The organism is Sphingobium sp. BS19, from assembly GCF_027925545.1.
Classification (GTDB): Bacteria; Pseudomonadota; Alphaproteobacteria; order Sphingomonadales; family Sphingomonadaceae; genus Sphingobium.
Window position 1 is genome coordinate 57,672 of the sequence record NZ_BSEF01000013.1, and the last position, 57,671, is coordinate 115,342.

General features: G+C 61.3%; 53 protein-coding genes (2 of these 53 cut by a window edge). 33 read left to right on the top strand and 20 right to left on the bottom strand.

Annotated elements, in window-relative coordinates; translation table 11 throughout:
- From ilvD to QMG56_RS15800, 4 genes are all read left to right on the top strand, one after another.
- Nucleotides 1-1,197 carry the 3' portion of a dihydroxy-acid dehydratase gene (ilvD, locus tag QMG56_RS15785; protein WP_281823218.1) on the top strand. The gene continues 525 nt to the left of window position 1, outside the view, so only the last 1,197 of its 1,722 coding nucleotides appear in the window; the start codon falls outside the window, past its left edge; it ends in the stop codon at nt 1,195-1,197.
- Nucleotides 1,178-1,543 (top strand): hypothetical protein, encoded by a 366-nt coding sequence (locus tag QMG56_RS15790; protein ID WP_281823219.1) that lies wholly within the window; start codon nt 1,178-1,180, stop codon nt 1,541-1,543. Before ilvD ends, QMG56_RS15790 begins: the two co-directional genes overlap by 20 nt.
- Entirely contained in the window at nt 1,540-2,922 is a 1,383-nt protein-coding gene (locus QMG56_RS15795) for an NAD(P)H-hydrate dehydratase (protein WP_281823220.1), read from the top strand. Before QMG56_RS15790 ends, QMG56_RS15795 begins: the two co-directional genes overlap by 4 nt.
- A gap of 89 nt (nt 2,923-3,011) precedes the next feature.
- Nucleotides 3,012-4,142, top strand: coding sequence for a class I SAM-dependent RNA methyltransferase (locus QMG56_RS15800; RefSeq protein ID WP_281823221.1), 1,131 nt, complete (start codon nt 3,012-3,014; stop codon nt 4,140-4,142).
- A gap of 67 nt (nt 4,143-4,209) precedes the next feature.
- On the opposite strand, the gene QMG56_RS15805 is transcribed toward QMG56_RS15800, so the two are convergent.
- From QMG56_RS15805 to QMG56_RS15815, 3 genes are all read right to left on the bottom strand, one after another.
- On the bottom strand, nt 4,210-5,403 hold the full coding sequence (locus QMG56_RS15805) for a type III PLP-dependent enzyme (RefSeq protein WP_230189728.1): 1,194 nt from the start codon (nt 5,401-5,403) through the stop codon (nt 4,210-4,212).
- A gap of 135 nt (nt 5,404-5,538) precedes the next feature.
- Nucleotides 5,539-6,711, bottom strand: a complete 1,173-nt coding sequence (locus QMG56_RS15810) for a carboxynorspermidine decarboxylase (protein ID WP_281823222.1) — start codon at nt 6,709-6,711, stop codon at nt 5,539-5,541.
- A 102-nt stretch (nt 6,712-6,813) separates the two neighbouring features.
- Nucleotides 6,814-8,019, bottom strand: coding sequence for a saccharopine dehydrogenase family protein (locus tag QMG56_RS15815; protein ID WP_281823224.1), 1,206 nt, complete (start codon nt 8,017-8,019; stop codon nt 6,814-6,816).
- 59 nt (nt 8,020-8,078) lie between these two features.
- Between QMG56_RS15815 and QMG56_RS15820 the strand changes: the two genes are divergently transcribed.
- The 4 genes from QMG56_RS15820 (at nt 8,079) to QMG56_RS15835 (ending at nt 11,031) form a co-directional block, all read left to right on the top strand.
- Nucleotides 8,079-9,053, top strand: a complete 975-nt coding sequence (locus tag QMG56_RS15820) for a threonine/serine dehydratase (protein ID WP_281823227.1) — start codon at nt 8,079-8,081, stop codon at nt 9,051-9,053.
- A gap of 31 nt (nt 9,054-9,084) precedes the next feature.
- Complete coding sequence (locus QMG56_RS15825; protein ID WP_281823229.1) at nt 9,085-9,663, top strand: sigma-70 family RNA polymerase sigma factor; 579 nt, start codon at nt 9,085-9,087, stop codon at nt 9,661-9,663.
- A complete protein-coding gene (locus tag QMG56_RS15830; protein WP_230189723.1) occupies nt 9,656-10,384 on the top strand; it encodes an anti-sigma factor domain-containing protein in 729 nt (242 codons plus the stop codon). The genes QMG56_RS15825 and QMG56_RS15830 overlap by 8 nt, the downstream gene beginning before the upstream one ends.
- Nucleotides 10,385-10,473: 89 nt before the next feature.
- Entirely contained in the window at nt 10,474-11,031 is a 558-nt protein-coding gene (locus QMG56_RS15835; RefSeq protein ID WP_230189722.1) for a fasciclin domain-containing protein, read from the top strand.
- Between the two features lie 78 nt (nt 11,032-11,109).
- Here QMG56_RS15835 and QMG56_RS15840 read toward each other — a convergent pair whose 3' ends face one another.
- The 5 genes from QMG56_RS15840 to murI form a co-directional block, all read right to left on the bottom strand.
- Complete coding sequence (locus QMG56_RS15840; RefSeq protein ID WP_281823232.1) at nt 11,110-11,328, bottom strand: DUF1294 domain-containing protein; 219 nt, start codon at nt 11,326-11,328, stop codon at nt 11,110-11,112.
- Nucleotides 11,329-11,375: 47 nt separating this feature from the next.
- Complete coding sequence (locus QMG56_RS15845) at nt 11,376-12,968, bottom strand: cisplatin damage response ATP-dependent DNA ligase (RefSeq protein ID WP_281823233.1); 1,593 nt, start codon at nt 12,966-12,968, stop codon at nt 11,376-11,378.
- Nucleotides 12,961-13,962: a ligase-associated DNA damage response exonuclease gene (locus QMG56_RS15850; RefSeq protein WP_230189719.1), complete on the bottom strand. Its 1,002-nt coding sequence runs from the start codon at nt 13,960-13,962 to the stop codon at nt 12,961-12,963. Before QMG56_RS15850 ends, QMG56_RS15845 begins: the two co-directional genes overlap by 8 nt.
- Before the next feature lie 51 nt (nt 13,963-14,013).
- On the bottom strand, nt 14,014-15,234 hold the full coding sequence (gene hemA / locus QMG56_RS15855) for a 5-aminolevulinate synthase (RefSeq protein ID WP_281823235.1): 1,221 nt from the start codon (nt 15,232-15,234) through the stop codon (nt 14,014-14,016).
- A gap of 120 nt (nt 15,235-15,354) precedes the next feature.
- A complete protein-coding gene (murI, locus tag QMG56_RS15860; protein WP_281823237.1) occupies nt 15,355-16,158 on the bottom strand; it encodes a glutamate racemase in 804 nt (267 codons plus the stop codon).
- Between the two features lie 142 nt (nt 16,159-16,300).
- On the opposite strand from murI, the gene plsY reads away from it, so the two are divergent.
- The 3 genes from plsY to topA all read left to right on the top strand — a co-directional run bounded on the left by plsY (nt 16,301) and on the right by topA (nt 20,649).
- The gene (gene plsY / locus QMG56_RS15865; RefSeq protein ID WP_281823239.1) at nt 16,301-16,900 is read left to right on the top strand and encodes a glycerol-3-phosphate 1-O-acyltransferase PlsY; all 600 of its coding nucleotides are present in this window, start codon (nt 16,301-16,303) and stop codon (nt 16,898-16,900) included.
- A gap of 6 nt (nt 16,901-16,906) precedes the next feature.
- Nucleotides 16,907-17,989, top strand: a complete 1,083-nt coding sequence (gene dprA / locus QMG56_RS15870) for a DNA-processing protein DprA (protein ID WP_281823241.1) — start codon at nt 16,907-16,909, stop codon at nt 17,987-17,989.
- A gap of 92 nt (nt 17,990-18,081) precedes the next feature.
- Nucleotides 18,082-20,649, top strand: a complete 2,568-nt coding sequence (gene topA, locus QMG56_RS15875; protein WP_281823243.1) for a type I DNA topoisomerase — start codon at nt 18,082-18,084, stop codon at nt 20,647-20,649.
- A 9-nt stretch (nt 20,650-20,658) separates the two neighbouring features.
- Here topA and QMG56_RS15880 read toward each other — a convergent pair whose 3' ends face one another.
- The 5 genes from QMG56_RS15880 to lepB are packed head-to-tail and all read right to left on the bottom strand — an operon-like array spanning nt 20,659 to nt 24,208.
- Nucleotides 20,659-21,375 carry a GGDEF domain-containing protein gene (locus QMG56_RS15880; RefSeq protein WP_281823245.1) on the bottom strand — a complete coding sequence of 239 codons (717 nt, stop codon included), beginning with the start codon at nt 21,373-21,375 and terminating at the stop codon, nt 20,659-20,661.
- A 46-nt stretch (nt 21,376-21,421) separates the two neighbouring features.
- A complete protein-coding gene (gene era, locus QMG56_RS15885; protein ID WP_281823247.1) occupies nt 21,422-22,333 on the bottom strand; it encodes a GTPase Era in 912 nt (303 codons plus the stop codon).
- 38 nt (nt 22,334-22,371) lie between these two features.
- Complete coding sequence (locus tag QMG56_RS15890) at nt 22,372-22,659, bottom strand: GIY-YIG nuclease family protein (RefSeq protein WP_281823249.1); 288 nt, start codon at nt 22,657-22,659, stop codon at nt 22,372-22,374.
- 59 nt (nt 22,660-22,718) lie between these two features.
- Entirely contained in the window at nt 22,719-23,384 is a 666-nt protein-coding gene (gene rnc, locus QMG56_RS15895; RefSeq protein ID WP_281823296.1) for a ribonuclease III, read from the bottom strand.
- Complete coding sequence (lepB, locus tag QMG56_RS15900; RefSeq protein WP_230189709.1) at nt 23,384-24,208, bottom strand: signal peptidase I; 825 nt, start codon at nt 24,206-24,208, stop codon at nt 23,384-23,386. The genes rnc and lepB overlap by 1 nt, the downstream gene beginning before the upstream one ends.
- Before the next feature lie 163 nt (nt 24,209-24,371).
- Between lepB and pgi the strand changes: the two genes are divergently transcribed.
- Both pgi and gor read left to right on the top strand, forming a co-directional pair.
- Nucleotides 24,372-25,871: a glucose-6-phosphate isomerase gene (gene pgi / locus QMG56_RS15905; RefSeq protein ID WP_281823250.1), complete on the top strand. Its 1,500-nt coding sequence runs from the start codon at nt 24,372-24,374 to the stop codon at nt 25,869-25,871.
- A gap of 82 nt (nt 25,872-25,953) precedes the next feature.
- Nucleotides 25,954-27,300 carry a glutathione-disulfide reductase gene (gor, locus tag QMG56_RS15910; RefSeq protein WP_281823252.1) on the top strand — a complete coding sequence of 449 codons (1,347 nt, stop codon included), beginning with the start codon at nt 25,954-25,956 and terminating at the stop codon, nt 27,298-27,300.
- 89 nt (nt 27,301-27,389) lie between these two features.
- Here the strand turns inward: gor and QMG56_RS15915 are convergent, their stop codons facing one another.
- Nucleotides 27,390-28,805 (bottom strand): short-chain fatty acyl-CoA regulator family protein, encoded by a 1,416-nt coding sequence (locus tag QMG56_RS15915; protein ID WP_230189706.1) that lies wholly within the window; start codon nt 28,803-28,805, stop codon nt 27,390-27,392.
- A 114-nt stretch (nt 28,806-28,919) separates the two neighbouring features.
- Between QMG56_RS15915 and QMG56_RS15920 the strand changes: the two genes are divergently transcribed.
- From QMG56_RS15920 to alr, 11 genes are all read left to right on the top strand, one after another.
- The gene (locus QMG56_RS15920) at nt 28,920-30,452 is read left to right on the top strand and encodes an acyl-CoA carboxylase subunit beta (protein ID WP_230189705.1); all 1,533 of its coding nucleotides are present in this window, start codon (nt 28,920-28,922) and stop codon (nt 30,450-30,452) included.
- A 114-nt stretch (nt 30,453-30,566) separates the two neighbouring features.
- Nucleotides 30,567-31,007 (top strand): methylmalonyl-CoA epimerase, encoded by a 441-nt coding sequence (mce, locus tag QMG56_RS15925; RefSeq protein ID WP_281823255.1) that lies wholly within the window; start codon nt 30,567-30,569, stop codon nt 31,005-31,007.
- 151 nt (nt 31,008-31,158) lie between these two features.
- Complete coding sequence (locus tag QMG56_RS15930; protein WP_230189703.1) at nt 31,159-31,935, top strand: enoyl-CoA hydratase-related protein; 777 nt, start codon at nt 31,159-31,161, stop codon at nt 31,933-31,935.
- The gene (gene scpA / locus QMG56_RS15935) at nt 31,935-34,082 is read left to right on the top strand and encodes a methylmalonyl-CoA mutase (protein ID WP_281823258.1); all 2,148 of its coding nucleotides are present in this window, start codon (nt 31,935-31,937) and stop codon (nt 34,080-34,082) included. Before QMG56_RS15930 ends, scpA begins: the two co-directional genes overlap by 1 nt.
- Entirely contained in the window at nt 34,079-35,083 is a 1,005-nt protein-coding gene (gene bioB, locus QMG56_RS15940) for a biotin synthase BioB (protein ID WP_281823260.1), read from the top strand. Before scpA ends, bioB begins: the two co-directional genes overlap by 4 nt.
- Nucleotides 35,074-35,448 carry a lysozyme inhibitor LprI family protein gene (locus QMG56_RS15945; protein ID WP_281823261.1) on the top strand — a complete coding sequence of 125 codons (375 nt, stop codon included), beginning with the start codon at nt 35,074-35,076 and terminating at the stop codon, nt 35,446-35,448. The genes bioB and QMG56_RS15945 overlap by 10 nt, the downstream gene beginning before the upstream one ends.
- A complete protein-coding gene (locus tag QMG56_RS15950; RefSeq protein ID WP_281823263.1) occupies nt 35,385-37,430 on the top strand; it encodes an acetyl/propionyl/methylcrotonyl-CoA carboxylase subunit alpha in 2,046 nt (681 codons plus the stop codon). Before QMG56_RS15945 ends, QMG56_RS15950 begins: the two co-directional genes overlap by 64 nt.
- Before the next feature lie 85 nt (nt 37,431-37,515).
- Nucleotides 37,516-38,199, top strand: a complete 684-nt coding sequence (locus QMG56_RS15955; protein ID WP_281823265.1) for a DUF2490 domain-containing protein — start codon at nt 37,516-37,518, stop codon at nt 38,197-38,199.
- Between the two features lies 1 nt (nt 38,200).
- Nucleotides 38,201-38,572: a tRNA-binding protein gene (locus tag QMG56_RS15960; RefSeq protein WP_281823267.1), complete on the top strand. Its 372-nt coding sequence runs from the start codon at nt 38,201-38,203 to the stop codon at nt 38,570-38,572.
- Nucleotides 38,573-38,650: 78 nt separating this feature from the next.
- Nucleotides 38,651-40,252: an MFS transporter gene (locus tag QMG56_RS15965; protein WP_281823269.1), complete on the top strand. Its 1,602-nt coding sequence runs from the start codon at nt 38,651-38,653 to the stop codon at nt 40,250-40,252.
- Nucleotides 40,253-40,270: 18 nt separating this feature from the next.
- The gene (gene alr, locus QMG56_RS15970) at nt 40,271-41,326 is read left to right on the top strand and encodes an alanine racemase (protein WP_281823271.1); all 1,056 of its coding nucleotides are present in this window, start codon (nt 40,271-40,273) and stop codon (nt 41,324-41,326) included.
- 58 nt (nt 41,327-41,384) lie between these two features.
- Here the strand turns inward: alr and QMG56_RS15975 are convergent, their stop codons facing one another.
- The gene (locus QMG56_RS15975; protein WP_281823272.1) at nt 41,385-42,557 is read right to left on the bottom strand and encodes an acetyl-CoA C-acetyltransferase; all 1,173 of its coding nucleotides are present in this window, start codon (nt 42,555-42,557) and stop codon (nt 41,385-41,387) included.
- A gap of 45 nt (nt 42,558-42,602) precedes the next feature.
- The gene (locus tag QMG56_RS15980; RefSeq protein ID WP_281823274.1) at nt 42,603-43,703 is read right to left on the bottom strand and encodes an alpha/beta hydrolase; all 1,101 of its coding nucleotides are present in this window, start codon (nt 43,701-43,703) and stop codon (nt 42,603-42,605) included.
- On the opposite strand from QMG56_RS15980, the gene phaR reads away from it, so the two are divergent.
- The 3 genes from phaR (at nt 43,702) to rnr (ending at nt 48,316) form a co-directional block, all read left to right on the top strand.
- On the top strand, nt 43,702-44,274 hold the full coding sequence (gene phaR / locus QMG56_RS15985) for a polyhydroxyalkanoate synthesis repressor PhaR (RefSeq protein WP_230189692.1): 573 nt from the start codon (nt 43,702-43,704) through the stop codon (nt 44,272-44,274). The genes QMG56_RS15980 and phaR overlap by 2 nt on opposite strands.
- Before the next feature lie 121 nt (nt 44,275-44,395).
- Complete coding sequence (locus tag QMG56_RS15990) at nt 44,396-45,922, top strand: aminoacyl--tRNA ligase-related protein (protein WP_281823277.1); 1,527 nt, start codon at nt 44,396-44,398, stop codon at nt 45,920-45,922.
- 57 nt (nt 45,923-45,979) lie between these two features.
- On the top strand, nt 45,980-48,316 hold the full coding sequence (rnr, locus tag QMG56_RS15995) for a ribonuclease R (RefSeq protein WP_281823279.1): 2,337 nt from the start codon (nt 45,980-45,982) through the stop codon (nt 48,314-48,316).
- Between the two features lies 1 nt (nt 48,317).
- Here rnr and QMG56_RS16000 read toward each other — a convergent pair whose 3' ends face one another.
- Nucleotides 48,318-48,773, bottom strand: a complete 456-nt coding sequence (locus tag QMG56_RS16000) for a universal stress protein (RefSeq protein WP_230189689.1) — start codon at nt 48,771-48,773, stop codon at nt 48,318-48,320.
- A gap of 164 nt (nt 48,774-48,937) precedes the next feature.
- Between QMG56_RS16000 and QMG56_RS16005 the strand changes: the two genes are divergently transcribed.
- The 4 genes from QMG56_RS16005 (at nt 48,938) to QMG56_RS16015 (ending at nt 53,500) form a co-directional block, all read left to right on the top strand.
- On the top strand, nt 48,938-50,212 hold the full coding sequence (locus QMG56_RS16005; protein ID WP_281823281.1) for a pyruvate dehydrogenase complex dihydrolipoamide acetyltransferase: 1,275 nt from the start codon (nt 48,938-48,940) through the stop codon (nt 50,210-50,212).
- Between the two features lie 70 nt (nt 50,213-50,282).
- Nucleotides 50,283-50,720 (top strand): endonuclease domain-containing protein, encoded by a 438-nt coding sequence (locus QMG56_RS23510; protein ID WP_375713710.1) that lies wholly within the window; start codon nt 50,283-50,285, stop codon nt 50,718-50,720.
- Nucleotides 50,713-52,110 carry a dihydrolipoyl dehydrogenase gene (gene lpdA / locus QMG56_RS16010; RefSeq protein WP_281823283.1) on the top strand — a complete coding sequence of 466 codons (1,398 nt, stop codon included), beginning with the start codon at nt 50,713-50,715 and terminating at the stop codon, nt 52,108-52,110. The genes QMG56_RS23510 and lpdA overlap by 8 nt, the downstream gene beginning before the upstream one ends.
- 112 nt (nt 52,111-52,222) lie before the next feature.
- A complete protein-coding gene (locus QMG56_RS16015) occupies nt 52,223-53,500 on the top strand; it encodes an amidohydrolase family protein (RefSeq protein ID WP_281823285.1) in 1,278 nt (425 codons plus the stop codon).
- 1 nt (nt 53,501) lies between these two features.
- On the opposite strand, the gene QMG56_RS16020 is transcribed toward QMG56_RS16015, so the two are convergent.
- A complete protein-coding gene (locus QMG56_RS16020) occupies nt 53,502-53,861 on the bottom strand; it encodes a Rap1a/Tai family immunity protein (protein WP_281823287.1) in 360 nt (119 codons plus the stop codon).
- 506 nt (nt 53,862-54,367) lie between these two features.
- Between QMG56_RS16020 and QMG56_RS16025 the strand changes: the two genes are divergently transcribed.
- The gene (locus QMG56_RS16025) at nt 54,368-55,249 is read left to right on the top strand and encodes an OmpA family protein (protein WP_230189684.1); all 882 of its coding nucleotides are present in this window, start codon (nt 54,368-54,370) and stop codon (nt 55,247-55,249) included.
- A 246-nt stretch (nt 55,250-55,495) separates the two neighbouring features.
- On the opposite strand, the gene QMG56_RS16030 is transcribed toward QMG56_RS16025, so the two are convergent.
- Nucleotides 55,496-55,909 carry a BLUF domain-containing protein gene (locus QMG56_RS16030; RefSeq protein ID WP_281823288.1) on the bottom strand — a complete coding sequence of 138 codons (414 nt, stop codon included), beginning with the start codon at nt 55,907-55,909 and terminating at the stop codon, nt 55,496-55,498.
- Nucleotides 55,910-56,109: 200 nt separating this feature from the next.
- On the opposite strand from QMG56_RS16030, the gene QMG56_RS16035 reads away from it, so the two are divergent.
- The gene (locus QMG56_RS16035; protein WP_281823290.1) at nt 56,110-56,280 is read left to right on the top strand and encodes a hypothetical protein; all 171 of its coding nucleotides are present in this window, start codon (nt 56,110-56,112) and stop codon (nt 56,278-56,280) included.
- Between the two features lie 334 nt (nt 56,281-56,614).
- On the opposite strand, the gene QMG56_RS16040 is transcribed toward QMG56_RS16035, so the two are convergent.
- Nucleotides 56,615-57,671: the 3' portion of a phage major capsid protein gene (locus tag QMG56_RS16040; RefSeq protein WP_281823292.1), read on the bottom strand. 155 nt of this gene lie beyond the right edge of the window; only the last 1,057 of its 1,212 coding nucleotides appear in the window; its start codon lies beyond the right edge, outside the window; it ends in the stop codon at nt 56,615-56,617.

Sequence of the window (57,671 nt, forward strand, 5' to 3'; positions counted from 1 at the left end):
TATGCCGCCGGAAACTGCCCGTTGAAGGAATTGATGGATCTGGAAAAGGTCGCTTGCCCCGGACACGGCGCATGTGGTGGCCAGTATACCGCCAACACGATGGCGTGCGTGGGCGAAGCAATCGGCCTGTCGCTCCCCAACAGCAATATGGTGCCTGCGCCCTATCAGACGCGTGGCGACATCGCGATTGCAGCAGGCGAGCAGGTCATGGAGTTGCTGGCGCGCAACATTCGTCCGCGCGACATCTGCACGCGCGAAGCGTTCGAGAATGCGGCGCGAGTCGTTGCGGCGACCGGTGGATCGACCAATGGCGGCCTGCACCTTCCCGCCATGGCACACGAAGCGGGCATCGCGTTCGATCTGTTCGACGTGGCCGAAATCTTCAAGACCACACCTTACATCGCTGATCTTCAGCCGGGCGGCCGCTATGTCGCCAAGGATATGTACGATGCCGGTGGCGTCTACATGCTGATGAAGACCTTGCTGGAAAACGACCTTCTGCATGGTGATTGCATGACCGTGACCGGCAAGACGCTGGGCGAGAATATCGATCAGGTGACGTGGAACCCCGATCAGAAGGTCATCTATGATGTGAAGACGCCGCTCAGCCCCACGGGCGGTGTCGTTGGCCTGCGCGGTACGCTGGCGCCCGATGGTGCCATCGTGAAGGTTGCCGGGATGGATCGCTCGCAGTTCACCGGCCCGGCGCAGGTGTTCGATTGCGAAGAAGATTGCTTTGCCGCCGTCGAAGCGCGGCAGATCCGCGAAGGGTCGGTCATCGTGATCCGGTACGAAGGGCCGAAGGGCGGTCCCGGTATGCGGGAGATGCTTTCTACAACGGCGGCGCTCTATGGGCAGGGCATGGGCGAAAGCGTTGCGCTCATCACCGATGGCCGCTTCTCTGGCGCCACGCGCGGCTTCTGCATCGGCCATGTCGGTCCCGAAGCGGCAGAAGGCGGCCCGATCGCATTGGTGCAGGATGGCGACATCATCTCCATCGACGCGGAAGCTGGCACGATTGACCTGAACGTCGACGCCGCTGTGCTGGCAGAACGCCGTGCCGCCTGGCAGCCGCGCGCGCATGATTATCAGTCCGGCGCACTTTGGCGCTATGCGCAGAACGTCGGTCCGGCCTATCAGGGTGCCGTAACGCATCCCGGAGGCAGCGCCGAAACCCATGTCTACGCGGACATCTGACCATTTTCTGATCGCAGCTTTGCTCGTCCTGAGCGGCTGCGATCAGCTTGGTAAAGCCGACACAATGGCGGTTGACCCCAAGTCGCCCGACACGGTTCAGTGTCAGGTCGATGGTGCGGCGAAAGTGGAGCCGGTTTGCCGGAGCGAAGTCACTGGTGACCGATTGACTATCCGCCATCCCGATGGCGGATTTCGCCGTTTTCGGATCGTCGCGGACGGGCGCGGGGTCGTGGCGGCGGACGGGTCCGATCCCGCTGCGGTGACCATTACCCAAGGCGACCGCATCACCGTAAAGGTCGGCACTGATCTCTACGATCTTCAGGCGCAGATAGCATCGCCGAAATGACCGGCCTCGCCATCCTGACCGCAGCAGAAATGCGCGCGGCCGAGCAATCGGTTTTCGCCAGTGGCGTGGCCGAATATGCGTTGATGGAAAAGGCAGGCGCCGCCGCAGCCGACATCATCTGGCGCGCAGGCGGTAAACGCGACACGCTGGTTCTGTGCGGTCCGGGCAACAATGGCGGAGACGGCTTCGTCATCGCCCGCATATTGCGCGGCCACGGCGTCCCGGTGCGTGTTGCCGCGACAGGGGAGAGCCGCACGCCTTCATCGCAGCAGGCGCGCGCCTTGTGGGACGGTCCGGTCGAGGACGTGTTCACTGCATCCCCCGCGACGCAGTTGGTCGATGCCTTGTTCCGCACCGGCCTCACGCGAGGTCTGGATAAGACTCTCGCTGATCGTCTGTCGGCATTGGCCGATGATACCAGCAAAACCTATGCCATCGATCTACCCAGCGGCATCGATACCGATAGCGGCGCGCCTCTGTCCGACGTTCCGCATTTCAATATGTGCATCAGCCTGGGCGCGTTGAAGCCTGCCCATGTTCTCGATCCGTCGGCTTCCCGGTTCGACAGGTTGGTTTGTGCCGACATCGATATTCCCACGCAGAATGCGCGTGTGCGCCTGCTCACGGCCCCGCACCTGACGGCTCCGGCAAAGGACGCGCATAAATATACACGCGGCCTCGTGGCGGTTCTCGCGGGAGCGATGCCGGGCGCTGCTGCTCTCGCTGCGCTGGCTGCGGCGCATGGCGGGGCGGGTTATGTGAAGGTCGGTGCGCCCATACCCATTCCAAGCCTACCTCATGCCATCGTCCAAAACGACGACGAACCCGCAGATGCCTTTGCCGATCCGCGTATCGCCGTCAGTCTCATCGGGCCGGGGCTAGGGCGGGATGGAGCCAGTATCGCCCGCATGGCATCGGCGCTGTCGGCAGGTCATCGGGCGGTAATCGATGCCGATGGACTTCTGGCGTTGAAGTCGCTCGGTTTCGCCGTGCTCCCGCAATGCGCGATCCTGACGCCCCACGCGGGAGAGTTCGAAGCACTGTTCGGTCCACTCGAAGGCAATCCGATTATGCAGGCACAGACCGCCGCCGCCCAATCGGGCGCAGTCGTTGTGCTGAAAGGCGCGCATAGCATTGTCGCTGCCCCCGATGGCCGCGCAGCCGTCTCGCGCCCCGCATCCTCATGGTTATCGACTGCCGGGACGGGCGATGTCTTGGCGGGGTTGTGCGCGGCGCGCCTCGCTGTCACCCACGATCCTTTCCGGGCAGCCTGCGAAGCGGTCTGGCTCCACGGAGAGGCCGCCCGGCGCGCTGGTGCTGCTTTTGTCGCGGATGAATTGATTGCGCAGGTGCCAGCGGCTATCGCGTCCCGCCTGTAACGAAAGACAAGACGCTGACCGACACCGATCTCATCACCCGCCTCGCCGCAAAAGGCGACGGCGTCACCGCCGATGGCCGCCATGTACCGATGAGCGCGCCGGGGGACCGCCTGGAACCGGGCGGCGGGGCGGGGCTGATCCGTGGTCCGCACCATGTCGATCCGCCTTGCCGTCATTTTCCACTCTGCGGTGGTTGCCAGTTGCAGCATGTCGACGATGCCAGCCTGTCCGATTTCGTGCGCGACCGGGTAGCGGGCGCGCTGGCGGGGCAGGGGATCTCTGCGAACATCATTCACACTGCCCATATTTCGCCACCGAACAGCCGCCGCCGCGCTTCGCTGCGTGCAGCGCGGCTCGGCAAGAACCTCAATCTGGGGTTCGCCAGCGAAGGCAGCCACCGGATCGTTGATATGCAGATGTGCAGCGTCTTGCATCCGGCGCTCTTCGCGATGGTCGCACCGATCCGCACGCTGCTGCATCCAATGGTCGGGGACCGTCGCGCCGTGCATGTCCGCATGACGCTTACCGATCAGGGCGTGGATCTGATGCTGGAAGGCATCGAAGTGGAGGGCCTTGCCGCAACCGAATCGCTCACGGAATTTGCGCAACGCCACAAACTGGCCCGCCTCACCATAGACGATGGCTACGGCCCGCAAACACGGTGGGAGCCTGATCCCGTGACCGTCAGTTTCGACGGCGTAGCGGTTCCGTTCCCGCCCTTTGCCTTCCTACAGGCTACGGCAGATGGCGAAGCTGCCTTGGTCGATGCCGTTCAGGCTGCGCTGGCACCCGCCAAGCGGATCGCCGACCTGTTCAGCGGTCTCGGCACGTTCGCCTTGTCACTCGGCAATGGCAAAGCCGTCTATACCGCCGAAGCAGCCCGCGATCTTGTGCTGGCGCTCAAGACTGCCGCTAATCGCAGCGGTCGGCAGATGGCCGTCGATCATCGCGATCTGTTCCGGCGGCCGTTGATGCTGGCCGAATTGGACCGCTTCGACGCGATCCTGCTCGACCCGCCACGCGCGGGTGCCCGCGAGCAGGCGCTCCAACTGGCGCAGGCACAGGTGCCGGTCATAGCTTATGTCTCCTGCAATCCCAGCAGCTTTGCACGCGACGCGAAGCTGTTGATCGAAAGCGGCTACACGCTGGAGAGCGTCCAGCCCGTCGGGCAGTTCCGCTGGACCACGCATGTTGAACTGGCGGCGATCTTCCGCCGCTGACACATAAAAAATCCCCCGCCGGATAAGGGCGGGGGATCGATTTTCTGAAATAGCGTCGGCTTAAGCCTTATTGGCCCAGCTTCACCACATTGGCGCGGCGCGGCGCTTCGACTTCTTCGCGATACAGGCTGGCCATCGGTTCGTCGTCTACGGCCACGACCGTCTCGGACGAAAAGCCGTTGAACCCGGTGCGCATGGCGCAACCATAAGCACCCAGCATCCCGATCTCGATATAGTCGCCGACTTTCACATCGGCGGGCAGCATGAATGGCCCGACCATATGGTCCATGTCGTCGCATGTCGGCCCGTAGAAGCTGAAACCCTTGGTCTCTGCTTGGCTTTCCTGGGTCCGCAACAGCGTGACGGGAAAGCGCCAACCGATGTGTGCGGCATCGAACAATGCACCATAAGCGCCATCGTTGATGTAGAGTTCGTCACCGCGGCGACGCTCCACACGCACGATCAGCGAGCTATACTCTGCGGAGAGCGCGCGACCCGGCTCGCACCACAATTCCGACGAGTAGGACACCGGCAGGCTTTCGAAGCCGCGATGGATCGCATCGAAATAGAGTTCGAGGGCAGGCGGCTCCATGCCCGGATAGACCGAAGGAAAGCCACCACCGACATCGATGATATCGACCGTAACCGCCGCTTCGACAATCGCGGCGCGAACGCGCTCGATGGCCTGCGTATAGGCATGGGGGCTCATTGCCTGGCTACCGACATGGAAGCAGATGCCTAGTGCATCCGCCGCCTGACGGGTGGCCATTAGCAATTCCTTGGTCTCGCCCAGTTCCGCGCCGAATTTCGACGCGAGGCTGAGTTCGGAATAGTCCGACGATACCCGAAGGCGCACGCACAGTTCCAGATCGGTGGCGTCACCTGTGGCGCGCATGATCTTTTCCAGCTCGTCAATGGTATCGAGCGAGAAGGTGCGAACACCATGCGTGTGATAGGCTTCGGCAATCGCTTCCTCGGCCTTGACCGGATGCATGAAGCACAGCTTCGCCTCCGGCAAAGTCGCCGCGACCAGACGCACCTCAACGATCGAGGCAACGTCGTAATGCGTGATTCCGCTATCCCACAACGTCCGGAGTAACTCCGGGGAGGGGTTTGCCTTTACAGCATAAAGCGAGCGCCCCGGAAACTTCTCAGAGAAGAATCGGGCGGCGCGGGCTGCTGCCTGCGGGCGAATAAGCGTTACCGGGGCTGCCGGTTTGAGGGCAATTGCTACCCCCAGCGCGCTGGGATGCTCGTACAATTCAAGGGACCTCCAGTGTAGTTCAAGGTGTTAAGCTGCCTTGCGGTGGAAGTCCCATGGGGCAGCGGACGGTCGATATATGGCCAAGGCGCCCCCCTGTAAAGCCGTTGTATAAAAAAACTTGTAATTAAACTGTCATGAAAGCCTGGACTTGAAGTCCGCGTAGCCAAAACTGCGGATTTCCTTGAGTTCGTCGCTATCGCTGTTCCACAAATATATGCTCGGCAAGGGCACACCGTTGAACATATTGGTCTTTACCATGGAATAATGCGCTTGATCGAGGAATGCGATCCGTGCGCCCGGCTCAGCCGTGCAGGGAAGGCGATAATCGCCGATGATATCCCCGGCCAGGCATGACGGGCCGCCCAGACGGACCTGTGGCCCATCGGCGCGTTCATGCAGCATCGCAGGGCGATAGGGCGCTTCAATCACGTCGGGCATATGGCACGTCGCGGAGATGTCGGTGATCGCCACCGCCATGCCGTTGTCGACAACATCCAACACTTCACCCACTAATATGCCTGCATCCAGCGCCATCGCTTCGCCGGGTTCGAGATACAACGTCAAGCCCGTCTCCAGCTTGATCTGCTGCAAAAATTCCACCAGCGAATCGCGCTGATAATCGGCTCGGGTGATGTGATGTCCACCACCGAAGTTGAGCCAGTCGAGCTGCCCGAAATAGGGCGAGATATAAGGCTCAAGCGCACGCCATGTCCGCTCCAGCGGCACGAAATCCTGCTCGCACAGGTTGTGGAAGTGCAGGCCCGATACGCCGTTCAGATGCTCTGGCTTTAACTGGTCGATGGGAAAGCCCAGTCGACTGTGCGGCTGACAGGGATCGTATTTGGGGACTTCCCCTTCGGCATGAAGCGGATTGATGCGCAGGCCGATGTCGAACTTTTCCCCGGCGTGACGCGCTGCCTCTATCTGCGGCATGAAACGGGCGATCTGATACGGGCTGTTGAAAATGACGTGGTCGGAAATGCGCAGGATTTCGGGCAGATCCTCGGCCTTGTATCCCGCGCAGTATGTCGCGATCTCGCCCCTATATTCCTCGCTACCGAGACGTGCTTCGTAGAGACCCGACGTGCAAACGCCGTCGAGATATTCCCCGATCACACCGCCCAGCGACCACATGGAAAACGCCTTGAGCGCGCCCAGAACCTTGATGCCCGCACGGTCGCGCACATCCTTCAGGATCGCCAGATTGCGCCGCACCGCGACTTCATCCACCACGAAGCTGGGCGAAGGTACGCGATGCAGGTCGAAATGCGCAAAGGCTCCGGGATCACCGGCGCGGGTTTCCATATTGAAGATACTCCCGTCACCCCAGCGAAGGCTGGGGTCTCAAGCGATTGCGTACAAGCTGGCGGCACGAGACCCCAGCTTTCGCTGGGGTGACGCTATAAATTAAAACGCCAGCGGTGCGTCCAGTTCCTTGACCTGCCACGGCAAGCCCTGTGTGTTCAGCATGTCCATGAAGGGATCGGGATCGAACTGCTCCATGTTGAACACGCCGGCGCCCGACCATGCACCGGTCAGCACCATGGCCGCGCCGATCATGGCGGGAACGCCGGTGGTGTAACTCACCGCCTGATTGCCGGTTTCGGCATAGGCTTCCTCATGGTCGCACACGTTCAGGATATAGAACGTCTTTTCAACGCCATCCTTCTTGCCCGTGGCGATATCACCGATGTTGGTCTTGCCCTTGGTCGTCACGCCCAGCGATGACGGTTCGGGCAGCACGGCCTTCAGGAACTGCAGCGGGATGATTTCCTTGCCTTCGTACATGACCGGATCGATCCGCGTCATGCCGACATTCTGCAACACTTCGAGATGCTTGAGATAGGCGTCGCCGAAGGTCATCCAGAAACGGATGCGCTTGATCTCCGGCAGATGCGTTTTCAGCGATTCGATTTCCTCATGATACATGAGGTACATGTTCTTCGGCCCGACCTGATCGAAGTCGAACGTCTGCTTGTGCGACAAAGGCGGCGTTTCCACCCAGTCACCATTTTCCCAATGCCGCGCCACGGCGGTCACTTCGCGGATGTTGATTTCCGGGTTGAAGTTTGTGGCGAAATGCTGGCCGTGATCGCCCCCATTGCAATCGAGAATGTCGAGTGTCTCGATAGTGTCGAGATGATGCTTCTTCAGATAGGTCGCGAACACGCTCGTTACACCGGGGTCGAAACCCGATCCGAGCAGCGCCATCAGGCCAGCCTGCTTGAAGCGTTCCTGATACGCCCACTGCCAGTGATATTCGAACTTGGCTTCGTCGCGCGGCTCGTAATTGGCGGTGTCCATGTAATGCACGCCGGTTTTCAGGCACGCTTCCATGATCGACAGATCCTGATAGGGCAGCGCGAGGTTCACGACGAGCTTGGGCTGAACCTGTGCGATCAGCGCGGCGGTCGCCTCGATATCGTCGGCATCGACTTGCGCGGTCTTGATGGTCAAGCCCGTGCGCGTCTTTACCGATTCGGCGATGGCATCGCATTTCGCCACGCGGCGGCTCGCCAATGTAATATCGGTGAAAATATCAGCGTTCATAGCCATTTTGTGAACGGCTACCGAGCCGACGCCACCAGCGCCGATGACAAGGACCTTGCTCAATTCTATGCTCCATGCTTGGACGCGGAATCCGCGCGAATGCGCCCATATAGGGATGAACCATGACAGCGCAAAGTCACACCATCAGAACGCCGGATCGGGAAGGCGTCCTGCGCGCTGCGGAAAAGATCGCAGCGATCCTTCCGCCTACGCCATTGTTGCCGCTGGAGATCGACGGACGCACGATCTGGTGCAAGGCCGAATCGCTTCAACCCATTGGCGCGTTCAAGATTCGCGGGGCGTGGCATCGCCTGTCGGACCTGTCCGAAGCAGAGCGGGCAGGGGGCGTCGTCGCTTTCTCTTCCGGTAACCACGCCCAAGGCATCGCCTGGAGCGCGCGGCGGCTCGGCATGACCGCCACCATCGTCATGCCCGCCGATGCCCCGCAGGCAAAGGTCGACGCAACCCGCGCGCTGGGCGCCAATGTTGTAACCTATGACCGGATGACCGAAAGCCGCGAAGCGATCTCCGTCAAACTGGCCGATGAGCATGGTGCGATCCTCGTACCCAGCTTTGACGATCCCTGGGTGGTCGAGGGGCAGGGGAGCGCCGCCATCGAAGCCGCCGACCAGCTCGAAGCGATGACCGGAAAACGCCCCACGCGCATGGTAATCTGTTGCGGCGGCGGCGGTTTGGCCAGCGGCTGCGCGCTGGCATTGCCGGATACGCAGATCACCGTCGTCGAACCGGAAGGCTGGGGCGATTTCGGGGAGTCGCTACGGCAGGGACATATCGTGCCCGTCGGTCCCAATCCTCCGCCGACACGCTGCGATGCACTTCAAACGCTGCGGATAGCGCCGCTGACATTCGACATCCTCCACGGGCGCGGCGCGATAGGGGTTGCCGTTACCGAAACAGAGGTCGCCGCCGCCATGCGCCTCGCCATGACGTCGCTTGGCCTCGTGCTCGAACCCGGCGGCGCGGTCGCTCTAGCTGCAGTGCTGGCCGGAAAGGCGCAGGTCGATGACAGCACCGTGATCACCCTGTCCGGCCGCAATGTCGACTTACCCACCTACGCGGCAATGATAGGCGCTTGATAAGCTGTGCACCGCCGCTAGTGTTACGACCGTGAGCACGGCAGAGCCATCATCCGGCCCGGACGCGGCACGAAGCAAACTCATCGACGCGCTGCAGGCGGTCGCGCAACAGGATCGCGTGGCGCTCCGCCAAGTCTACGATATGACGTCTGCGAAACTATTTGGAATTTGCCTGCGTATCTCCAATGATCGCGATGCGGCGGAGGACATATTGCAGGATGTGTATATCAAGGTGTGGAACCGCGCGGGGCGGTTCGATGCAGGGCGGGCCAGTCCGATTACCTGGCTGTGCGCGATTGCCCGCAATTCCGCCATTGACTGGCGCCGTGCGTCAGGCCGCGTGGCGACTGCGCCGGAAGAGGCCGCTTTCGCGATTGCCGATACCCGGATGCGTGCGGATCAGACTATCGAACAGGATCAGGAAACCACGCGCATCCATCAGTGCATCGATACGCTCGAAGAGCGGCAGGCGACGGCCATTCGCGCGGCATTCTTCGATGGGCTGACTTATGCGGACCTGTCGGCGCGTATGGACGTCCCCTTGGGGACGATGAAAAGCTGGATGCGTCGCGGCCTGCAGCGGTTGAAAGGATGCCTTGGCGATGACTGAGCCATCCGCCCCGATGACGCCCGAAGAACGCGATGCGCTGGCTAGTGAACTCGCGCTTGGGCTGTTGACGGGTGCGGAGCGCGCAGAGGCGCTGCGGTTGCAACTGTCCGACCCGGCTTTCGCTGCGGACGTGACGGCATGGGAGCGACGCCTCGCGCCCTTGCACCATGATTTTGCCGAACACCGTCCATCGTTGGAAGTCTGGGCAGGCATTGCCGCGCAGATCGAACCGAAGGCAACGGTGGCATCGGGCGTGACACGTCAATTGCGAGTCTGGCGTGCCAGCGCACTTGTGTCGGGTGCACTGGCTGCGTCGCTGGCGTTCGTTCTGCTCTTCCGCCCCCCGGCGTCGCTTCCTCCGCAAATCGTGCAGGCAGCACCCGCCAATCAGATGGCCGTTGCGCAGATGGTCGGACAGGGGAGCAATATGCTCGTCGCCGCGCGCTATGACGAGACGACCGCGCAACTCAACCTGCGTGCGGAAAATCTGCCGCAAGGCGATCTGGCCCCGGAACTCTGGGTGATACCTGCAGATGGCAAGCCCCGTTCGCTGGGCATGATTTCCGCGAGGGGCACCACGCGCATGGCCGTCTCGCCCAAGATGCGGGCGATGCTGGAAAACGGAGTCACTCTGGCAATCACGATGGAGCCCGCTGCGACGGCACCTCATGCCGCGCCAAGCAGCGCGCCAGTCGCGGCAGGAAAGATTTCGATTATCTGACCGCCTCTGCATCCTTTCCCACTGTTCGCGCGTAACTGTGCAGCACCCGGCAAACCCGGCGTGCCAATGTAGGAAGGACGCCTCCCGTTATGAAAATCACCCTTTCAAAGCTATCCCTGTCCCTTGCCGGGGCCATGCTGCTCGCCGGCGGCACCGTCGCTTCGGCCAAGAACCCGATGGTCGGTGGTGCAGCAATGTATCCAACCAAGGACATCGTCGATAACGCTGTCAATTCGAAGGACCACACCACCCTCGTCGCAGCGGTGCAGGCCGCTGGTCTGGTCGATACGCTCAAGGGCGCTGGACCGTTCACTGTCTTCGCGCCGACCAATGCGGCCTTTGCCAAGCTCCCTACCGGCACCGTCGAAACGCTGGTGAAGCCTGAGAACAAGGCGACGCTGACCACGATTCTGACATACCACGTCGTCCCCGGTCGCCTGACGGCGATGGACATCGAAAAGCTGGCCAAGGCCAATGGTGGCAAAGCCATGCTGACCACCGTGCAGGGTGAAACCCTCTCGGTCGCCAAGGAAAACGGCGGCTGGTATCTGACGGACGCCAAGGGCGGCAAGTCGAAGATCACAATCCCCAACGTCATGCAGTCGAACGGCGTGATCCATGTTGTCGATACGGTTCTGATGCCCTGAACCTGATCCACGGATTTTCTACCGTAAGATTGCTGCGAGCCCGCCGATAGTTCCCCCCGTCGGCGGGCTTTACGGTGATCAGAGTAAAAACCATCCGATGAGTCCGCCGATCTGAGCGACAAGGATCAGAAGTAGGTAGGTGGAAAAGGGTTCTTTTCGCGTTTTATGACGGAACATTTGCCTGGCTAACAATGCTCCCACCGATCCGCCGATAATTGCCAAACCCAGCAAGTCAGATTCCGCAATTCGGCGTCTACCGTTTATCGCTCGCTGCTTGTCTTGCCAGAAACGCAGCATCGTCCATGCGTTCAGTAACAAGAATGCCGGTATAATTGCCCACGCGCTCAGATGACGAGCTTTCGCAATGTCGCAATCATATCCGCCTCCGCTGCTGGCTTGTCGCGCCGGATGCGCGAGATACGCGGAAAGCGCATCGCCAGTCCCGACTTGTGCCGTTTGCTTTCATGGATCGAATCGAACGCGACTTCGAGCACCAGCGTCTTTTCCACCTCGCGCACCGGGCCGAAGCGGTTGACGGTGTTGCTCCGCACGAAACGGTCCAGCCCTTTGAGTTCCTCGTCGGTAAACCCGGAATAGGCTTTGCCCACCGGCAGCAATTCGCCATCCTCTGTCCAGCATCCAAAGGTGTAGTCCGAATAATAGGACGAACGCTTTCCATGCCCCCGCTGCGCATACATCATCACGCAATCGGCGGTCAGCGGATCGCGCTTCCATTTATACCAGAGGCCTGCGCGTCGCCCGGTGACATAGGGACTGTCGCGTCGCTTGAGCATGACGCCCTCGATCGCTGCGTCACGCGCACCTGCGCGGATTTCGCCCAAGGCCTCGAAATCCTTCGCGTCGATCACGGCAGACAGATCGAAACGTGACGGATCCAGTGACGGCATGAAGGCCTCCAGCCGTTTGCGCCGTTCCGTCCACGGCAGCGCCCGCAAATCCTCCTCTCCGTCGAGCAGCAGATCGTAGAGCCGCACGAAGGCTGGGAACTCACCCAGCATCTTGCCCGACACCGCCTTGCGGCCCAACCGCTGTTGCAAGGCGTTGAAGCTCGCCGCCGCGCCACCATGCGCCTCAGCGCCCTGTACATCGCCCTTAACCAGTAGCTCGCCGTCCAGCACGCCATGCCCGCTGAAAGCATCGGCCACGTCGGGGAAGTTGCCGGTGATGTCGTCACCCGCACGGCTGTAGAGCCGCGTCTCGCCCCCCGTGCCGACGATCTGCACGCGGATGCCGTCCCATTTCCATTCGGCGGCATAATCCTTCAGATCGACACTCGCCTCTTCCAAAGGATGAGCCAGCATGAACGGACGGAAGAACGGCGTACCTGCCGGATCGGGCCGGCCGCTCCGCCCTTCGAGCCAGTCGAACAACGTGGCGTAGGGCGGCGTTAGCGCGTGCCAGCTCTCCTCGATATCGTCGACCGGCACATCGAACGCCTGTGCCAATGCGGTCTTGGCAAGCCGCGAAGACACGCCGACGCGTAGCCCGCCCGTCGCCAGCTTAAGCACCGCGAACCGTCCGCTGATGTCGAGATGATCCATCATTTCGGCCAGCATGGCGGATGCCTCTGCGCGTTTCACATTTGATAGCCGCTGCACGACGACATCCAGCGTCAGAGTGCCGTCATCGACATCCGCTGCATCGGACGAGGGCCAGAGCAGCGATACCGTCTCCGCCATATCGCCTACATAATCCCGGCTCATCTCATACAGCACCGGATCGACCCGCCCCCGGATCATTTCGCCAATGGCAGAGGATTTGACCGCTTTCAGGTCGAGGTTTCCGGTCAACGCCGCCAATGCCCAGCCTCGGTCGGGATCGACCGTCCGCTTCATATACTCGCCGATCAGCAGCAGCTTGCCATTGCGCGATGGCGTGTAGACCAGCCCATCGAGCAGTTGCGCAAACTCACGCATCGTCGTCATCCTCACGCCCGACCAGCGCCAGCGCGCGTGCCTTCATCTGGTGCATCTGGCACCAGTGAACGAGTGCCTCTTCCCGCCCATGCGTCACCCATGTCTCGGTCGGCGCGACTTCGCGGATCGTCGCTGTCAGTTCGTCCCAGTCGGCATGGTCCGATATCACCAGCGGCAACTCGACGTTGCGTTGACGCGCGCGCTGCCGCACCCGCATCCAGCCTGACGCCATGGCAGTGATGGGATCGGGCAGCCGACGGCTCCACCGGTCGTTCAGCGCCGAGGGCGGGGATATCACGACATGCCCACGCATGTCCTTCGCCGCGACACCAGCGGCGGGTCGCAATTCGCCCATCTCGACGCCGAAATCCTGATACAGCGCGCACATTTTCTCCATCGCGCCGTGGATATAGATGGCGTCATGATGCCCCCGCGCGCGCAGTTCGCAAATGATCCGTTGTGCCTTGCCCAGCGCATAAGCGCCCACCAGCACGCATCGCTCCGGATGGGCATGAAGTGCGCCCAGCAGCCGGTCCATTTCGCTCCCCGTATCGGGATGGCGGAATACGGGCAGTCCGAATGTGGCCTCGGTCACGAAGATATCGCACGGCACCGGCACGAAAGCGGGGCAGGTGGGATCGCTGCGGCGTTTATAATCGCCCGTCACCACTACCCGCTCGCCTGCATGTTCCAGCACGATCTGCGCTGAACCCAGCACATGCCCCGCAGGCACATAGCGAATGGTCACATCGCCCAGCGTGAACGTCTCGTCATAGGCCAGCGGGGTGCCATCCGCTGTCCCATAGCGCAGACCCATGATCGCCAATGTCTCGCGCGTCGCCCACACATGCCCATGACCGCCGCGCGCATGATCGGCATGACCATGGGTTACCAGCGCGCGATCACGCGGCTGGCTGGGGTCGATCCACGCATCTGCGGGGCGAACATAGATGCCGGTCGGGTGCGGCTCTATCCAATGGGGAACGGATGACATGCCCTCTCAAGATGGGAGAGCAATGTTAGGTTCCGCAAGAGGGGCTGGAATTTAGGCCGCCTCGGCCAGTTGCAATTCCATGCGTGACCAGATTTCCACCAAAGCCGACACCAGATCGCGCATCATCGCTTCATCATGCGCAGGACCGGGCGTAAAGCGCAGCCGCTCCGTGCCGCGCGGGACCGTCGGGTAATTGATCGGCTGCACATAGACGCCATATTCGGCGAGCAGAATGTCGCTGACCTTCTTGGCTTTGATCGGATCACCGACCATCAGCGGAACGATGTGCGTGACCGACGGCATCACCGGCAAACCAGCTTCGCTCATCAGATTCTTGAGTGTCGCGGCAGCCGCCTGCTGCCCATCGCGCTCTTCGCTCGATGCTTTGAGGTGCCGCACGCTGGCCAGCGCACCGGCCACCAGCACAGGCGAAAGCGAAGTCGTGAAGATGAACCCGGGCGCGTAGCTGCGGATCACATCAATGATCATCTGATCGGCGGCGATATAGCCGCCCATCACGCCGAACGCCTTGCCAAGCGTCCCTTCGATGATCGTCAACCGATGCGCAACGCCGTCGCGATCCGAAATGCCGCCACCGCGCGGACCGTACATGCCCACGGCATGGACTTCATCGAGATAGGTCAGCGCATTGAATTCATCCGCCAGATCGCAAAACGCATCGATCGGCGCGACGTCGCCGTCCATCGAATAGACGCTTTCGAATGCGATCAGCTTGGGCGCTTCGGGGTCGGACGCTTCGAGCAATTCGCGCAGATGTTCGACATCGTTGTGGCGGAACACCTGCTTCTCGCAGCCGGAATTGCGGATGCCCGCAATCATCGATGCGTGGTTCAGTTCATCGGAATAGATGATGCAGCCGGGAAGCAGCTTGGCCAGCGTCGAGAGCGTCGCTTCGTTCGACACATAGCCACTGGTGAAGAGCAGTGCGCCTTCCTTGCCATGCAGGTCGGCCAGTTCGCCTTCCAGATCGACATGATAATGCGTGTTGCCGCCGATATTGCGCGTGCCGCCAGACCCAGCGCCGACATCGTGCAGCGCTTCTTCCATCGCGGAAACGACCTTGGGATGCTGGCCCATGGCGAGATAGTCGTTGGAGCACCACACCGTAATCGGCTTCGGCCCGTTATGGCCATGGAAGCAGCGCGCGTTGGGGAAATTCCCCTTGTTCCGCAAAATATCGATGAAGACCCGATAGCGGCCTTCACTGTGCAAGCGGTCGATAGCCTGGCTGAAGATATGTTTGTAGTTCACGGCGTCGTCCCGACTGCTGCATTGACTAGCGCCGCCGTTTAGACAGGGTGTGAGCGATTTACCAGCGATAACCGTTCGCAAAAGTGGGAGTTTTCCGATCACTCCAATCGTCGCGGCGCTTTATAGCGCGTCGATACGTGTTAATCCGTATGATAGCAGCGCAGGTCGCAACGCTTCAGTGTCGGCATCGACCCGCGTAAATACGGCGACGCCATCGGGCTGTGCGTCCGGCCATGCCTGTCCCTGAGTAAGATAGGCGATCCGCCGCGCGATGCCCGGTCCGCCATCGACGAAAGCCAGTTCGCGGGGGCTGGCGGCGCGTAGTTCATCCAGCAAAAGCGGAAAGTGCGTGCAAGCCAGCACAACAACGTCCATCCGCTCCCCGCCGGGCTGATCGAGCAATCCCGCCAAGGCATCGCGCGCCACCGCCGGATCGAGCATCTCTCCGCGCAGCTTCGCTTCGGCAAGCGCCACCAGCGCCGCCGATCCGTGCCTCAGCACGGTACAATCCGCGCCATGTTCCGCCGCCAGCCGATCCACATAAGGTTGGCGCACCGTGGCGTCAGTGCCAAGCACGCCGATGACGCGCTCGATTGATTGCTCGGCGGCGGGCTTGATCGCCGGGACAGTGCCCACCACCGGCACATCCAGCGCAGCGCGCACCACCGACAGAGCGATGGTCGATGCCGTATTGCAGGCGATTACCACAAGACGCGGGCGATAACGCTCGACAAGGCGACCGAGCAGCGCAGGCACCCGCGCCGCAATCTCCGCTTCGCTCTTCGTCCCATAAGGAAATCCAGCGGAGTCGGCAGCGTAAACGACCGGCATGGTTGGCAGAAGCGCATGGGCGGGCGCAAGAATCGACAAGCCGCCCACACCGGAATCGAAAAAGAGGACAGGGGCGTCAGGCGATACAGTCATGCTCGTTCAATTCCCTTGCCGGGCTTAGGAAGTCAACCGCATGGCGATGGCGAACCCGTCATCCTCTGCGCAAAACGTGGAAACGCGACTTGCCCCTGCTGCGCTGCCGTTTATGATTGGGACGTACCAAGGGGACCTTTTCATGCCATCGCTCTGGCTCGCGCCAATTCTCGCTGCACTTGTCGGATATGTGTTGGGTTCGATCCCCTTCGGCTTGCTCCTCACGCGATTTTCCGGCGCTGGAGACCTTCGTCAGATCGGGTCTGGCAACATCGGCGCTACCAATGTCCTGCGCACAGGGCGCAAGGGACTGGCGGCGCTGACGCTGCTTCTGGATCTGGCCAAAGGGGCTGGCGCAGTCGCCGTCGGCGGCATGATCGATCCGGCGCACGGCACCGTCATCGGCGGCGTGATGGCGTTCATCGGCCATTGCTACCCCATCTGGCTGCGCTTTGCCGGGGGCAAGGGCGTCGCGACGATGATGGGCGTGGTTCTCGCGCTGCACTGGCCCAGCGGCCTGCTGTTCGCGGCCGTGTGGATCGGCGCGCTCTTGATCCTGCGCTGGTCCTCGGTTGGGGGCATGGCGGCAGCGATCAGCGCCCCTATAGGCGCGCTAGTAGCGGGGCATCCTATGCTTGCTCAGGCCTTCGCAGGGATGGCCGCTATCGTCCTGTGGCGTCACCGCGCCAATATAAGGCGACTGTTGGCGGGCACGGAGCCGAAGGTCGGCAAGAAGGGCTGAGATACGTTGGAGCATTCCCGTCTGGATAGCCTGCGCCTGATCCGCTCGGCGCAGATCGGTCCCATAACCTATCGTCAGCTCATCGCGCGCTTCGGCTCGGCCACAGCCGCGCTGGCGGCGATCCCGGATCTTGCCGCGCGGGGTGGAGGCCGCCCTCCGCGCTTGGCCGAACCCGCTCTCATCCTGCGCGAAGTCGAACGCACCCAATCCCTTGGCGCAACTTACGTCTTCATCGGCGAACCCGATTACCCGGCATTGCTGGCCGAAATGGAAACGGCCCCGCCCGCGCTCATCTATCGAGGCGATCTGTCACTGGCGAAGCGCCGTTGCGTCGGCATGGTCGGCGCGCGCAATGCCTCCGCTGCTGCCTGCCGCTTCGCACGGATGCTGGGACAGGGGCTAGCGGCGGAAGGCGTAACCGTCGTCTCAGGCCTGGCACGCGGCATAGACACCGCAGCGCATCAGGGATCGATCGACGGCGGCACGATCGGCGTCATCGCCAGCGGCATCGACATTGCGTACCCTCCGGAAAACGAAGCACTGCAGGAACAGGTCGCTCAGCGCGGCCTGCTCCTCGCCGAACAGCCGCCCGGCACCCAACCGCTCGCGCGCCATTTCCCCTCGCGCAACCGCATCATCGCAGGCCTCTCGGTCGGGACAGTCGTAGTCGAGGCAGCGCCGAAGTCCGGCTCGCTCATCACCGCGCGGCTGGCGGGGGAGGCAGGGCGTGACGTCATGGCGGTCCCCGGCTCCCCGCTCGACCCCCGTGCGCAGGGATGCAATCAACTGATCCGCGAAGGCGCGATCCTCGTGCAATCGGTCGCGGACATTTTGGAAGCCATCGGCCCCATCCACGGATCAATGTTCCGCCAGCCCTCCGATCCCTTCACCGCTGCGCCACCCGCCGACGCCAGCGATTCCGACCGCCGCCGCATCGTCGATCTGCTCGGCCCCGTCCCGGTCCCGGTCGACGAAGTCATCCGCCAGTCGGGTATAGCCCCCGCGCTGGTGCAGACCGTCCTCCTCGAACTCGAACTGGCCGGACGTGCCGAACGCCATGCAGGCGGGCGCGTCAGCCTGCGCGAATGACCCATAATGGCCGCTTGACGGTTCTCAATTTCCACACCCAAACTCGCGCGTATACGTGAGAGACCGATTCAACAGGGGTTTTCGACAGCATCATGCAGCTTGTCATTGTAGAGTCGCCGGCCAAGGCGAAGACCATCGAGAAGTATCTGGGCGGGGATTTCCACGTCCTGGCGTCCTATGGTCACATCCGCGATCTGCCGCCCAAGGATGGATCGGTGAACCCCGACGACGGTTTTGCGATGTCGTGGGAAAATTACGGCGACAAGGCGCGCCAGTTGAAGGCGATCACGGACGCCGCCAAGCAATCCAGCCGCCTCATCCTCGCGACTGACCCTGACCGCGAAGGCGAAGCCATAAGCTGGCATGTGCAGGAAGTGCTGCGCGCGAAAAAGGCGCTGCCGCAAGTGGTTGACCGCGTAACCTTCAACGCCATCACAAAGGCGGCTGTGCTCGACGCGATGGCGCATCCCCGCGCGCTGGACGAGGATCTGATCGACGCCTATCGCGCCCGCCGCGCGCTCGACTATCTCGTCGGCTTCACCCTTTCGCCAGTGCTCTGGCGCAAGCTGCCGGGTGCCAAATCGGCGGGGCGTGTGCAGTCAGTTGCTTTGCGCCTAATCGTCGAGCGCGAACGCGAGATCGAAAGCTTCACCGCGCAAGAATATTGGTCCGTCTCCGCCGATATGGAGCAGGGCGGCGTAGCGTTCACCTCGCGCCTCATCCGCTGGAAGGGCGAGAAGATCGAGCGCCTCACCATCGGCAAGGAAGGCGACGCACTCGCCGCCAAGGCCGATGTCGAAGCGGGCCGCTTCACCGTGCAGACGGTCGAGACCAAGCCGCTCACCCGCAATCCGCCCCCGCCCTTCACCACTTCAACGCTCCAGCAGGAAGCGTCCCGCAAGCTTGGCTTCTCCGCCAGCCACACGATGCGGATCGCCCAGCAGCTCTACGAAGACGGCGCCATCACCTACATGCGTACCGATGGCGTGCAGATGGACCACAGCGCCATCTCCGCTGCGCGCAAGGCGATATCCGACCGCTATGATGGCGGCTATCTCCCCGAAAAACCACGCGTATATCAGACGAAGGCAAAGAATGCGCAGGAAGCGCATGAAGCCATTCGTCCCACCGAATTTACCCGCGACAAGGTCGGTTCGGGCGACCATGCGCGCCTCTACGACCTAGTCTTCAAACGCGCACTCGCCAGCCAGATGGCATCCGCCCGTATGGAGCGCACCACCATCGACATGACCGACGGCAGCGGCAGCCATACCCTGCGCGCCACGGGCCAAGTCGTGATCTTCCCCGGCTTCCTCGCGCTCTACGAAGAAGGCCGCGACGATAGCGAAGACGAAGACGGCAAGCTGCTCCCCCGTCTGTCGCAGGGTGATGTGCCCGCGAAAAAGGCCGTCAACGCCGAACAGCATTTCACGCAGCCGCCACCGCGCTACAGCGAAGCCAGCCTCGTCAAGCGTCTGGAAGAACTCGGCATCGGTCGCCCTTCGACTTACGCCTCGACGCTTCAGACGCTCAAGGACCGCGACTATGTGCGGATCGAAAAGAACCGCTTCTTTGCCGAAGAAAGCGGACGCCTCGTCACCGCCTTCCTCGAACGCTTCTTCGAACGCTATGTGAGCTACGACTTCACGGCAGGCATGGAAGACGAACTCGATGACGTCTCCGGTGGCCGCGCGCAGTGGCAGGCGGTGCTGGAAGCCTTCTGGAAGGACTTCAAGCCCAAGACGATGGAGGTGATGGAGCAGAAGCCTTCCGACATCACGGCGGAACTCGACAAGTTCCTCGAACCCATGCTGTTCCCGGCCAAGGCAGACGGCAGCGATCCGCGTGCTTGCCCGCTCTGCGCCGATGGCAAATTGTCGCTGCGCGGCGGACGCTTCGGCGCGTTCATCGCTTGCTCCAACTATCCGGAATGCAAATTCACCCGTAAATTCGGTCAGCCGGGCAGCGATGGCGCCGCCGATACCGGCCCCGAGGCATTGGGCCAGCATCCCGAAACCGGGCAGGACATCATCCGCAAAAGCGGGCGCTTTGGCCCCTATATCGAAATGGGCGAAGGCAAGGAGGCCAAGCGCGGATCGATCCCCAAGGATCTGCCCGATGGCGAACTGACGCTCGACTGGGCGGTGAAGCTGCTCAGCCTCCCGCGAACGGTGGGCGATCACCCGGAAACCGGCCTGCCCATCGTCGCCAATATCGGGCGTTTCGGGCCGTATCTGCTCCATGACGGCAAATATGCGCGGCTGTCCGGCACCGCCGAAATTTTCGAAACCGGCATGAACGCCGCCGTCGCGAAGCTGGCCGACGCCGCCAACAAGGGACCGCGCGCCGCCGGCGGTCGCGAACCGCTTAAGGTTCTGGGCAAACACCCGCGCAGCGAAGCTGAAATCAAGCTGATGGAAGGCCGCTACGGCGCTTACGTCACTGACGGAGAAACCAACGCGACGCTGCCCAAGACCGTCGACAAGGACCAACTGACGCTGGAAGAAGCCGCTCAACTCATCGACGCCCGCGCCGCCGCAGCACCTGCCAAGAAGGGTAAGAAGAAAGCAGCGCCTAAGAAAGCAGCGGCCAAGAAAGCACCCGCGAAGAAGGCCGCTCCTAAAAAAGCGACGGCACCCAAAAAGGCTGCCGTTACTTAACTGACCATTTCAAGCGGCCAATTGTACCTGATTGCGCCCCTGGTTCTTGGCGCGGTACATGGCGCGGTCGGCGTGCTGCAGTGTTTCCTGGAAGGGGTGCACGCCATTCTGGGTGGCAACGCCTATGCTGATCGTCGGTGCTACGACCTGCTTATTGGGTAGTGCAATCTGCAGTTCACTGACGTTGACCCGCAGTCTTTCTGCCATGTTCAACGCGGTATCGATGTCGCAATTTTGCAGAAGAACGGCAAATTCCTCTCCGCCCAGACGGCCGCACAAATCGGTGCTTCTGGTGGAGGATTTCAGGGTTTCGGCCACCATTTGCAGGACTGTGTCCCCAACATGGTGACCGTATAAGTCATTGATGCTCTTGAAATTGTCGATATCTATCAGAAGGACGGCACCGAACGACGCTTTCGACCGCTCGGAAGCCCACCTTATAAACGTCGCTCTGTTGAGCAGCCCAGTCATCTGGTCGATTTCGGAAAGATGCTTGGCTTGGGCGAAGGCGGCTCGAAGCTCGGTATGTAACATCTGGTTTCGGTCGCCCTGCCGAATCAAGAGGTAACTCACCGGAAATGACACGACCAAGGGGCATGCTGCTCCGAAAATCCACCATTGCAGAGGTACAACCATTCCCGGAAGCCGCGAAAGAAGATACATCGCGATGAGCGTCGCCAGCATGGAAAAGCTGACGGCTATCAAAATGCGGATCGCAGCGGACATTTCGAAGGCGTAACGCTTCGAGGTAAATATCCGCTTACTTTGGCGGTTACTCCACCCAATCCAGCCCGATATCCCGATACACGCTGCGGTCGTTTTCCCAGTCTTCCTTGACCTTCACATGCAGGTAGAGGTGCACCGGCTTCCCGATCAGCGCCGCGAGTTCCGCGCGCGCCTGCGACCCGATCTGTTTCAGCCGCTGCCCACCTTTGCCGAGCACGATGGCCCGCTGCGTCGGTCGTCCGATCAATATCTGCTGATGGATTTCCAGTGATCCATCGGGACGCTCGCTATATTTTTCCGTCTCGACCGCCGCCGCATAGGGCAGTTCCGCGTGTAACTGGTGATACAATTGCTCCCGCGTAATTTCCGCGGCCAGCATCCGGTCGGTCGCATCCGACACCTGATCCTCGGGGAAATGCCACGGACCTTCGGGCATCATCTTCGCCAGCGCCGCCTTGAACTGCGGCAAGCCATCGCCCGTCGCGGCGCTGACGAAGAAAATCTCCTCAAAACCCACCGAGGCATTCAGCTTTTCGGCGTGGACCAGCAGCTTTTCCTTGGTCGCGATGTCGACCTTGTTGATGATGAGCAGCTTGGGTTCCTTGCGCTCCTTCAACCCTTCGACCGCACGCTCCAGCTTGGTGCCAAGGCCTGCCTTGCCGTCGATCACCAGCGCGATCAGGTCCGCGCCCTGTGCGCCGCCCCACGCCGCCTGAACCATCGCCCGGTCCAGCCGGCGCTTGGGTTCGAAAATTCCCGGCGTATCGACCAGGATAAGCTGCGCATCCCCCTCGATCGCGACGCCCATCACGCGCGTCCGCGTCGTCTGCGCCTTGGGGCTGGTAATCGCGACCTTCTGCCCCACCAGAGCATTGACCAGCGTCGACTTGCCCGCATTGGGCGCCCCAACCACGGCGACAACGCCGCAGCGGGTTTGATTTTGGGCTGTCTCGTTCAAAATTCTAATCTCCGTTCGCCCTGAGCTTTTCGAAGGGCTTACTTCTCTTTGTGTCCGCGCGCGAGTGCGCTGATGAGCGGCCAGTCTTCCCGGATCAACGCCAGCTTCTTTGCACGGCTCCAACCCTTGATCTGCCGTTCGGCCGTTAGTGCCTCGTCACGACTGTCAAATGCCTGCGACCAGACCATTTTTACTGGCAACCTTGTGCTGGTATATCCCGGCAACTGGCCGGATTGATGCATGGCAATCCGCTTCTCCAGATCGTCTGTATGCCCGACATAAAAGCTGCGATCCGCGCAATGCAGCATGTAGGTCCAGAAAGCCATGTCTGAAAATTAAAAGAAACGAGATCCTTCGACAAGCTCAGGATGAACGGCGGGAGGGGTCAGGATAACCGCTCGAGCATCGCCTTCGCTGCTGCTGTCTCGGCTTCCTGCTTCGAGGCGCCTTCCGCCGATGCGTCGCCCACGCCGTGGATCGTCACCGTAACCGCAAAGCGCAGGTTGTGGTGTGGGCCGGTTCGCCCGGTCATCACATATTCGGGCGGGCGGCGGCGGTTGGCGGCGGCCCATTCCTGCAAGGCGGATTTGGGATGCTTGGGCGCTGAGTCCTGCGTATCCACACGCCCCGCCCACAGCCGCCGCACCAGTGCCTTGGCACTGTCCATGCCTGCGTCGAGGAACAGCGCACCGATGATCGCTTCCATCACGTCGCCCAGCACATTGTCGCTGTCCATCGCGCCATCGTCACGCGCCTGCTTGCCGAGCACCATGTGTTTGGGAACGCCTACGTCGCGCGCAATTTCGGCGCAGGTTTCACCCGACACCAGCGCATTGAAGCGCCGCGAAAGTTTGCCTTCCGGCTCCCCGGGAAAATGCTCGAACAGCCATTCGGCCACCACCACGCCCAACACACGGTCGCCCAGAAATTCCAGCCGCTCGTAGTTCGCCGCAGCGGCGCTGCCGTGGGTGAGCGCCTGCACGAACATATCCGGACGGGCAGGGGAGAGGCCGATCAACGCCTCCAGCCATGCCGCCGTATCGGGCCGCATCAGAAGCCTTCGCCGATCCGGTTCCACCGCGCTGCGGTGAACCACGTCCAGGGAAGCAGCCATTGCGCGCTTCCGTCGGTCGAGAAGACCGAGATCATCGCCCGCCCCACCAGATTTTCCTGCGGGACAAGGCCGATGCCGCCGCCGACTTCGGCGGGGAAGCGGCTGTCCGCGCTACGGTCGCGATTGTCGCCCATCAGGAACAGGCGCCCTTCCGGCACGACGACCGTATCGCGATTGTCCGCCGCGCCATCGGGATCGAGGTCGAGGACGTTGTAGCTTTTACCATTGGGCAGCGTCTCACGGAACTGCGGATAGCGGCACATGCGCGATCCGTCCTTCTCCCGCTCCTCGAACTGCACGCGATAGCAAGGCGATGGATTACCGTCCTTTTCCGAAGCCGCTATCATGTTCGCCGAGGCCGGGATGACCAAGTCTGCCACCTTCACCTTCGGGATGGCCTGCCCGTTCAGGATGACCGTCCCACCCTGAACCGAGATGAGATCGCCCGGCAGGCCGATCACGCGCTTGATATAATCGTTGCTCTGGTCTGGCGGTGCCTTGAAAACGACGACATCACCGCGCTCGGGCTGAGAGGCAAAGATGCGGCCGGGGATTAAGGGGACGCTGAACGGCAGGCTGTATCGCGAATAGCCATAGGGCCACTTCGCCACCAACAGATAATCCCCAATCAACAGCCGCGGCTGCATCGATTCCGATGGGATGTTGAACGGCGACATGATGAAGCTGCGCAACACGATGACGAATATCGTCAGCTTCGCGAGGAACCATAAAAAGTCCCGCGTCTCCGATTTGTCGCTCATGCTTGTCTGTCGCTTCCTCATCTATGCGCTCGCGGCTTTGCGTCGTCCCATCGCGAAGGTCAAGGGACACCCTATGCAAGCGGCGCTTCCTTTCGCTATGGAGGCGATGATTCCTGGTGTGCAGCCGGGGCAGCGACGCCTTTCCACCCAGTAAGGACTCATTATGACCAGCCCATCCTGGACCGCCATCCATGCACAGCCCATCCCCGAACTGAAAACCATCTTCGACAGGGACGCCGGTCGTCTCGATAAACACACGCTCAGCGTGGGGCCCATCCGCTTCGACTGGAGCAAGACGCACCTGACGGACGACTTGCTGACAGCGTTTCAGACGCTGGCCGTCGAAAGCGATTTTGCGGGCAAGCGCGACGCGCTGTTCGCAGGCGAAGCGATCAACAACACCGAAGGCCGCGCCGCCGAACATCCCGCCGAACGCGGTGAAGGCAATCCGGAAAGCGTCGCCGCTGCCAAGATGTTCCACAACCGGATGCGCGCGCTGATCGACGCCATCGAAGCCGAAGCGCTCGGGCCGGTGCGGCACATCATCCACGTCGGTATCGGCGGATCGGCGCTCGGTCCGAACCTGATCGTCGATGCGCTCGGTCGCGATGAAAAACGCTATGACGTCGCCATCGTCTCCAACGTAGACGGCACCGCACTGGAAGCCGCGCTGGATCGCTTCGATCCGCACGCAACTATTCTCGCCATCGCGTCGAAGACCTTCACCACCACCGAAACCATGCTCAACGCCGCCAGCACCATCAACTGGATGGTCGAGGCAGGGATCGACGATCCCTATGGCAAGGTCATCGCGCTTACCGCTGCGCCCGAAAAGGCGATGGAGTGGGGCGTCGATGAAACCCGCGTCCTGCCGTTCAACGAAAGCGTCGGCGGGCGTTATTCGCTATGGTCCTCCATCGGCTTCCCGGCGGCGCTGGCGCTCGGTTGGGATGCGTTCGAAAGCCTGCTGGAAGGCGCCGCCCTTATGGACCGGCACTTCCGCCTCGCTGAACCCGCCGCCAACGCACCGCTGCTCGCGGCCTTTGCCGATCTCTATTATGCGCGCGTCATGGACTGTCAGACCCGCGCCGTCTTCGCCTATGACGAGCGCTTGCGCCTGCTGCCCTCCTACCTCCAGCAGCTTGAGATGGAGAGCAACGGCAAGAGCGTGACCGCCGATGGCCAGCCCGTCGACGGCCCGACCGCGCCGATCACCTGGGGCGGTGTCGGCACCGATGCGCAACATGCCGTGTTTCAGCTATTGCATCAGGGCACGCATATCGTCCCCGTCGAGTTCATCGCTTCGATCGAGGCGGGTCACGCGCTTGACCCCGCACATCACCGCACCTTGCTCGTCAATTGCTTCGCCCAAGGCGCCGCTCTGATGCAAGGCAAGGACAATGCCGAAGACCCCGCGCGCGCCTATCCCGGCAATCGCCCGTCCACCACGATCCTGTTGGATGACGTAAATCCGCAGGCATTGGGTGCGCTGATCGCTTTCTACGAACATCGCACCTTCGCCAATGCGGCGCTGATGGGCATCAATCCCTTCGATCAGTTCGGCGTGGAACTCGGCAAGCAGATCGCCAAGTCCATCGAACAGGACGGCCCGACCGGCTTCGACCCCTCGACGATGGCGCTAATCGACCTGGCGCTCGGCTGATCCGATCACGGCCATCGTCAAATCCCGTTGGTAATACGCCCGACCCGACGCCATATCGCATCAAACAACGAAAGCATTCTGCATGAGCGATTATGATTACGACCTGTTCGTCATTGGCGCAGGGTCTGGCGGGGTCCGGGCGGCCCGCATATCGGCAGCGCATGGCGCGAAGGTTGCGGTGGCCGAGGAATATCGCGTCGGCGGCACCTGCGTCATTCGCGGCTGCGTGCCGAAAAAGCTGCTCGTCTATGGCGCACATTTTGCCGAGGATCTGAAGGATGCGCGCCGTTTCGGATGGGACGTTCCCGAATGCGGCTTCGACTGGAAGACCTTGCGCGACAATGTCCTTGCCGATGTCGACCGCCTGAATGGCATCTATCAACAGACGCTCGATACCAACAGCGTCACGACCTTCCACGAGCGCGCGACCATCGCCGGCCCGCATGAAATTACGCTGGCCAGCGGGGAGAAGGTCACGGCCCGATACATCCTCGTCGCAACCGGCGCATGGCCGATGGTGCCGGACATCGAAGGGGCCGAGCATGGCATCACCTCGAACGAAGTCTTCCACATCGACGAAATGCCAAAGCGCGTCGTCATCGCGGGCGGCGGTTACATCGCCAATGAGTTCGCCGGTATCTTCCACGAATTTGGCGCGCATGTAACCATCGTCAACCGCTCCGACACGATCCTGCGCGGCTACGATGCGCAAATCCGCGACCGCCTGCTGCAGATCAGCATGGTGAAGGGGATCAATTTCCGCTTCAACGCGCCCTTCGAAAAGATCGAGAAGAACGAAGACGGCACCTTGTGCGTTCGCATCAAGGGCGGCGATCCCGTCGCCTGCGACCTGCTGCTCTTCGCCACAGGGCGTCAGTCGAACAGCAAGGGGCTGGGTCTGGAAAATGCAGGCGTTGACCTCGACGATCATGGCGCGATCAAGGTGGATGAATTCAGCAAGACCAGTTGCGAAAGCATCTACGCCGTGGGCGACGTCACCAACCGCGTGCAGCTAACCCCCGTCGCGATCCGCGAAGGCCATGCCTTTGCCGACACCGTGTTCGGCAACAATCCGCGCAAGGTGGACTACACCAACATCCCCTCCGCCGTGTTCAGCCACCCGCCCATCGGCGCCGTCGGCATGACCGAGGCGGAAGCCCGCAACAAGCTCGGCACGGTCAAGGTCTACACCTCAGACTTCCGCGCGATGAAGAACGTCCTCGCCAACCGCAACGAACGCGCGCTTTACAAGATGATCGTGGACGCTGCGACGGACAAGGTCGTCGGTCTCCACATGATCGGCCCGGATGCGCCGGAGATATTGCAGGCCGCAGCGGTCGCAGTGAAAGCGGGCCTCACCAAGCAGGACTTCGACGATACCGTCGCGCTGCATCCCAGCATGGCCGAGGAACTGGTGCTGCTGAAGTAACCTCCCCCCGTTCACCCTGAGCTTGTCGAAGGGTTCTGCTTTCTCAAGAAGAAAAGCCCTTCGACAAGCGCAGGGTGAACGGTTCTCAATCATTCAATCGAATAGGGCACGACCTGCCGATTATCCGGATCGACCCGAATAGGCCGATCCGCCGGCGGAAAGGCGCGCTGATCGCAACTTTGGCGCGGGCAAAGCCGACATGTCACACCAATCGGCGTGGCTGCCGCCTCATCATGCAATTGCAGCCCGTCAGCATAGACGAAGTTGCCCGCATGTTCGATCTCGCACCCCAGCACCACCGCATAGCGCCGCGGCGCGCGGGCGTAGCTGCCTGACGGTTTCACCAGTCCCTTCGCCATCGACACATAGCGCACCCCATCGGGCGTCTCGCCAAGCTGCACCAATATGCGGTCGGGGATCGCCACCGCCTCATGCACGATCCAGAGCGGACATGCTCCACCGAAGCGCGCGAACTGCAGGCGCGTGGCGCTGTGCCGCTTGGTGATGTTCCCCGCCATATCGACCCGGCAGAAGAAGAACGGAATACCCCGCATCCCCGGTCTTTGCAGCGTCGAAAGCCGATGGCAGGCCTGCTCGAAACTCACCCCGAACCGCCGTGCCAACTGGTCGATGTCATGCCGCACTTCCCGCGCTGCCTCACGATAGCGCGCATAAGGCATAAGCAAGGCGCCCGCCGCATAGTTGCTTAACCCGATGGTGAGCAGCCTGTCCGACCCCGGCGCAGATAATCCCGCACCCGCCGCAATATCCGCAATCAGCGCCGCGCCTTCCGCCATCACAAGTTGATAGGCCAGCATGAATTTGCGGCTTTCCGGCGGCAACGCCGCGTTGACGAACAGCCGCCGCGTATCGGCATCGTACACACGCAAGGCAGTGTCCCGCGCTTCCTGCACGCGCGTCTCGACGCCATGACGGTCCTGCAACGCTGCGATCAGCGTCGCTTCGGTCAGCCGCCCGCCGTCCGACAGCGCCGCCCACAAATCCTCCGCCATGCAATCGAGCGCATGGACGTAATTACCTTCGTTATGGAACCAGTCGCGCACCGCTTCCCACGGCATCCGTGCCTGCGTCGCCATGTCGTTGGCGATCGCTTCCTCCATCATGTTCAGCCGCTCGTTCGCACGGTTATAGGCGCGGTGAAGGTCCACAAAACGCGCCGCAAATTCCGGAAATTGCAGATGCAGTTTCTCGGTCCGCTCTGCTTCCAGCGGCCCGCTCGCTACATCGGGATGTGCCAGCGCGAAGGTGAACGCACCGAGCAACTGCTCATCCTCCCGCGCATCGAATGCTGCCCAGTCCAGCGGGAACGCGCTCGCCAACGCCGCCTTGACCTTCGCGGTCAACGGCCGGTCGTCATTCTCCAACTGACTGAGATAGGATACGGATATAGCCAGCACCGCCGCCATCGCGGCCTGATCCATCCGTTGATCGAGCCGAAGCTGTCGCAGCTTCTGCCCGGCGAAAATGCGTGCGCCTCGTGCCATCGCTTCGCAATAGTTTGCAAAATCGGCTTTTGCAAATCCGCAAATTCACATTTGCCCTTTGTCGCAAAGACTGAAAAGGGGAAAAGCCTGCACAATTCCGGGAAGAGGATCTTCATGTCGAAACTGGCCGTAGTCGAGAAGCTGGAGACCATGCGTGAGGCGGCCCGTATGGGCGGCGGCGCAAAGCGGATCGCGGGGCAGCACGCCAAGGGGCGCCTTACGGCGCGCGAACGGCTCGACGTTCTGCTCGACGAGAACAGCTTCGAAGAGCTCGACATGTATGTCGAACACAACTGCACCGAATTCGGCATGGAAGAGACGAAGATCCCCGGCGATGGCGTCGTCACAGGATCGGGCACGATCAACGGTCGTCTCGTCTTTGTATTCAGCCAGGATTTCACCGTGTTCGGCGGATCGCTGTCCGAGCGCCATGCGCAGAAAATCTGCAAGATCATGGACATGGCGCTGAAAGTCGGCGCGCCCGTCATCGGCCTCAACGACAGCGGCGGCGCCCGCATTCAGGAAGGCGTCGCGTCGCTCGGCGGCTATGCCGAAGTGTTCCAGCGCAACGTGCTGGCGTCCGGCGTCGTGCCGCAGATCAGCCTCATCATGGGGCCATGCGCGGGCGGCGCAGTCTATTCGCCGGCGATGACCGACTTCATCTTCATGGTGAAGGACAGCAGTTATATGTTCGTCACCGGCCCTGACGTGGTGAAGACCGTCACCAATGAGATCGTCACGCAGGAAGAGCTCGGCGGGGCCGTGACGCACACCACGAAGTCCGGCGTTGCGGACGTTGCGTTCGAAAACGATATCGAAGCTTTGCTCGCCACCCGCGATTTCATTGACTTCCTGCCTGCTTCCAACCGCGAATCCGCGCCCGAGCGCCCTACCGCCGACGAATGGGACCGTATCGAAGAAAGCCTCGACACGCTGATCCCGGCCAACGCCAATCAGCCCTACGACATGCATGAGCTGATCCGGAAGGTCGTCGACGAAGGCGATTTCTTTGAGGTGCAGCCTGCCCATGCCGGCAATATCCTGTGCGGTTTCGGCCGGATCGAAGGCCGCACAGTAGGCATTGTCGCCAATCAACCGACGGTGCTGGCCGGATGCCTCGACATCGGCGCGTCGAAAAAGGCCGGGCGCTTCGTCCGCTTCTGCGACGCCTTCGACATTCCCATCCTCACTTTCGTCGATGTGCCGGGATTCCTGCCGGGCGTGGGGCAGGAGCATAACGGCATCATCAAGAATGGCGCGAAGCTGCTGTTCGCTTATGCCGAAGCCACCGTACCAAAGATCACCGTCATCACGCGCAAGGCTTATGGCGGCGCCTACGACGTTATGGCGTCAAAGCACCTGCGCGGCGATTTGAACTACGCATGGCCCACCGCTGAAATCGCCGTGATGGGTGCCAAGGGCGCAGTCGAAATCATCTTCCGCGGCAAGACGCCCGAAGAAATCGCCGAGCGCACCAAGGAATATGAAGATCGCTTCGCCAACCCCTTCGTCGCCGCCTCGAAGGGCTTCATTGACGAAGTGATCCAACCGCATTCCACACGCCGCCGCATCGCGCTGGGCCTGCGCAAGCTGAAGAACAAGGCGCTGGAAAACCCTTGGAAGAAGCATGACAACATTCCGCTTTAAGCCGGATCGTCACCCCAGCGAAAGCTGGGGTCTCGGGTGGTTGGTCACAACCCAGAGGCATGCGATCCCAGCCTGCGCTGGGATGACGGAACAATTTCTGACGGAAGTCTGCGTATGAAACTCGGTCGCCTCAACCATATCGGCGTAGCTACGCCGTCCCTCGCCGCCAGCATCGCCTATTACCGCGACGTGATGGGCGCGACGCATATTCATGAGCCTTTCGACCTGCCTGCGCAGGGGGTAAAGGTGTGCTTCGTCGACACCCCCGGCGAAAACGGCACGAACGGCACCCAGATCGAACTGATCGAACCGCTTGGCGAAAACTCGCCGATTCACAGCTTCATTGCCAAGAACCCGGCGGGCGGTCAGCACCATATGTGCTACGAAGTCCCCGATATCCACGCCGCAAAGGCATGGTTCGAGAGCAAGGGCGCGAAGGTTCTGGGCGAACCGCGCATCGGCGCGCACGGTACGCTGATCTTCTTCGTCCATCCCAAGGACATGAACGGCGTCCTCACCGAAATCATGGAAACCCCGAATGGGGTAGGGCATTGATGCACGGTCCCGCCAATACGTTACCGTGCTCCTGCGAAGGCAGGAGCCCAGGGGTTCTGGGTACAGACATTGATGCTTGCCGCTCTGGGTTCCTGCCTTCGCAGGAACAAGGCGTAAATCGGGCTGTCGTAGCGCGAACAAGGAATGCTTCATGACTTATGAAACCATCCTCACATCGGTCGTCGATACCGTCGGCATCCTCTCGTTCAACCGGCCCGAGCGTCTCAATGCCCTCACACCACAGATGTTCTATGAGATCGTCGACGCCGTCGAAGCCTTCCCGGCGCAGGGCGCGCGCGCGATCCTCATCAAAGCGGAAGGCAAAGGCTTCTGCAGCGGCACCGATCTTCAGGCCGATGGCGGCTTGCCAGAGGACGTCGGGGAAATCCTCGAAAAAGACTACAACCCTTGCATGGAGCGCTTAATCGCGTCCAAGCTCCCGATGGTGGCACAGGTGCACGGTGCCTGCGCAGGCATCGGAGCCTCGCTCGCGCTGGCATGCGATTTCGTGGTCGCTGCCAAATCGGCTTATTTCCTTCAGGCATTCGTGAACATCGGCCTCGTGCCGGATGGTGGCGCGACATGGACGCTGCCCCGTCTGGTGGGCAAGGCCCGCGCCACGCAGATGATGATGCTGGGCGAACGCCTCCCCGCGGAAAAAGCAGAAAGCTGGGGCCTGATCTACAAGGCGGTCGACGATGCGACATTATCGGACGAAGCGCAGGCATTGGCCGCGCGCCTCGCCGCCATGCCGACTGTCGCGCTTGGGCTGATCCGTCAGGGGATCGCCACAACACAGACATCGAGTTTCTCGCAGGGGCTTGCGCTAGAACGCAAGCACCAGCGAGACGCGGGACGTAGCGCGGATTTCGCGGAAGGCGTGCAGGCCTTCCTCGCAAAGCGTCCCGCCAAGTTTGAAGGCAAGTAATGACCGATAAACCCACTCTCGACCAATGGTCCGCCGCCGCGACGAAGGAAGTCAAAGGCAAGGATCTGACCTGGCAGACGCCCGAAGGCATCGCCGTCAAGCCGCTCTATACGGCGGAAGACGTCACCGTCGATCCCGGCCTTCCCGGCTTCGCGCCCTTCACGCGCGGTGTGCGCGCCAGCATGTATGCGGGCCGCCCGTGGACGATCCGCCAATATGCGGGTTTCTCCACCGCCGAGGAATCCAACGCCTTTTACAAGCGTAACCTTGCCGCCGGTCAAAAGGGTCTGTCGGTCGCCTTCGACCTCGCCACGCACCGCGGCTATGACAGCGACCATCCGCGCGTCACCGGCGACGTGGGTAAGGCGGGCGTCGCCATCGACACGCTCGAAGACATGAAAATCCTGTTCGACGGTATTCCGCTCGACAAGATGTCGGTTTCCATGACGATGAACGGCGCGGTCATCCCGATCCTCGCTTTCTTCATCGTGACGGGTGAGGAGCAGGGCGTCGATCGCAAACTGCTCGACGGAACCATTCAGAACGACATTCTGAAGGAGTTCATGGTCCGCAACACCTACATTTACCCGCCCGAACCTTCGATGCGGATCATCTCCGACATCTTCGGCTACACCTCGCGCGAAATGCCCAAGTTCAACAGCATTTCCATCTCCGGCTATCACATGCAGGAAGCTGGCGCGACACAGGTGCAGGAGCTTGCCTTCACCATCGCCGACGGCATGGAATATGTGAAATACGGTGTCGCCTCCGGGCTGGATATCGACAAGTTCGCCGGTCGCCTCAGCTTCTTCTTCGCCATCGGCATGAACTTCTTCATGGAGATCGCCAAGCTGCGCGCCGCGCGTGTGCTGTGGCACCGGGCCATGACGACGCTGGGCGCGCAGGATGAGCGAAGCAAGATGCTGCGCACCCACTGCCAGACATCGGGCGTGTCGCTGACCGAGCAGGATCCGTATAACAACGTGATCCGCACCACGGTGGAGGCCATGGCGTCAATGCTGGGCGGCACCCAGTCGCTGCACACTAATGCCCTCGACGAAGCGATCGCGTTGCCGACCGACTTCTCCGCCCGCATCGCCCGCAATACGCAGATCATCATCCAGGAAGAAACCGGGATGACCAAGGTCGTCGATCCCCTGGGCGGCTCCTATTATATCGAAGCGCTGACGCAGGAACTGGTCGACAAGGCACAGGAGATCATCGACCGCGTGCAGGCCGAAGGCGGCATGGCAAAAGCCGTCGCCGCTGGCTGGCCCAAGGCGATGATCGAAACCGCGGCAGCAGCGCGGCAGGCACGCGTGGACCGCGCCGATGACGTAATCGTCGGCGTGAACAAATATCGCCTCGCGACCGAAGACTTCCTCGAAACGCTCGACATCGACAATGCCAAGGTCCGCGAAGGCCAAATCGCCCGCATCGCAAAGACCAAGGCGGACCGTGACAGCGCCAAGTGCGAAGCCGCGCTGCAGGCCTTGCGCGAAGGCGCGGCCAAACCGGCAAGCCTCGAAAACAACCTGCTCGCCTTGGCCGTGGAATGCGCCCGCGCCCGCGCGACACTGGGCGAAATCAGTGCCGCCATGGAGGAAAGCTTCGCCCGCTATGGCACCACGCCGACGCCGGTGAAAGGCGTCTACAGCGCACCTTATGATGGCGATGCGCGCTGGCAACAGGTGCTCGATGGCGTCGCCGCCGTCGAACGTCGCCTCGGTCGCAAGCCCAAGCTGATGGTGGCAAAGATGGGACAAGACGGCCATGATCGCGGCGCGAACGTCATCGCCTCGGCCTTTGGCGACATGGGTTTTGACATCGTCTCCGGCCCATTGTTCCAAACGCCTGAGGAAACCGTCGTTTTGGCGCTGGAAAGCGATGTCGATGTGGTCGGCGCGTCGTCCTTGGCGGCGGGGCACAAGACGCTGATTCCTGAGTTGATCAAGCTGCTTCGGGAGAAGGGCCGCAACGATATCAAGGTGATCGCAGGTGGCGTCATCCCGCCACAGGATTACGACTATCTGCGTGACGCGGGCGTGCAGGGGATTTATGGCCCCGGCTCCAATGTGGTCGAATGCGCCGCCGACGTGCTGCGCCTCCTGGGCCACAACATGCCCCCGCTGGAGGATGCCGCATGACAACTGATATAGCCCGCACCGACTGGACCCGCGAAGAAATCTCCGCGCTCTTCGATCTTCCCTTCAACGACCTGCTGTTCGAAGCGCAGACGATCCACCGCGCCCATCATCCGCGCAATCAAGTCCAGCTTTCCACCCTGCTGTCGATCAAGACCGGCGGCTGTGTCGAGGATTGCGGCTATTGCAATCAGTCTGTCCACGCGGAAACGGGCCTCAAGGCCGAAAAGCTGATGGACGTCCGCGCCGTGCTGCAATCGGCAGCGCAGGCGAAGGATGCAGGCTCAGGCCGCTTCTGCATGGGCGCAGCGTGGCGCAGCCCCAAGGATCGCGACATGCCCGCGATCATCGAAATGGTGAAGGGCGTCCGCGCGATGGGCCTCGAAACCTGCATGACTTTGGGCATGTTAAGCGAAAAGCAGTCGCAGCAACTCGCCGAAGCGGGCCTCGATTACTACAACCACAACATCGATACCTCGCCGGAAAACTACGCGAACGTCATCACGACAAGAACCTTCGCCAACCGTTTGGAAACACTGGATAATGTCCGCGCCGCGGGCATCAACGTGTGCAGCGGCGGCATAGTCGGTATGGGCGAACTTAGAGAAGATAGGGTCGGTTTCCTCCACGCCCTCGCCACCATGCCGCACCCTGAAAGCGTGCCCATCAATGCGCTCGTCCCGGTCAAGGGCACCGTGCTGGGCAACATGCTCGCCGACACGCCACTCGCGAAGATCGACGAGATCGAATTCGTACGCACCGTCGCCGTCGCGCGCATTATTATGCCTTTAAGCATGGTCCGCCTCTCCGCCGGTCGCGAAAGCATGAGCGAAGCCTGCCAGGCGCTCTGCTTCATGGCCGGCGCCAACAGCATCTTCACCGGGGACCGCCTCCTGACCACCGCCAACGCCGGCGACGACAAGGACGCGGCGCTTTTCGCCAAGCTGGGCGTCAGTGCGATGGGTGCGAGTGAGCCCGCTGTGAAGGAAGCCGCGTGCTGCTGATCGCCGTTGCCCTTGCTGCGAGTTCGCCGAACTGCGCCAACCCGCAGACCCAGCGCGCCATGACGCAATGCGCGGCCGCGGCTTACACCCGCGCTGACGCCGAACTTACGCGGCAATGGAAGATCACCTACGCATATATGAAGCGCCGCGACGCGCAGGACACATCGCGCAGCGGTGGCTTTGGCTATGCCGCGGCGCTGCTGGAAAGCCAGCGCGCTTGGCTGCGCTTCCGTGACACGCAATGCGTGATTGAAGGCGGCCAGTTCGCCGGAGGATCGGCGCAGCCGATGACCCAGGCACAATGCAAGACGCGTCTGACGCGGGACCGTACCCGCCAACTTACTTCTCTCGTTTGGAGCCGTTAGTGATCAAGAAAATCCTCATCGCCAACCGTGGCGAGATTGCCTGCCGGGTCATCCGCACCGCGCGCAAGATGGGCATCGCCACCGTCGCGGTCTATTCCGACGCGGACTCGCGCGCGCCGCACGTCCTGATGGCGGACGAAGCCGTCCACATCGGCCCGTCGCCCGCCGCCCAATCCTATCTGATCGCCGAAAAGATCATTCAGGCCTGCAAGGACACCGGCGCGGATGCAGTGCATCCCGGCTATGGCTTCCTGTCGGAACGCACCAGCTTTGCCGAAGCCTTGAAGGACGCTGGCATCGCCTTCATCGGCCCGCCCCCCGGCGCGATCGCCGCGATGGGCGACAAGATCGAATCCAAGAAACTGGCACTGGAAGCAGGCGTAAACGTCGTCCCCGGCTTCGTCGGTGAAATCGACGATACCGACCACGCCGTCCGCATCGCCAACGACATCGGCTATCCGGTGATGATGAAGGCGTCGGCAGGCGGCGGTGGCAAGGGCATGCGCCTCGCTTACTCCGAGACCGACGTCCGCGAAGGCTTCGAAGCGACCAAGCGCGAAGGCCTCGCCAGCTTCGGCGATGACCGCGTGTTCATCGAAAAGTTCATCGAAAGCCCGCGCCACATCGAAATTCAGGTGCTGGGCGATCAGCACGGCAACATCGTGTACCTCAACGAACGCGAATGCTCGATCCAGCGCCGCCACCAGAAAGTCGTCGAGGAAGCGCCTTCGCCATTCGTCACGCCCAAGATGCGCAAGGCGATGGGCGAGCAGGCCGTCGCTCTGGCCCGCGCGGTGGGCTATTACAGCGCAGGCACGGTCGAACTGATCGTCAGCGGCGCGGATACGACGGGGGAGGGGTTCTACTTCCTCGAAATGAACACCCGGCTTCAGGTCGAACATCCCGTGACCGAGCAGATCACCGGTCTCGACCTCGTGGAACAGATGATCCGCGTCGCCAATGGCGAGAAGCTGGCCTTCGGTCAGGACGATGTGCAGATCAATGGCTGGTCCATTGAAAACCGCGTCTATGCCGAAGATCCCTATCGCGGCTTCCTGCCCTCGACGGGCCGTCTCGCGCGCTACAACCCGCCAACGGTGGTCGAGGGCGTCCGCGTTGACGATGGCGTGACCGAAGGCGGCGAAGTCAGCATGTTCTACGATCCGATGATAGCCAAGCTGGTGACCTACGCGCCCACGCGTCTGGAGGCCATCGACAAGCAGATCGAGGCCCTCGACCGCTTCGAGATCGAAGGACCGGGCCACAATATCGATTTCCTGTCCGCCATCATGCAGCATGAGCGTTTCCGCTCCGGCAACATCACCACCGGTTTCATCGCGGAGGAATATCCCGACGGTTTCCACGGTGCGCCCGCCGCGCCCGAACTGCTCCGCCGCCTCGCTGCAATCGCCGCCTTTGCGGGCATGGCGCAGGCAGATCGCGCGCGCCGCATCGACGGGCAATTGGGACGCCGCCTGAAACCGCCAACGCAGTGGCAGGTCCGCCTAGGCGATGCCCTGCACGACGTCATGATCGCGCTCGACGAAGTGACCGTCGATGGCGAACCCCTCGACATCGCGCTGGAATACACCCCTGGCGACCGGATTGTGGAGGCGGAGTTCGGCGATGAAACGCTTGCCGTTCGCATCGCTCCGGTGCGTGGCGGCTTCCGCCTGACCAGTCATGGCGCGGCGCATGTTGCCCGCGTCCTGCCCGGTCATATCGCGCCGCTCGCGCAGCATATGATCGAAAAGGTGCCGCCGGATCTTTCCCGCTTCCTCATCTGCCCCATGCCCGGCCTGCTGGTGACGCTCAACGTGGGCGAAGGCGACAAGGTCGAGGCTGGCCAGCCACTCGCCGTGATCGAAGCCATGAAAATGGAAAACATCCTGCGCGCGCAAAAGAGCGGAACCGTCAAATCGGTGCTGGCAAAGGCAGGCGAAAGCCTTCCTGTCGATGCCGTCATCCTCGAAATGGAATGACGGTCGACTGACGGCTTGCCTCCTCTTCCAGCGCACCCTAATCGCTACCCGCTTGGCAGAGCGGGTAGCGAGGTGCAATGATATCATGGGGATAGCGAAGTTGGCCTGCGCGCTCGGCGCTCTTGTAGCAGTAACTCCAGCACAGGCAGCGCCATCGCAGGACGAGCAGTTCTGGTTCCTCACGCTGGCGCAAGGCAGCGTGAAGGACGACATCCTCTATATGCTAGAGGTGCAGCCACGTTTTGGCGGCGATGGCTCGAACCTAAATCAGATACTCCTGCGTCCGGCGGTCGGCGTTAAGCTCAATGATCGTCTGAGCGTCTATCAGGGATATGCCGCTGTCCGAAGCCCGCGTTCGAGCGGTGCCGATGTTACCGAAGATCGTTCGTTTCAACAGCTCAACTGGTCGATGGGCAAAGTCGCCGGAGGTGCCCTGACATCCCGCACACGCTTTGAACAACGCTGGCTTTCGACCGGGAACGACACGGGATGGCGCGCACGACAGATGCTGCGCTATGCCTTGCCGCTGTCGAACAAGCCCCGCCGCCTGGCCGCCATCGCTTCGGTCGAGGCGTTCGTCGCGCTCAACGATACCGATTGGGGTGCACGCAGCGGTTTCGACAGGGTCCGCAGCTTCGCGGGACTTGAGGTGCCGCTGTCCGGCAAGTCCACTGTGGAGTTCGGTTATCTCAACCAATATGTCGACAACCGTGGACGGCGTGACTCGATGAATCACGTGATGGCGATCAACCTCATGCTGAGGCAATGATATGCATCTGACCCATGACCCTTCGGCGCCGTCGGCAACGGAAACGGATTTCGATACCTTCCTTAAGGTCGATATCCGGGTCGGCACGATCCTCTCCGTCGAGCCTTTCCCCGAGGCGCGCAAACCGGCCTTCAAGCTGATGATAGACTTTGGCGAGGGCATCGGCACGCGCCGCAGCAGCGCACAGATAACTGAGAATTACGATCCGGAAGCCTTGGTCGGGCGTCAGGTCGCGGCGGTGGTCAACTTTCCACCGCGACAGATCGGCAAGTTCATGTCGCAAGTGCTGACGCTGGGCTTTCCCGACGCGGATGGGGCCGTTACACTGTTTGCGCCGGACAAGGCTGTGCCTAATGGTGCAAGGCTGTTCTGACAGGTTGCCCGACTCGCCAAAAGTCGCCAAAGGGTGCACGAAAATGCCTTGATACCGGGCACGACATATGGGGATGAGATGGCAACTGCGGGCGCGAAGACCGGCGAATACAAACTGGATGTGAAGCGCGACCGGCTGGTCATTGCCGCATCCTCGCTCGGCACCGTTTTCGAATGGTATGATTTCTTCATTTACGGAACGCTCGCCGCAATCATCGGCCGCACCTTTTTCCCCACCGACAATGCTTCGGTCGAACTGCTTTACTCGCTCGCGGGGTTCGCCGTGGGATTCGGCTTCCGGCCATTAGGTGCTGTGTTATTTGGTTATTTCGGCGACCGGCTCGGCCGTAAATACACCTTTCTCGCCACAATCATCATGATGGGCATTGCGACCGCAGGCGTAGGCCTGGTCCCCTCCGCCGCGTCGATAGGCGCTGCCGCACCGGTCATCCTCATCATCCTGCGCATCATGCAGGGGCTGGCCTTGGGCGGGGAATATGGCGGCGCAGCGATCTACGTGGCCGAACATGCCCCGGTCGAACGCCGCGGCTTTTTCACCAGCTTCATTCAGGCGAGTGTCGTCGGCGGTTTCATCCTTTCGCTCATCGTCGTGCTGGGAACGCAATGGATCGTCGGCCCGGAAGTATGGGACGCATGGGGATGGCGCATTCCGTTCGTCTTTTCGCTTGTCCTGCTTGGAATATCGCTCTGGATACGCCTGAAGCTCAACGAAAGCCCCGTGTTCAAGGCGATGAAGGATGCCGGGGAATGCGCGCGCAATCCCCTGAAGGAAACCTTCACCTATCCGGGCAACAAAAAACGTCTGTTCGTCGCGCTGTTCGGGATTGCGGCAGGCCTGACAGTCATCTGGTACACCGCCATGTTTCAGGTGCTGTATTTCCTGCAGAACGCCTTGCGAGTCGAGCCGGTTACCGCCCAGATACTCGTTGGGATAGGGGCGACCAGCGGCCTGTTCTGGTTCCTGTTCTTCGGGCATCTTTCCGACAAATATGGGCGAAAGAAACCCATCGTTCTGGGCTACGCGGCAACATTGCTGCTGCTGTTCCCGATCTTCCACCTGATCGGCGGCGCGGCCAATCCCAGCCTTGCCGAAGCGGCGCGCCGCGCGCCTGTGGTCGTGATGGGTCCGGACTGCGGCTATGATCCTTTTGCCAAGGTGCAGGCCAGCGACTGCTCCCGCCTGCTCGACTATTTCTCGAAGAAGGGCGTTCATTATAGCAAGGCGGCTGCGCCCTCTACGCAGGTGTCCATCGCCGGTGTGGTGCAGACGGACACCAGTCCAGCCGCCCTCGACAAGACTTTGGCCGATGCCGGATACAATCTCGACAAGGTAAAGCCTTCCTTCGTCGACTCGCTCAAGATCCTGCTTGGCATCCTGACCCTTGGCGCATTGTCCGGTGCGACCTACGGTCCCGTTGCGGCGCTGTTGTCGGAGCTTTTCCCCGCGCGCATCCGCTACAGCTCGATGTCGATCCCCTATCACATCGGCACCGGCTATTTCGGCGGGTTCCTGCCGCTGGTCAGCCAGTATATCGTCGCGCGCACGGGCGATCCTTATGCGGGGCTCTGGTACACCATGGCGGTCGTAGCGATGGCATTGGTCGTGACAATGTGGGGATTGCCCGAAACGCGCGGAGCAAGGCTCGACGCGAAGGGATGACCGGGCTATCGGCGGAACATGCCGACTGGTTTTTCTTCCGCCCCCGCGCCACTCCGTCTCTCGCTCGACACCGCAGCGCTGGAGCATAACTGGCGCTGGCTCGCGCAGATGAGCGGGCGGGCCACGTGCGGAGCTGCGATCAAAGCAAACGGCTACGGTCTGGGTGCAGCCGAAGTTATGGGCCATCTTTCCCAAGCGGGCTGCCGGGATTTCTTCGTGGCAACATGGGCAGAGGCACGCGCGCTATTGCCGCTCGCCGATGGCCTCTCGCTCTCGGTCCTGCACGGTATTCGTAACGAGGATCTCGCCGAGGCGCTCACCAGTCCTGCACGCCCCGTACTTTCGACCCCCGACCAAATCGCGCGTTGGCGCAATGCCAATGGTGGCCCCTGCGACGTCATGGTCGACACCGGCATGAATCGGCTAGGCCTCGATTGGCGCAGCGATGTGGCGCAGGCAACCGGGGGGCTGAACATCATTACCCTGATGAGCCATCTCGCCTGCGCCGATGACGACAATCCTCTGTCCGCGATCCAGCAGCGGCGTTTCGCCGCAATCGCGCAGCAGGTGCCCGCAGAACGCTACAGCCTGTCGAACAGCGCAGGCATATGTCTAGGCTCGGATTATCACTTCGGCGTGACGCGCCCCGGCCTTGCTCTCTATGGCGGCGTGCCCCGTCCGAACGCCGCCGGACATATCCGGCAGGTCGTGACCCCCCAGGCGCAAGTGCTCCAGCGCCGCACGGTGCAAGCCGGTGACACCGTTGGCTACAATGCCACGTTCACCGCGACGCGCGACATGGCCGCTGCGATCCTCAACATCGGATATGCGGACGGCTATCTCCGTGGTTTCTCGGGCAGGGGCATGGTGCTCGCAGGCGACCGGCCTTTGCCCGTCCTAGGCCGGGTCTCGATGGACCTGCTGATCGTCGATGCCTCGCTCGCGCCGGACATTTCAGAGGGCGACTGGCTCAGCATCGACTATGACCTCCCGCGCGCTGCCGCTGCGTCCGGCCTGTCGCAATATGAACTGCTCACAGGCCTGGGCCAAAGGTTCGACCGCATCTGGACCTGATATGAAAAAGGCCACACCTCGCGGCGTGGCCCTCCTCAAAATCAGCGTGCAAAAAGCGTTACCGCTCGATGCACATGGCGATGCCCATGCCGCCACCGATGCACAAGGTCACGAGACCCTTCTTCGCATCGCGCCGTGCCATTTCATAGAGCAGCGTTGTCAACACGCGCGCGCCCGACGCACCGATCGGATGGCCGATAGCGATCGCGCCGCCATTGACGTTCACCTTCTCCGGATCGAGACCCAGTTCCTTGCCCACCGACAGCGCCTGCGCCGCAAAGGCTTCATTGGCTTCGATCAGGTCGAGATCGCCAATCGTCCAGCCTGCCTTCTCCAGCGCCTTGCGGCTGGCCGGGGCAGGGCCAATGCCCATGATCGAAGGATCGACGCCCGCCGTCGCCCACGACGCGATACGACCCAGCACCTTTGCTCCGCGCTTTTCCGCTTCCGCCGCCGACATTAGCACGATAGCTGCAGCGCCGTCGTTCAGGCCGCTTGCATTGCCTGCCGTGACCGATCCGTCCTTCTTGAACGCAGGCCGCAGCGCGGTCATCGCTTCCAGCGTCGCGCCGGTGCGGATATACTCATCCTGATCGACTACAGTGTCGCCCTTGCGGCCCTTGATCGTGACCGGCGCGATTTCATCCTTGAACCGTCCTGCCGACCGCGCAGCCTCAGCCTTGTTCTGGCTGGCGGTCGCGAACGCATCCTGATCGCCGCGCGTGATCTGGTACTTTTCCGCCAGATTTTCGGCCGTGATGCCCATGTGATAGCCATTGAACGCATCAGTCAGGCCGTCATTCACCATCGTATCGACCAGGCTGACATTGCCCATCTTCGTGCCGCCACGCAGGAATTGCGCGTGGCCTGACATCGACATGCTTTCCTGTCCGCCCGCGACCATGATCGTGGCGTCGCCATTCTGGATCGCCTGCGCCGCCAGAGCGACAGCGCGCAGACCGGAACCGCACACCTGATTGACACCGAAGGCCGTCTTTTCAACCGGCAAACCGGCGTTTACGGCTGCCTGACGTGCCGGGTTCTGCCCCTGGCCAGCGGTCAGCACCTGCCCCAATATCACTTCATCGACTTCGCTCGGCGCCACGCCGGCCTGCGCCAGCGCCGCTTCGATGGCTATGCGGCCAAGCTCATGCGCCGGGGTGTTGGCGAATGCACCCAGGAAACTACCAACCGGCGTGCGCTTGGCGGCGGTGATGACGATATCGGTCATGAGACGTTTCTCTCCAGTGGGGAAAATATGTACGCGCCTCTAGCATCAGCCTCCGTGCTTGAACAGCCACTGGGATAGCGGCTCCCATAGTCTTTTGGGTCCACGACTACCCACGATCATGCCGACATGCCCCATGTCCAGCGTCCATTGTTCGGCAAGGGGCGGGGTGGACGCTGCCGGCACGATGGTGTCTGTCGTCGAAGAAATCGCCAGCGTGGGCATCGCGAAATCCGCCGGTCGAATGGCTGCGTCGCCAACACGCCATTCGGCACGTCCAGTCACATCGTCGACATATAGCGCTTCGAACAGCTCCCTGCCCGCCGCAAAAGTAAGCGGCGCTCCCGCATTCGCCCAGTCCTCCACCGCCACAAAGGCATCCACTGCCTCACTATCATCGGCCAAATCTGCGAAATCGGCATATTTGCAAATCGTCCGCGCAGAATCGAGCGCCCAGAAGCCAGACTGCAGCACTTCCATCGGTACATATCCCAACCGGTCGCACATAGGCTTCGCCTCCGCCCATAGCTTCGCGATGCTCTCCCGCGTTTCGTCGGGGAAGCCATCGAATTGCCACGGCGCCGCAATCGTCGCCAGTGCCGCGACGGGTATCGATGCTGCGGCCCCGATGGCCAAAGTACCGCCCAGGCAATAGCCTACCAGTATAGGCGCACGCTTTGGGTCCAGGCTTTGGAGCAACGGCACCAGTCGCTGCGCAATATGGCCGCCCAGATCCATCATACTGTCGCCCGCACCGGGATGGCCCCAATCCACCAGATATCCATCATGCCCCTGGTCGACCAACCACCGGATCAACGACGTCCGTGCCGAAAGATCGAGCACATGGGGCGGGTTAATGAGCGACGGGATCAACACGACCGGGGCTCGGTCATCTCCCTCGACTGACCCAAAGTGTGACAATGTTGCCGATCCAACTTGGGCATGCACGCGTGCTGGGGTGGGGTGGGGTGGTCGCACCGCTTCCTGATAGCGCCGCAAACCGGCGAGTGCGCGCGCGCGCAGCACGGGATCGTGGCGTGTTTGCGCCATAAGAATGTTGAGAAACAACGGAAGTGGACGCGGCCCATGTTGCGGCGCGGCATCTTTTGGTGCTATCGCAGCATTATCTTGGGTTGGAGCGGTGTTCATGGCTAAATCTAAAGCTTCCGGTGAGTCGGATACGGTCATCATTAAGAAATATGCTAATCGGCGTCTCTACAACACCGAAACCTCCAGTTACATCACGCTCGACCTGTTGTCCCAGATGACACGCGAAGGGCGTGAGTTTGTCGTGCTGGATGCCAAGACCAACGAAGACATTACCCATAATGTCCTGACTCAGATCATCATGGACGAGGAACAGCGCGGCAAGAACATGCTGCCCGTCAACTTCCTGCGTCAGCTTATCTCGATGTACGGGGATTCGATGCAGTCGATGGTGCCCCAATATCTCGAAGCGTCGATGGAAGCGTTCCGCAAGAATCAGCTTCAGTTCCAGGAAGCGATGCAAGGCGCATTTGTCGGCGGGCCCCTCGCCGAAATTGCCAAGCGCAACATGGAAATGTTCGAAGCGGCGGCTACGGCATTGAAAGTCAAGGGCTTGCCGGGTTTCGATGTCCCTGGCGCAGCAAAGCCCGCTGCCGACAAGGATGACGAGATCGCCCAGTTGAAGGCGCAGTTGGCATCGCTGAATGCGAAGATCGAAAAGCTGGTCGAATAAGCCATAGGCCTATCCATTTACGCCTATCGATTGACGATGGTCTGATCGCGGCACTCGACACCCGCCGCGCCTATGCTCTATTGCGCGCGCAACATATCCCTAATGCAGGCGCATATTCTCTGTGAAACACGCTCTTTCCGTTACCCGCGATCAGGACTTCGCTGCCTGGTATCAGGCCGTCATTTCCGAAGCCGATCTCGCCGAAGAATCCGGCGTGCGTGGCTGCATGGTCATTCGTCCATGGGGCTATGGCATATGGGAACGGATACAGGCGCTGCTCGACGCGGAAATCAAGCGGACGGGCCATGAAAACTGCTATTTCCCGCTGTTCATTCCCCTGAGCTATTTCGAAAAGGAAGCCGAACATGTTGACGGCTTCGCCAAGGAAATGGCGGTCGTCACGCATCACCGCCTGATCCAGAAGGATGGGCGGCTTGTCCCCGATCCCGAAGCGAAGCTCGAAGAACCCCTGGTAGTCCGGCCGACTTCGGAAACCGTGATCGGCGCAGCCTTCTCGCGCTGGATTCAGAGCTGGCGTGATCTGCCCGTGCTCATCAACCAGTGGGCCAATGTCGTCCGCTGGGAAATGCGCACTCGCATGTTCCTGCGCACCAGCGAATTTCTCTGGCAGGAAGGGCACACCGCCCACGCCAGCGAAGCCGAAGCGCGCGAAGAAACCCTGAAGATGCTGGAAGTCTATCGGACCTTTTCTGAAGACTGCCTCGCGCTTCCCGTTGTCGCCGGTGAAAAGCCGGAGAACGAACGCTTTCCCGGCGCAGTCTCGACCTATTCGATCGAGGCGATGATGCAGGACGGCAAGGCGCTGCAGGCGGGCACCTCGCACTTCCTAGGCACCACATTCTCGTCAGCGCAGAACATTCGGTTCCAGAACAGCGAAGGCGTTCAGGAACTCGCGCAGACGACGAGCTGGGGCGTGTCCACGCGCATGATCGGCGGCGTCATCATGGTGCATGGCGACGACGACGGCCTGCGCGTGCCGCCGCGCATCGCTCCGCATCAGATCATCATCGTGCCGATGTTGCGCGACGTCCCCGAAGACGATGCCATCATCGACTATTGCATGGACCTGCTCGGCGAACTGCAGAAACTCGACGTGTTCCGCGAACCCGTGCGAGTCCTGCTGGATCGTCGCCCTGCCAAGGCCGCGAACAAGCGCTGGGGCTGGGTCAAGAAAGGCGCACCGATCATCGTCGAAGTCGGCGGCCGCGATGTGGCTGGCGGCAACGTCTCCGTGCTGCGCCGCGACCGTCTCTACAAGGACGACGGCAAGCTCGACAGTGCTATCGTCGGGAAGACAGATTTCGTGGCCGCCGCAGCAAGCATCCTAACCGAAGTGCAGAGCAATCTGCACGCGCAAGCCACCGAACGCCTGCACAGCAACATCGACCGCAGCATCGTGGACCTCGACGCGCTCAAGGCCCACTTCAACGCCAGCAACAAACCCGGTTGGGCCGAAGTCCAGTGGAGCAAGCCTACCGGCGAAGCACTCGACAAGGTCGTGCAATGGCTCAAGGGGGAGAAGCTCACCCTCCGCAATGTGCCGCTGGATGCGGCCGCGGCGGATGGTGCCTGTATATTCACCGGCGATACCGCCGTGGAGCGGGTTCTGGTCGGGCGGTCTTATTAAAGGCATCGCGATCGCTCGGGCTGGCCAGTCCCGGTCCGAGCGACTATGCCCAATGATATGAATTCTCCCCCAAAGCCCGCCCGCGCCAAACCCACACGTTCCAAACCCTCGCGCGTCAGACCGGCCGGCTTCCCGAACCGTCAGCAAATCCTCGACTTCATCGCCCAGTCCGACACCCCGGCAGGCAAACGCGAGATCGCCCGTGCCTTTGGCCTCAGCGGTCAGGAGAAGATCGCGCTCAAGGCGCTGCTCAAGGATATGGCCGACGAAGGCCTCATCGACATCGGCCCCGCCCGCGCGTTCCATAAAATGGGCGGCGTGCCCAAAGTCACCGTCCTGCGCATCGCCGATGTGGATGGCAGCACGCTCATCGCCATCCCTGAACGCTGGGAAGCCGAAGGCATCCCGCCACCGCGCCTGCGCGTTATCGAACGCGGCAAACGCAGCGCCCTGACCGTCGGCGACCGCATCCTTGCCCGCACTGAGGAAGCCGGCGCAGGCTGGGTCGCGCATCCCATGAAGAAGCTCGCCAAGGGCGAAGAACTGCTCCTTGGCGTCGTCGAAAAGGCGGAAGGCGGTGCGCTCCTGCTACGCCCCGTCGACAAGCGCAACCGCAACATCACCCGCATCACCGACCTAGGCACTGCCAAGCCGGGCGACCTCGTCCTCGCCGAAGCCGCCGGACGCGCGCCGAAGATGACCGCTCGCGTGACGGACGTGCTGGGCGATCCCTTCGCGGCCAAGAGCTTCAGCCTAATCGCCATCCACAAATTCGGCATCCCCTTCACCTTCCCTGACCGAGTCGAGGAAGAAGCTCTAACCGTCGCCAAACTCCCGCTGCACGAGGCGAAGCGCGAAGACCTGCGCCACCTCCCCATCGTCGCGATCGATCCCGTCGACGCGCGCGATTTCGACGATGCCGTCTGGGCCGCGCCGGATGAGGACGAAGCCAATGCCGGTGGCTTCCGCGCCATCGTCGTCATTGCCGACGTCGCTTATTATGTCCGCCCCGGCAGCAGTCTAGACCGCGAAGCGCGCAAGCGCGGCAACAGCGTCTATTTCCCCGACCGCGTCGTGCCGATGCTCCCGCACCAGCTTTCATCCGACATGTGCTCGCTCCGCGCCGAACAGGATCGCGCGGCGATGGCCTGCCATCTGGTCATCGACAAGCAGGGGAAGGTGACGTCATGGCGCTTCACCCGCGCCGTCATCCGCGTCGCTGCCAACATCCCCTATGAGCAGGCGCAGTCCGCCATCGACGGCGAAACAGAAAACCCGCTGCTTGAAACCGCGCTGAAACCGCTGTGGGCCTGCTGGGCGCTGCTCGCCAAAGCTCGCGACAAGCGCGAACCGCTCGACCTCGACTTGCCAGAGCGTCGCGTCGTGTTGGACGATACGGGCAAGATCGTCAGCGTAGCGGTGCGCGAACGGCTCGACGCGCATCGGCTGATCGAGGATTACATGATCGCCGCCAACGTCGCCGCTGCCAAGGCGCTGGAGGCGAAGAAAGCCCCCGTCATGTACCGCATCCACGAACCACCCAGCCGCGAAAAGCTGATCGCGCTCAAGGACTATCTAAAGACCTTCGACGTCGAATTCGCGATGGGGCAGGTAATCCGCCCCGCCACCTTCAACCGCCTGATCGCCAAGGTCGGCGACAGCGACGTTAAGCCGCAGATCATGGAACAGATCCTGCGCACCCAGACGCAGGCCTATTACGGCCCCCAAAATGCCGGGCATTTCGGCCTCGCGCTGGGCAGCTACGCGCATTTCACCTCGCCCATCCGCCGCTATTCCGATCTGCTCGTCCACCGCGCATTGGTCGGTGCCTATGGCCTCGAACTGCCTGCACCCAAAGATAAAGACCTCCCCGAAAAAACCTCACTCTCCGGCGAAGACCTCACCAACATGGGCCGCGTTGGCGAACTCATCAGCCAGCACGAACGCCGCGCGATGGAGGCCGAACGCGAAACCGTCGACCGCTATGTCGCCGCGTTCCTCGCCCTGCGCGTCGGCGAAGTGCTGGAGGCTCGCATCACCGGCGTCCAGAATTTCGGCTTCTTCGCGACGGTCGATGGCCTCGGCGGCGACGGGCTGGTGCCAGTCTCCACCCTCGGCGCGGAACGCTTTTATTACGACGAAGCGGGCAGGGCTTTGGAAGGCATGACCACCGGCACCCGCTTCACCCAAGGCCAGCGCCTGCCGCTCCGCCTTGTCGAAGCCGACCCCATCAACGGATCGCTGCGCTTCGAACTACCCGAAGGCGCAAGCCACTTGCCGTTCCGTGGTGGACCCAATCGCGGTCCCGGTCGTCCCTCGGGCGGCCTGCATCGCCGTGGCCGTCCCGCCAACATACGCCACAGCAACAACCCCAAGGGCAAGCACCGGAAGTAACTTAGCTAAGCCGGTCCACCGCATCCCGGTCCAGCGATCCGGGGATCACCATGATGGGGCAGGGGAGGCTACCCGCCTCGCTCCCCGCGAAATGCGTCACCAGCGGACCGGGCGCACCGGTTGCGGCGGCGCCCAGCACCAAAGCGGCAATGCCGTCATTCTCGTCCAGCGTCTTGCGCACGAGCGCCACCGGCTCGCCTTGCTTTACCGTGATGGTGGGGCGAATGCCCGATTCCTGCATCAGCGTTCCGGCGGCACCCATCACCAATGCTTCAGCGCGCTGTCGCGCTTCTTCCTCGATCGTTGCCTGCACGCCGCCCCATTGCACGAATTCGGTGGGCGGGATCAGTGCCAAAATCTGCACGGCACCGCCTGTTTTCGCGGCTCGGCGTGCGGCAAAGCGCAGCGCCACTTCAGCTTCGGGGGTCTCATCGACCACCACCAGATACGTCCGCATGTCTATTCGCGCCCCTGCAATGAGCGTTGAATCTGATCCATAAACGCGCGTGACGCAAGGCTTTCCGGGACCAAGAGCCGCGGCCCCCTTGACCCTAGCGGCCAAAGCGTCAAGTAACGGCTTCGCTCCCCACGGAATCACATATCGAAAAGGGCTGTTCCCTCATGGCGATCAACATCCAGATGCCGGCTTTGTCTCCCACTATGGAAGAAGGCTCGCTGGCAAAGTGGCTGGTGAAGGAAGGCGACACGGTTAAGTCGGGCGACCTGCTGGCGGAAATCGAAACCGACAAGGCGACGATGGAATTCGAAGCGGTCGACGAAGGAGTGATCGCCAGCATATTGGTTGCCGAAGGCACCGATGGCGTAAAGGTCGGCACCGTCATCGCGACTCTCACCGTCGAAGGCGAGGAAGCCGAAGCGCCTGCCGCAAAGGCGGCTCCAGCCAAGGCAGAGGCACCCAAGGCCGATACACCAGCAAAGGCCGAAGCGGCACCTGCGCCCAAGGCCGATCCCGTCCCGGCGAAAGCATCGACCGACAGTGGCGACCGCGTAAAGGCCAGCCCGCTGGCCCGCCGCCTTGCGCAAGCGAGCGGTCTCGATCTGGCATCCGTTCAGGGCAGCGGCCCCAACGGCCGTATCGTCAAGGCTGATCTGGAGGGCGCCAAGCCTGCTGCCGCCGCGCCTGCCGCGTCGCCTGCATCGGCACCAGCACCCGCCGCTGCCCCCATCGTCGCACAGGATTACGGCATCCCGCACGAAGCGGTAAAGCTCAGCAACATGCGCAAGACGATTGCGCGTCGCCTGACCGAATCCAAGCAGACAGTGCCGCATATCTACCTCACCGTGGACATTCGCCTCGACAAGCTGCTGAAACTGCGCGGAGAGCTGAACGCCGGCCTGGAATCGCGTGGCGTAAAGCTGTCGGTCAACGATCTGCTGATCAAGGCGCTGGCCGTCAGTCTGCTTCAGGTGCCGGAGTGCAACGTCCAGTTCGCGGGCGACACGCTCCTGAAATTCCAGCGCGCCGATATCTCGGTCGCCGTCTCCATTCCTGCAGGCCTGATCACGCCGATCATCGTCGACGCAGGCAGCAAGGGTGTCGCCACCATCTCCACCGAGATGAAAGACCTCGCCACCCGCGCCAAGGACGGCAAGCTCATGCCTGAAGAATATCAGGGCGGCACCGCTTCGCTCAGCAATATGGGCATGTTCGGCATCAAGCAGTTCGAAGCGGTCATCAACCCGCCGCAAGGGATGATCATGGCCATCGGCGCCGGCGAAAAGCGCCCCTACATCGTCGACGATGCCTTGGGCGTCGCAACGATCATGAGCGCCACCGGCAGCTTCGACCACCGCGCCATCGACGGCGCAGACGGCGCACAGTTGATGAAAGTTTTCAAGGAACTGGTGGAAAACCCGTTGGCCATGCTGGCTTGATTTAATAACCCCTCTCCCCTTGAGGGAGAGGGAGGGGCCCACCGCGAAGCGGTGGGAGGGTGAGGGGACGTTGGCGGGATACACGCAACACACTCTTGAAAATGCCAAACGCCTCAGACGTCATATGACGGATGCTGAAAAACTTTTGTGGCCCCATTTGCGAAATGCGCAGATTTGTCAGGTTAAGTTTCGGCGCCAACAGCCCATAGGACGATATATTGCAGATTTCGTCTCCCAGGAGAGGCGACTGATTGTCGAAGCTGATGGCGGGCACCACATGGGGTCCGACCATGATTTAGAAAGGGATGCTTGGTTGCAGCGGACGGCATACACCGTTCTTCGTTTCAGCAATATCGACATCTTGACCAATATAGAGGGGGTTGTCGCCCGACTGGTGTCCGTTTTGGACGCTTCCCCCTCACCAACTACGCCTAGGCCGCAAGCGGCCAAGGCTTCGTATCCTCTCCCTCCAGGGGAGAGGGGAGCAACAGGAGATACCCTTGGCTGACCAATTCGACCTTATCGTCCTCGGCTCCGGCCCCGGTGGCTATGTCGCCGCGATCCGCGCGAGCCAGTTGGGTCTCAAGACCGCTATCGTAGAGCGCGAGAGCCTGGGTGGCATCTGTCTCAACTGGGGCTGCATCCCGACCAAGGCGCTGCTGCGCTCGTCGGAAATCTATCATTATATGCAACAGGCCGACAAATATGGCCTGTCGGTGGAAAAGCCTTCGTTCGACATCGAGAAGGTCGTCGCCCGGTCGCGCGGCGTCGCCAAGCAACTTAATCAGGGCGTCACTGGCCTGATGAAGAAGAACAAGATCACCGTCTATTTCGGCGATGGCAAGCTGACCGGAAAAGGCACGCTGTCCGTTACGAAGGATGGCAAGGCAACCGATCTGGCGGCGAAGAACATCATCATCGCCACGGGCGCGCGCGCCCGCGATCTGCCTTTCGCTAAGGCAGACGGCAAGCGCATCTGGACCTATCGTCATGCGATGGTGCCGCCCGAAATGCCGACGAAGTTGCTTGTCATCGGTTCGGGCGCCATCGGCATCGAATTTGCCAGCTTCTATAATGACATGGGTGCCAAGGTAACGGTCGTCGAAATGCTCGACCGCATCCTGCCTGTGGAGGATGCCGACGTGAGCGACTTCATGATGAAGAACCTGACCAAGCAGGGCATGGACATCCGCGCATCGACCGGCGTGCAAAAGATCACTGATACCGGCAAGGGCATCAGCGCGGAGATCAAGGATAAGGACGGCAAGGTCACGACCGAAGAGTTCAGCCATGTGATCGTCGCGGTCGGCATCGTGCCGAACAACGAAGGCATCGGTCTGGAAGAACTCAAGATCGCGAAGGACCAGCGCGGCCACATCGAAGCCGATGAATTTTGCCGGACCAACGTCGAAGGCATCTACGCCATTGGCGACATCACCGGCGCACCGTGGCTGGCGCATAAGGCAAGCCATGAAGCGATCATCGCGGTCGAGCATCTGTCGGGCGGGCATCCCCATGCGATGGACAAGCTCAACATCCCCGGCTGCACCTATTGCCATCCGCAGGTTGCGTCCGTGGGCCTGACCGAAGCCAAGGCGAAGGAAGCCGGATACAAGGTGAAGGTCGGCAAATTCCCCTTCATCGGCAACGGCAAGGCCATTGCCCTTGGCGAGACCGACGGTTTCGTAAAGACCGTGTTCGACGAAGCCACCGGCGAACTGCTGGGCGCACACATGGTCGGCGCGGAAGTCACCGAAATGATCCAGGGCTATGTCATCGGCAAGACGCTGGAAACGACCGAAGCGGAACTGATGGAAACCGTTTTCCCGCATCCCACCATTTCGGAATCGATGCACGAAAGCGTATTGGGCGCCTACGGACGGGCTATCCACATTTAAAATATTGAAAGACTTCGCCATTCTGTAGATTCCCTACAGAATGGCGAATGCCTGTGCGGTAGCGCATATGGGCGATGTTAGAGAAGTTATGAAAAGCTTAGGGGAGCATCCAATGTTCAAAGCAGCATCTATCATAGCCATCGGCGCTGCGCTGATGAGTGCCCCCGCATCGGCCCAAACCGTAGTCGTCACCGCCGATCACATGGTCGATGTGCTCGGCGGCAAGACGGTCGATTACCCCGCGGTCTTCATCACCGACGGTCGCATCACCGGCGTCGCCGACGCCCGCACCGTCCGCTGGGGCAACGACGTCCGGCACATCGACATGTCCGGCAAGACGCTGGTGCCGGGCCTCATCGACATGCACGTCCATCTCGACAGTCTCGCTGAAGTGGGCGGCTATAACAGCCTCCAATACACCGACAGCTTCTGGACCGTCGTCGCGGCGGACAACGCGCGCAAGATGCTCCGCGCCGGATTCACCACCGTCCGCAATGTGGGGTCCAGCAATTACAACGATGTGGCCGTAAAACAGGCGATAGACGGCGGCTATGCCACCGGACCCCGCATCGTCCCTGCCGCCCACGCCCTTGGTGCGACAGGCGGCCATTGCGACGAGACCTACCTCCCACCCAGCTTCAAGGCGAAAGGCGATGCCGTTGGCGACGGCCCCCAGGAACTGCGCACCCGCGTCCGCGAACAACGCAAATATGGTGCCGAAGTCATTAAAGTCTGCGCAACCGGCGGCGTCTTCTCCCGCAACACCGAACCGGGCCAGCAGCAACTCTCCGAACTCGAACTCGCGGCCATCGCCGACGAAGCGCACCAATGGGGTCTGCGCGTCGCGGCCCACGCCCACGGCGCGGCAGGCATCAAGGCCGCCATCCGTGCAGGCATCGACACCATCGAACATGCCAGCCTCGTCGACGATGAAGGCATCAAGCTCGCTGTCGCCCGCAAGCAACCGGTCTGGTTCTCGATGGACATATACAATACCGACTACACTCAGGCTGAAGGCGCAAAGAACGGCGTATTGGAAGATAATCTCCGCAAGGATCGCGAGATCGCCCAGATCCAGCGCGACAACTTCCGCAAGGCAAACGCCGCCGGTGTGCGCATGATCTTCGGCTCAGACGCAGGCGTCATGCCGCACGGACAGGTGGGCGGTCAGTTCAAGGTCATGGTCCAATATGGCATGACCCCGCTGCAAGCCATCCAGGCCGCTACGCGCAATGCCGCCGAAGCACTGGGCCGCGAGAAGGATGTCGGCGCCATTGCCGTGGGGCGCTACGCCGATATGGTCGCCGTGTCAGGCGATCCGTTGTCCGACGTGCGCCTGCTCGAAAAGCCGGACGCTGTGATTAAGGGCGGCGTAGTCGTTACCGACTAATCTATTTCTTGCAGGGATAGGCGTCGTTCAGCGCGACACTGACCGTGAGCGACGCCGGAAAAGACCGCTGATCGGCATAGGTGCGAAGATACTTCACCACCAGATCGCGCACCTGGTCTGCCCCCAGTTGGTCCGGCCAGCAATTGTCGGGCGCGCGTCCCAGAAAAATGTCCTTTTTAATCCCGTCGACAACGCCCACGATATAGGCTGTGCAGGCAAGCGCATATTCCGGTGCCTTATTCTGGCATTTGGCCAGTAATGTAGTGCCCGTCTCGAACATGAATGTCTGCGCGACCGCAGACTGCGGCGCCGCAAACAGCATTGGAAGGCAAATGAGCGGGGCAAGGCAGCGTAGATTCATGCCGACTATATGGAGCATATTCAAAGCCGATCCCACTGCTATAAATGGCTAATCCACCGCTAAGCGCGATTGTGCTGGCGACCGATGGAACAGGCTTGGCATGTTCAACGATATATTCATGGCGTAGCGCAGGGGGGTGTCGAGCCCGTTGAACAATGCCATGGCGCTAAAAAGCCGTCCTACCGAATTTTGATCACGACCCATCACATGAAAGGACGGCGTCTGATTTTCCAGACAGATCGTTTGCTTAAGGAGAGAGGTCGCATCGGTTCGTCGCAACCAGCGCCCGACGCAGCGGTACAATCAATAGTGCCAGCGATGTGTTCATCTGCGCGAAAGGTTAGTTTGAACAGGCGAGACATTCATGGTGGTCGATGCGGCTCCAGGTCGCCGACATCATGAAGCTAAATCGAGGGTTCCGACAGCTAAATACGCATCGCGCGAATGGCCATCGGATGAAAACTGCGGTCGCAGGCCCAACTGTTCGAATTTGAAGGATAGTCCAAATGAGTATCATTTCCAAAGGTGCTAGAGTTATCTTACTACCAGCCATGTTAGCCAACGTAGCGTCGGGCAGCGTGTCGGCACAGACGCAACAGCCAGCCGAGCCACCCCTTGCCGTGACCGTTTCCGACACAAGTGCGCCTGAACGGTCGGAAATGTCCGAAGGGCCAGAGGTCAAGGGCATCATTTCCGCACGCAGCGGCGACAAGGTGCAGGTCACGGCCGAGGATGGCACCAAAACGGTAGTCACCGTCAATGACGCCACTAAAATTAGCGCGAGCAAGGGCTTTTTGGGCCTGAATCGCGCCAGGCTCCCTGCGACTTCGCTGCTCAACGGACTGCCCGTTACCGTGAAGACCCTGCAGTCGGCAGACGGTCTGGTGGCAAGCCAGCTCAAACTTCAGAATAAGGATCTGAAGACTGCCTCTATGATACACAACGCTACCGACCAACGCTTTGGCGAACAGACTGCAGCAACGGAGGCGCTGCGCGGCCGCATGGCGGATATTGGCCAGTACAACATCAAGGGTACTACCAACGTGAATTTCGACACGGGTAAGGCTGTACTCGCGCCCCAGGCGAAGAACGACCTCTGCGCCGCGGCGGCCGCTGCTGAGGGGATGGATAACGCGCTGCTGCTTGTCGTGGGTTACACCGATTCCACCGGGAGCGAAGAACTCAATCAAGCGCTCAGCGAAAAGCGCGCCACTCGAGTCGTCAATCATCTCCAGCAGGCATGCCACTGGAAGCCCTACCGCATGCTCACCCCGGCCGGAATGTCCGAAGCGGACCCATTGGCCGACAACAGTACCGACGAAGGCAAGGCACAGAACCGTCGTGTTGCTGTGAACATCCTCGTGAGCAAAGGCCTCGACGGCCTTTGATGTGGACGGGGCGGGCATAGCCCGCCCCGCGAACGTCTAGGAGCGCAGGTTGTAGGGCCGAAACTGTTACGCAAAGCAGACGGCGGGCGTACTCACGCTGGGCTCACAGAAGGGCACGTATCCCGGTATAGCGAAGAACCGCGCGATCCGCACCCATGTGATGCGCCCGGGGGACTCTGCGCTCTCGGTTAGGTCAAGAGGTTCATTGGCGAGGATGCGGTACGTCGGGCAAGAGCATCCACTCGCTCACATCCGGGTATGGGTTTCTGCGAATCCCATAAAATATGCACGTAGCGTGGGATCGGTAATTGGTGCGATAATAGCGTACACTTGCTCTTCCAGCGATGCCGATGCCGATGCCGCTGCTACGCCACCTTGCTCACACCCCATGGCCCATGATCCAAATGCCCTCATTGGGACCTCCTTGTCATGAAGCTTGACCAGCGCGACATGGCGGGGGTCACGACTTATCCGCGCATATGTCTCGGCCACGGCCTCCTCGGGGCCGTCGAGAACTTGCAGAAAGCGGCGTCCGCCTACCACAAGCAATCCGGTGATATCCGCCATGGCGTTTGCCTTTCGTGACTTGGTAAGCAGCACGTCAAGTTCCGATGGCGGTAAGATGGATCGAGCTGTGCTGATATAGAGCAGGCGTTTCATAGTGAGTATCTCCGACGGGACGCCAACTCTATGAAACAAGCTGAAAAAAAATATTAACGAGCACTTTAACTTAAGTTGCATCGCTTCATCCGAGCGCAGTGCGACTTATGTGGGACGTGTAATCTGCAGCGCTACAGCGGCGCACCACTTAGCGTCGTTTCAGGCCCATTTCTTTGTAGCTGGAAGCGAGCAGGCAGGCCATGACATTGTCTGAGGCAATATTCCTTGCCGCCTGCGCGGTTCAGGCAGAGGTGCCTGCCCACTGCCTCGAACCTATAGTCTGCACCGCCGGCCGTAAGTTCCAGGAGGTGACCGACCAGATTATATCCGAGCGCATGTGGGTCGACGAAGTGTGTGGCGCCCAAGCGTAATGCAACAGCGCCTTTGTCAGCATTTGAGATCTACGCCGATAATGATCTTTGCGCCAGCCATGCGTGCGCCCCGAATGATATGGAGGCAGATTCCGCCAAGGCCGAATATGATGAAGGTCGGCGGGTTGTCTGGTGCCATAGCGCACAACATCGCGCCATCGCGTGCAATCGACGGGAAATGGCGGACAGGGTGTCCGACTGGGGTTTGTATAAGCAATTGATAATAGGGCGAAATGATCGAAGCCTATTCCCTGTCCCCAGTTATTCCCCCGTCGAAAACTGGGGAAAAAGAGCGAGCTTTAGCGTTTAAAGCTCGCTCTTTTGGCATCTGCCGTTAGGCAGCGACCTTCAAAAACCGCATTGCGAACGGATCGAGCAGACCGGCACCGACGCGCTTGGTCACATAGAACATCACATACGGCTTGTTGGTATAGGGATCGCGGAGGATGCGCGTGCCTAGCCGATCATTGATGACGTAAGCCGCCTTAAAGTCTCCGAACGCGATAGCCATATTGTTGGCGGCGGGAGGGGGCATGAGCTCATCGATCTCAACCGGACGGCCCAAGAGCGTTGAGGGCTGGCCCGCCATGATGCTTTCGCGCCAGATTGGCCGATTGTCGGCGTCCTTGATCTTCGCGATGAATGCCGCTGTTAGGCTGCTCATAAGCCAAGTCGAGTTCTGCCGATAAGCCGCGCTCAAACCATAGAGGAAGTCAGTCAGCGCATCGAACGTCAGTGCGCTCGTCACCACGTCAATGTTGCCGCCGGGATGAACGTCCGCGCTCGTGCCGCCGGTGACATAGGTGAGCAGGCCGCGCGGCTTGTTTACGCCGTTACCAGATATGAAGGCGATGCCTTCCTGTCGGTTGAACTCATCCGCGATGCTTTGCGACAGCCATGCTTCGGTATTGATCGCTGAATCGTCCAAGAGCCGCTGTGTCGCCGCTGCATTGGCATAAATTTCGCCTGCCTCGAACGGGATCGATGCCAATGTAGGCGTTACGGTCTGAGGACGTGCGGCGGTTTCCCCAACCCAGCCCGAACCCCACTGATTGCCGTTCCAAAGCGTGGAGTATGCGCTCACCGAAGTGATCTGGACCGTCGCCAAGCGCCGCATAGGAGACTGGACAAGTTGCCGTTCGGAAATCTTCCGGTCCCATTCCACAGGCGCCAGATAGCCGCCGCTTGAAGTGTCGCCCACTGACATCGCAGCGTGAATTGTAGCCCGCTGGCCTATCGCGTTCGCTGTCCGCAGATATTCGTCGCCTTCACCCTTGCGGAAGTAGCTCGCGAATGCCTGAGAATATTCGGGTTCGACCGGGATTACTGACGACATGCCGATAGCGCCGCCGCCTTCGATCTGAGTCTGCATCGCGTTCATAGCGTCGGAA

Excerpts from the sequence above, each read along its gene's own strand:
- scpA (WP_281823258.1), top strand. The coding sequence starts at position 31,935 with ATGACCGATAAACCCACTCTCGACCAATGGTCCGCCGCCGCGACGAAG.
- QMG56_RS15915 (WP_230189706.1), bottom strand. The coding sequence starts at position 28,805 with ATGGCACGAGGCGCACGCATTTTCGCCGGGCAGAAGCTGCGACAGCTT.
- pgi (WP_281823250.1), top strand. The coding sequence starts at position 24,372 with ATGACCAGCCCATCCTGGACCGCCATCCATGCACAGCCCATCCCCGAA.
- QMG56_RS15830 (WP_230189723.1), top strand. The coding sequence starts at position 9,656 with ATGACTGAGCCATCCGCCCCGATGACGCCCGAAGAACGCGATGCGCTG.
- gor (WP_281823252.1), top strand. The coding sequence starts at position 25,954 with ATGAGCGATTATGATTACGACCTGTTCGTCATTGGCGCAGGGTCTGGC.
- QMG56_RS15980 (WP_281823274.1), bottom strand. The coding sequence starts at position 43,703 with ATGAACACCGCTCCAACCCAAGATAATGCTGCGATAGCACCAAAAGAT.
- topA (WP_281823243.1), top strand. The coding sequence starts at position 18,082 with ATGCAGCTTGTCATTGTAGAGTCGCCGGCCAAGGCGAAGACCATCGAG.
- QMG56_RS15920 (WP_230189705.1), top strand. The coding sequence starts at position 28,920 with ATGTCGAAACTGGCCGTAGTCGAGAAGCTGGAGACCATGCGTGAGGCG.
- QMG56_RS15890 (WP_281823249.1), bottom strand. The coding sequence starts at position 22,659 with ATGGCTTTCTGGACCTACATGCTGCATTGCGCGGATCGCAGCTTTTAT.
- QMG56_RS15965 (WP_281823269.1), top strand. The coding sequence starts at position 38,651 with ATGGCAACTGCGGGCGCGAAGACCGGCGAATACAAACTGGATGTGAAG.
- QMG56_RS15960 (WP_281823267.1), top strand. The coding sequence starts at position 38,201 with ATGCATCTGACCCATGACCCTTCGGCGCCGTCGGCAACGGAAACGGAT.
- murI (WP_281823237.1), bottom strand. The coding sequence starts at position 16,158 with ATGACTGTATCGCCTGACGCCCCTGTCCTCTTTTTCGATTCCGGTGTG.
- QMG56_RS16005 (WP_281823281.1), top strand. The coding sequence starts at position 48,938 with ATGGCGATCAACATCCAGATGCCGGCTTTGTCTCCCACTATGGAAGAA.
- QMG56_RS15840 (WP_281823232.1), bottom strand. The coding sequence starts at position 11,328 with ATGCTGCGTTTCTGGCAAGACAAGCAGCGAGCGATAAACGGTAGACGC.
- QMG56_RS16020 (WP_281823287.1), bottom strand. The coding sequence starts at position 53,861 with ATGAATCTACGCTGCCTTGCCCCGCTCATTTGCCTTCCAATGCTGTTT.
- QMG56_RS15975 (WP_281823272.1), bottom strand. The coding sequence starts at position 42,557 with ATGACCGATATCGTCATCACCGCCGCCAAGCGCACGCCGGTTGGTAGT.
- QMG56_RS15850 (WP_230189719.1), bottom strand. The coding sequence starts at position 13,962 with ATGTCATCCGTTCCCCATTGGATAGAGCCGCACCCGACCGGCATCTAT.
- QMG56_RS16000 (WP_230189689.1), bottom strand. The coding sequence starts at position 48,773 with ATGCGGACGTATCTGGTGGTGGTCGATGAGACCCCCGAAGCTGAAGTG.
- QMG56_RS15845 (WP_281823233.1), bottom strand. The coding sequence starts at position 12,968 with ATGCGTGAGTTTGCGCAACTGCTCGATGGGCTGGTCTACACGCCATCG.
- QMG56_RS15835 (WP_230189722.1), top strand. The coding sequence starts at position 10,474 with ATGAAAATCACCCTTTCAAAGCTATCCCTGTCCCTTGCCGGGGCCATG.
- QMG56_RS16015 (WP_281823285.1), top strand. The coding sequence starts at position 52,223 with ATGTTCAAAGCAGCATCTATCATAGCCATCGGCGCTGCGCTGATGAGT.
- QMG56_RS16035 (WP_281823290.1), top strand. The coding sequence starts at position 56,110 with ATGACATTGTCTGAGGCAATATTCCTTGCCGCCTGCGCGGTTCAGGCA.
- QMG56_RS15950 (WP_281823263.1), top strand. The coding sequence starts at position 35,385 with ATGCAAGACGCGTCTGACGCGGGACCGTACCCGCCAACTTACTTCTCT.
- QMG56_RS15810 (WP_281823222.1), bottom strand. The coding sequence starts at position 6,711 with ATGGAAACCCGCGCCGGTGATCCCGGAGCCTTTGCGCATTTCGACCTG.
- QMG56_RS15820 (WP_281823227.1), top strand. The coding sequence starts at position 8,079 with ATGACAGCGCAAAGTCACACCATCAGAACGCCGGATCGGGAAGGCGTC.
- QMG56_RS15930 (WP_230189703.1), top strand. The coding sequence starts at position 31,159 with ATGACTTATGAAACCATCCTCACATCGGTCGTCGATACCGTCGGCATC.
- alr (WP_281823271.1), top strand. The coding sequence starts at position 40,271 with ATGCCGACTGGTTTTTCTTCCGCCCCCGCGCCACTCCGTCTCTCGCTC.
- phaR (WP_230189692.1), top strand. The coding sequence starts at position 43,702 with ATGGCTAAATCTAAAGCTTCCGGTGAGTCGGATACGGTCATCATTAAG.
- rnr (WP_281823279.1), top strand. The coding sequence starts at position 45,980 with ATGAATTCTCCCCCAAAGCCCGCCCGCGCCAAACCCACACGTTCCAAA.
- QMG56_RS15795 (WP_281823220.1), top strand. The coding sequence starts at position 1,540 with ATGACCGGCCTCGCCATCCTGACCGCAGCAGAAATGCGCGCGGCCGAG.
- QMG56_RS16025 (WP_230189684.1), top strand. The coding sequence starts at position 54,368 with ATGAGTATCATTTCCAAAGGTGCTAGAGTTATCTTACTACCAGCCATG.
- QMG56_RS15880 (WP_281823245.1), bottom strand. The coding sequence starts at position 21,375 with ATGTCCGCTGCGATCCGCATTTTGATAGCCGTCAGCTTTTCCATGCTG.
- bioB (WP_281823260.1), top strand. The coding sequence starts at position 34,079 with ATGACAACTGATATAGCCCGCACCGACTGGACCCGCGAAGAAATCTCC.
- QMG56_RS16030 (WP_281823288.1), bottom strand. The coding sequence starts at position 55,909 with ATGAAACGCCTGCTCTATATCAGCACAGCTCGATCCATCTTACCGCCA.
- lepB (WP_230189709.1), bottom strand. The coding sequence starts at position 24,208 with ATGAGCGACAAATCGGAGACGCGGGACTTTTTATGGTTCCTCGCGAAG.
- rnc (WP_281823296.1), bottom strand. The coding sequence starts at position 23,384 with ATGCGGCCCGATACGGCGGCATGGCTGGAGGCGTTGATCGGCCTCTCC.
- QMG56_RS15955 (WP_281823265.1), top strand. The coding sequence starts at position 37,516 with ATGGGGATAGCGAAGTTGGCCTGCGCGCTCGGCGCTCTTGTAGCAGTA.
- QMG56_RS15790 (WP_281823219.1), top strand. The coding sequence starts at position 1,178 with ATGTCTACGCGGACATCTGACCATTTTCTGATCGCAGCTTTGCTCGTC.
- QMG56_RS15800 (WP_281823221.1), top strand. The coding sequence starts at position 3,012 with ATGAGCGCGCCGGGGGACCGCCTGGAACCGGGCGGCGGGGCGGGGCTG.
- mce (WP_281823255.1), top strand. The coding sequence starts at position 30,567 with ATGAAACTCGGTCGCCTCAACCATATCGGCGTAGCTACGCCGTCCCTC.
- plsY (WP_281823239.1), top strand. The coding sequence starts at position 16,301 with ATGCCATCGCTCTGGCTCGCGCCAATTCTCGCTGCACTTGTCGGATAT.